Genomic DNA, 56710 nt, shown 5'->3' with positions numbered 1-56710 from the left:
GACGCCCCGAGCACCGCCGCCGCCTCCCGCAGCCGTACGTCCACGGCCCGCAGCACGGGCAGCATGGTCCGCACGACGAAGGGGACACCGACCAGCGCCTGGGCCAGCGGGACCAGGATCCAGGAGGCCCGGAGGTCCAGCGGAGGCTCGTCGAGAGCGATCAGGAAGCCGAAGCCCACGGTCACCGCAGACACCCCGAGCGGCAGCATCAGCAGCGCGTCGAACCCGCGCACCAGCCGTCCGGCGTCCCGCCGGGTCAGTGCCACGGCGGCGAGAGAGCCGATCAGCACGGCGATGCCGGTGGCGGCGACGGCGTACTGCAGCGAGTTGCCCACCGCCTCGATGGGCGCGACCAGGAACACGCCCCCGTCGTCCTCGGTCAGCGCCCGGTAGTAGCCGAGGCCCGCGCCACCGAGGGACCGTTCCACCAGCACCGCGAGGGGCAGCAGGATCAGTACGGCGACGGTGGCGACGACCCCACCGAGGAGCGCCCACTGCCCCGCGCCACGCGGCCGGCGTGCGGTCACCGCGGCGTCCACCAGCCGCAGCGCGCTCTCCCGGCGCCGTACGGTCCAGGCATGCAGGACGAGGATCGAGCCCACGGCGGCGAACTGGACCATCGTCAGGACGGCGGCCGTGGACAGGTCGAAGATCTCGGAGGTCTGCCGGTAGATCTCCACTTCGAGGGTGGAGAACGCCGGCCCGCCCAGGATCTGCACCACTCCGAAGGACGTGAAGGTGAACAGGAAGACCATCAGCGCCGCCGCGGCCACGGCGGGCGCGAGCGCGGGCAGGGTGACGGTCCGCCAGGCCGCGAACCGCGAGGCGCCGAGCATCCGCGCGGCCTCCTCCTGCCGCGGGTCGAGCTGGGACCACAGCCCGCCCACGGTGCGTACGACGACGGCGTAGTTGAAGAAGACATGCGCGAGCAGGATCGCCCACACCGTGGTGTCCAGCCGTACGCCCCACACGTCGTCGAGGAGGCCGCCGCGACCGACCAGCGCCATGAACGCCGTACCGACGACGACCGTCGGCAGGACGAAGGGCACGGTGACCACGGCCCGCAGCACCTGCTTGCCGGGAAAGTCGTAGCGCGCGAAGACATACGCGCCGGGCAGGGCGATCAGCAGGGTGAGGGCGGTGGAGGCACACGCCTGCCAGGTGGTGAACCACAGCACCTGCCGGACGTCGGACTGCGCCAGTACGTCCCCGATCCGCCCGAGGTGCCAGGTCCCGTCGGTCTTCAGTCCGCGCGCGACGATCGCGGCGACGGGATAGGCGAAGAACACGGCGAAGAACGCGACCGGCACGGCCATCAGGCCGAGCCGCGCCGCGCTCCCGCGCCGCTTCGCCGCGGCTCGCGTCACTTCAGTACGAGCGAGGTCCACGACTTGACCCACTGGTCACGGTTGGCGGCGATCTTCTGCGGGTCCATGGTCTGCGGGTCCTTGGCCTGCGGACCGAACGTCGCGAACTCCTCGGGCACCTGGGCGCCCTCCCGCACCGGGTACACGAACATGTTGAGCGGCATGTCGTTCTGGAACCGCTCGCCGATCAGGAAGTCGATGAGGGCCTTGCCGCCCTCGGGGTTCTTCGCGTTGCTCAGCAGCCCCGCGTACTCGACCTGACGGAAGCAGGTGCCCTCGGCCACGCCGGTGGGCGCGGTGTCCGGCCTGGGGTCGGCGTAGATCACCTCGGCGGGCGGCGAGGAGGCGTACGACACCACCAGCGGACGGTCGGCCTTGGCCTGCTTGCCGCCGGCCGAGCCGGAGAACTCCTCGTTGTAGGCCTGCTCCCAGCCGTCGACCACCTTCACACCGTTGGCCTTGAGCTTCTTCCAGTAGTCCGGCCAGCCGTCGTCACCGTACTGGGCGGCCGTTCCGAGCAGGAAGCCGAGACCGGGCGAGGAGGTGGAGGCGTTCTCGACCACGAGGAGGTTCTTGTACTCGGGCTCGACCAGGTCGTCGAAGGTCCGGGGCGGAGTCAGGTCGTTCTCGGCGAACCACGCCTTGTCGTAGTTGACGCAGACGTCACCGCTGTCGACGGGGGTGACCCGGTGCTTGTCCTCGTCGACCCGGTACTCGGGCAGGATCAGCTCCGCGTCCTTCGCCTCGTACGGCTGGAACAGTCCGTTGTCCAGAGCGCGGGAGAGCAGGGTGTTGTCGACGCCGAAGAAGACGTCGCCCTGCGGGTTGTCCTTGGTCAGGACGGCCTTGTTCACGGCCTGCCCGGCATCGCCGTCCTCGAGGACCTTCAACCGGTAGCCGGACTGCTTCTCGAAGTCCGCGACGACGTCCTTCGACACGGCCCACGAGTTGTGGCTGACGAGGGTCACGGTCCCGGACCCGCCGTCCCCCGCGTCGCCGCCGTCCGACGACCCGCACGCGGACAGCGCGACCAGTCCCAGCCCGGCGGCCAGAACCATGACCTTCTTGGTGATACCCACTTGATTCCTCCTGGAGTGACCAGGAAGAGACGCGGCCCCGCCCGGGACCTCTGGGTGAGATCCCGGGCAGGGCGCAACAGCTCGAGTGATGACCGATCTCCCTACCCAGAATGACCTGGGCCAGGTTCGGAGGGTCTGCGGCCGGTGCCGCACTCTCAGCGCTGTGGCGCTCCCCTGTCGGAATATGAAGATGTGCTTACGCGAGTCACACTACCTCTCGCTCGCGGCGAGCTGACCACACGCCCCGTCGATCTCCTGTCCACGGGTGTCCCTGATCGTGACCGGCACCCCGTGCGCGGCGATCGCCTCGACGAACGCCTTCTCGTCCTCGGGGCGGGAGGCGGTCCATTTGGAGCCGGGCGTGGGGTTGAGCGGGATGAGGTTGACGTGCACGGGACGGCCCTTGAGCATCCGCCCGAGGCGGTCACCACGCCAGGCCTGGTCGTTGATGTCCCGGATCAGCGCGTACTCGATGGACAGCCGCCGCCCGGAGGTGGCCGCGTACTCGAACCCGGCGTCGAGCACCTCGCGCACCTTCCACCGCGTGTTCACGGGGACGAGGGTGTCGCGCAGTTCGTCGTCGGGGGCGTGCAGCGAGATGGCCAGCCGGCACTTGAAGCCCTCGCCGGTGAACCGGTGGATCGCCGGGACGAGACCGACCGTGGACACGGTGATCCCACGCTGTGACAGCCCGAGCCCGTCCGGCTCGGGGTCGGTGAGGCGGCGGATGGCCCCGACGACCCGGTTGTAGTTGGCGAGCGGCTCACCCATGCCCATGAACACGATGTTGCTGAGCCGCGCCGGGCCCCCGGGCACCTCGCCGTCCCGGAGCGCCCGCATCCCGTCCACGATCTGGTGCACGATCTCGGCGGTCGACAGGTTCCGGTCAAGACCGGCCTGCCCGGTCGCGCAGAACGGGCAGTTCATGCCGCAGCCCGCCTGGGAGCTGATGCACATGGTCACCCGGTCCGGGTAGCGCATCAGTACCGACTCGACGAGCGTCCCGTCGAACAGCTTCCACAGCGTCTTGCGGGTGGTGCCCTGATCGGTGGACAGATGCCGTACGACGGTCATCAGCTCAGGAAGCAGCGCCTCCTGGAGCCTGCCGCGCGAGCCGGCCGGGATGTCGGTCCACTGCTCCGGGTCGTGCGCGTACCGTGCGAAGTAGTGCTGCGAGAGCTGCTTGGCACGGAACGGCTTCTCACCGGCCGCGGCGACGGCCTCCTTGCGCTCGGCGGGCGTGAGATCGGCAAGGTGCCGCGGCGGCCGCTTCGCTCCGCGGGGGGCGACGAAGGTGAGCTCACCGGGAACGGGACGGGCCACGGTCGGGCAACTCCTCATGACGACGGGGTCTGGCAATGCCGCACAGGCGGGGGCGATGGCACCGCTGTGCCTGAGCCAGGAGACGACCCGCGCGGGGCGGGGACGTACGAAAGGGCCCGCAGTCCACCGCGAGCCCTTCCAGGGTACCTGTTCGCCGTCAACCCGATCCGACGAAGATCACCAGCAGCAGCCACACCACGGGAGCCGTCGGCAACAAGAAGTCCAAACGGTCCATGCTGTAGCGATGTGCGGCTACCGCCGCGCGGCCCCGTGGCCCATCTGCCTCACCCCGACCCGACAAACAGGACCAGCAGCAACCACACCACGGGAGCCGTCGGCAACAAGGAGTCCAAACGGTCCATGATGCCGCCGTGGCCCGGGAGCAGCGTGCCCATGTCCTTGATGCCCAGGTCGCGTTTGATCATGGACTCGCCGAGGTCGCCCAGGGTGGCGCTGGCGGCGACCGCGAGGCCGAGCAGCAGGCCCTGCCACCAGCTGCCGTCGTCGATCAGGAACTGCATGCACAGCGCGCCCGCGACCATGGCGAAGCCGATCGCGCCCAGCAGGCCCTCACGGGTCTTGCCGGGGCTGATCCGCGGGGCGAGCTTGTGGGTACCGAAGCGCCAGCCGACGGCGTACGCGCCCGTGTCGCTGACCACCGTCAGCAGCAGGAAGGTGAGGACGCGCCAGGCGCCGTCGTCGGCGGTGAGCATCATCGCGACGAAGGTCGCCAGGAACGGGACGTAGAACGCGGCGAAGACACCCGCCGTGACATCCCTGAGGTAGTTCTCGGGCGGCGCCGTCATACGCCAGACGAGTACCGCCAGCGTGGTGAGCGCCATGGCGACCCACGCGCCCTCGGCTCCCCGCGCGTACCCGGTGACGACCATGGCCGCACCGCCGAGCGCCAGCGGAACGAGGGGCGCCTTGATGCCCTTGCGTTCGTCGAGCCGCTTGGTCAGCTCCCACAGGCCCACCACGACGGCGACGGCGACCACGCCGACGAAGACGGCCTTGACGACGAACAGCGAAGCGACGATCACCGCTCCCAGGCCGACGCCGACGCCTATCGCGGAGCCGAGGTCGCGCCCCGCGCTCTTCTTCTGCGGGGCGGGCGCCGGCTGCGGGGCGTGGGGCATGGGCTCCGGATTCTGCGACACCTCCCCGGGGTGGGGCCGTGCCTGCGGCATCTCGTCTCGGAACAGGGGGCCGCTCAGCCGAACGGCCCCCCGGTCCACCTCCTGGTCTCCGCCGTGTTCGGGTACGTCGGGCACGATGGGCATGGGGCGCGTCTGCTGTACGTAGTGCGCATCGTACGCGGGACCCGCCGGGACAGCGCCCTGGCCGGGCCCGTGATCGGAAGGGCCCCAGTACCCGGTCTGCGGCGTCCCCCAGGAAGAGTCGTTCATCAGACCTCGAGCAGCTCGGCTTCCTTGTGCTTCAGGAGCTCGTCCACCTGGGCGACGTACTTCGCGGTGGTGTCGTCGAGCTCCTTCTCCGCACGGCGGCCCTCGTCCTCGCCGACCTCGCCGTCCTTGATCATCTTGTCGATGGTCTCCTTGGCCTTGCGGCGCACGGAACGGATCGAGATCTTGGCGTCCTCACCCTTGCCCTTGGCGACCTTGATGTAGTCGCGGCGGCGCTCCTCGGTCAGTTCGGGGAACACCACCCGGATGATGTTGCCGTCGTTGCTCGGGTTGACGCCCAGGTCGGAGTCGCGGATCGCCTGCTCGATGTTGCGCAGCGCGCTCTTGTCGAACGGCGTCACCACGGCCATGCGCGGCTCGGGCACGGAGAACGAGGCCAGCTGGTTGATCGGCGTCGGTGCGCCGTAGTAGTCGGCCACGATCTTGTTGAACATCGCCGGGTGCGCACGACCGGTGCGGATCGCGGCGAAGTCCTCCTTGGCGACCACGACGGCCTTCTCCATCTTCTCCTCGGCCTCGAGGAGGGTCTCTTCGATCACCACTTGCTCCTGCGTCTTGAGTAGGCCCGGCTGCGGTTCCTCTTCGGGGCGGCGGCCGGCTGCGTCGCGTCTTCTTCCTGCACGGTTCCCGACCGGCAGGACATTGTCCATCCCCCGGTCAGTTGCGCCCGGCTTGGTCACCGACCAGCGTGCCGATCTTCTCACCCTTGACGGCGCGGGCGATGTTGCCCTCCTTCAGAAGCTCGAAGACCAGGATCGGCAGGTTGTTGTCCCGGCACAGCGTGACAGCCGTGGCGTCGGCGACCTTCAGGTCCCGGGTGATGACCTCGCTGTAGCCGAGCGCGTCGAACTTCACCGCGTCGGGGTTGGTGTTCGGGTCCGAGTCGTAGACGCCGTCCACGCCGTTCTTGCCCATGAGCAGCGCCTCGGCGTCGATCTCCAGGGCACGCTGGGCGGCGGTGGTGTCGGTGGAGAAGTACGGCATGCCCATACCGGCGCCGAAGATGACCACACGGCCCTTCTCCAAGTGCCGTACCGCGCGCAGCGGGATGTAGGGCTCGGCGACCTGCCCCATGGTGATGGCCGTCTGCACTCGGCTGTCGACGCCTTCCTTCTCCAGGAAGTCCTGGAGGGCCAGGCAGTTCATCACGGTGCCGAGCATGCCCATGTAGTCGGAGCGGGCGCGGTCCATGCCGCGCACCTGGAGCTCGGCGCCGCGGAAGAAGTTGCCGCCGCCGATGACGATCGCGATCTCCGCGCCGTCCCGGACGACGGCCGCGATCTCACGCGCGATGGCGTGCACCACGTCGGGGTCGACGCCCAGGCCCCCGCCACCGGAGAACGCCTCTCCGGACAGCTTCAGCATAAACCGGCCGCGTACTTTGCCGTCGTCGCTCTTCTCAGCCTTGGTGGTCATCGGGGATCCCGCCTCTTTCGCGTGTTGCACATACGAAGAAGGCCACTGCCGGTGGGGCGGTGTTCGCATCCCATACGGCAATGGCCTCCTCGTCAGATCTGCTGTCGTCCGGCACGCGCGCGTGCGTGGACGCGTGTCCGAACGACTGCTGTCGACCCTATCGGGGTCGCGCGCCCGTCGCGGTACGGACTCAGATGCCGACCTTGATGCGCGTGAAGCGCTTCAGGGTGACACCGGCCTCGTCCAGGACCTTCTGGACGGACTTCTTGTTGTCCAGCGCGTAGGGCTGGCCGAGCAGCGTGGCGTCCTTGAAGAAGCCGTTCAGGCGACCCTCGACGATCTTGGCGATCGCGGCCTCGGGCTTGCCCTCGGCGCGGGTGGTCTCCTCGGCGATGCGACGCTCCGACTCGACGACCTCGGCCGGCACGTCCTCCTTGGCGAGGTACTTCGGCGCGAAGGCGGCGATGTGCTGCGCGACGCCCTTGGCGACCTCGGCGTTCGGCTGGTCGAGCTCGACGAGCACACCGATCTGCGGGGGCAGGTCGGGCATCGTGCGGTGCATGTACGCCGTGACGTAGCCGTCGGCGTACTGGGCGAAGCGGTCCAGGACGATCTTCTCGCCCAGGTTGGCGTTGGCCTCGTCCACGAACGCCTGGACGGTCTTGCCGGCCTCGATCTCGGAGGCGAGCAGCGCCTCGAGGTCGGCCGGGGAGGTCTTGGTGATGTGCTCGGCGATGGCGGCGGCCGCGGCCTGGAACTTCTCGCCCTTGGCGACGAAGTCCGTCTCGCACTTCAGCTCGACGAGGACACCGGAGGAGTTGTCACCGGCGATGATCGAGACCACGGCGCCGTTCTCGGCGGAGCGGCCCTCGCGCTTGGCGACGCCCTTCTGGCCCTTGATACGGAGCGCCTCGACGGCCTTGTCGACGTTGCCGTCGGCCTCGTCCAGCGCCTTCTTGCAGTCCATCATGCCGGCGCCGGTGAGCTCCCGGAGCTTCTTGACGTCGGCGGCGGTGTAGTTCGCCATGAGTCTGTGAGTCTTTCTCGAAGTCTGGAGGTTCTCAGATCCGCGGGGTCAGGGACCTTCCCCCGGAAGGGGCAGGTGCCCGGCGCGCCGCCGACCTACGGGTGAACGGCGGGAGCGGTTCGCTGAGTCACCGCTCCCGCCGTCAACGGCTCTGACGGGGTCAGGCCTGCTCGGCCTCGGCGGCGGGGGCCTCGGCGGGCTTCTCGGCCTCAGCCTCGGGAGCCTCGGCCGGCTTCTCGGCCTCGGCCTCGGCGGGCTTCTCGGCCTCGGCGGCGGCCGGAGCGGCCTCCTCGGCCTTCTTCTCGCCCTCGAGCAGGTCGCGCTCCCACGCGGCGAGCGGCTCGCCGGCGGCCTTGTCACCCTTGTCCCCGGTGGCGGCACCGGAGCGGGCGATGAGGCCCTCGGCGACGGCGTCGGCGATCACGCGGGTGAGCAGGGTGACGGAGCGGATCGCGTCGTCGTTGCCCGGGATCTTGTAGTCGACCTCGTCGGGGTCACAGTTGGTGTCGAGGATGGCGACGACCGGGATGTTGAGCTTCCGGGCCTCGCCGACCGCGATGTGCTCCTTCTTGGTGTCCACGATCCAGACGGCGCTGGGCACCTTCTGCATCTCGCGGATACCGCCGAGGGTCTTCTCCAGCTTGGCCTTCTCGCGGGAGAGGACGAGCAGTTCCTTCTTGGTGAGGCCGGAGGCGGCCACATCCTCGAAGTCGATCTGCTCGAGCTCCTTGAGGCGCTGCAGACGCTTGTAGACGGTCGAGAAGTTGGTGAGCATGCCGCCCAGCCAGCGCTGGTTCACGAAGGGCATGCCGACGCGGGTCGCCTGCTCGGCGATCGCCTCCTGCGCCTGCTTCTTCGTACCGACGAACATGACCGTGCCGCCGTGGGCGACGGTCTCCTTGACGAACTCGTAGGCGCGGTCGATGTACGACAGCGACTGGAGCAGGTCGATGATGTAGATGCCGTTGCGCTCCGTGAAGATGAAGCGCTTCATCTTCGGGTTCCAACGACGGGTCTGGTGACCGAAGTGGACGCCGCTTTCCAGCAGCTCCCGCATCGTGACGACGGCCATGGCCGTATCTCCTCGAATTTCTCGGTTGTGCCGCGGATGCCGGACGGCTTCCGCGCCTGACGCCCACGACGCGCCGTTGCCACGAAGGACCGAGGGGCGCTGACATCGGGGGACCGGCCGTGACCGGCCCCGATGTCGGGGCGTGCGAAGTCGACCCGGTGACCCGGGTCGCCACCAGAAGTGTACGGGACACGCGGGGTGCCGGGTGACGCCGTTGTCCACAAACGGGTGGTGGTCCACAGGTCCCGGCGGTGATCGGGTGCCCGCGCGACGCTGACCCGCATGCGAACGAGTCGATGGGTCGGAGCGGGTACGCGACTGGCCCTGCTGGTGATTCTGGCCGTGGCGGTGCTGTGGGCACCGCCGCCTCCGTCCTGGCTGCCGACGGGTACACGGACGGCGGACCCGGCGGGTGCGGACGGAGCGACGCCGGCCGTCGGGCGGGTGTGGCCGGTGGGCGTTCGGCCGCGGGTGCTGCGCGGCTGGGAGCCGCCGGCGACGGTGTACGCGCGCGGCCACCGGGGCGTGGACCTGGCGGCGGCCCCGGGAGCGCCGGTGCGGGCGGTGGCGGCGGGCCGGGTCCGGTTCGCGGGCCGGGTGGCCGGGAGGGGTGTGGTCTCGGTGGAACTGGCGGGGACGGGTGATCCCCCGCTGCGCACGACCTACGAGCCGGTCCGCGCGTCGGTGACCGAGGGCGACGAGGTGACGGCCGGTGAGGTGATCGGCGCGGTGGAACCCACGGGCTCCCACTGCACGGTTCCCTGCGTGCACTGGGGCCTCCTGAAGGCGGACACCTACCTGGACCCGCTCACCCTGCTGCCCCCGTGGCTCCTGCGCAGGGGCCCGTCGAGACTGCTACCGGTCCTGGGCGCCCCGGCACCGGCCTGAGCCACCCGCGGCCCCACGCCGCCGCCTCCCTCCCCGGACCGGCCGGCCCGGGGGACGGGCCCGCGCGGCGCCGGCACCGGGATCATCCGGCCCCGTCCGCACGGCGCCACCGCCTCCCTCGGCACGCACGGCCGCCGCGCCATGACACACCCCCATGGGAGGACCACCGGAGACCCCAAGGCCCGACTGGGGACGACCAGCCCTTACCCCACCCGCCCCCACGGGCGACACCGGCTCGGCCCGGGCGCGAGTCCCCTCTGCTCGCAGCACGCCCACGGGGACCACCGGCCGAGGGCGGGCCCGGACGGCCCGCTCGCGATGGCTCCGTTCGCCGCGGAGCAGGTGCGGTACGGACGGGTCCGTGGAGGCGGTTCACCGGCCGGACCGGGTTGCGGCGAGGTCAGCCGCGGACGCCCCTGAGGGCCATGGAGACCGCCGCGTCCATGATCGTGTCCGGGTGTTCCGCCGCGCCCAGTTCGATGCGGCGCACGGCGGCGTCGACCACGCCCTGGACCAGCATGGCCGCGAGCCGGGGCTCGGAGTGGCCCAGTTCGGCGAGGGCTTCGACGATCATCGCGATGAGGCCACCGTGTGCGGCGCGGATCTTCTCCCGCGCGCCGGCGTCGAGTTCGCTCGCGGAGATCGCGACGACGGCACGGTGCCGCCGGTCCCCGACCAGTTCCAGCTGTGTGCGGACATAGGCCTCGATCCTGGCCGCGGCCCCGTCGGCGTCCGCCATCGCGGCCTCCACCTCGGCGGCCCAGACCGGGAAGTCGACCTCGCACAACTCCTCGACGACGGCCGCGCGCGAGCGGAAGTACTCGTACACGGACGAACGCGCGAGGCCGGTGCGCTCGGCGAGGGCCGGAAAGGTCAGCGCCTCCGTACCGCCCTCGGACAGCAGGGAGCGTGCCGCGTCCAGCAGGGCGGCTCGCTGCATCGACCGGTGCTCGGCCACGGAGGCCGCTCGAATCCTTGGCACGTCCACCACTTTACGGACGCCGCGCCCGCGGCGGCCAGAGGAGGGGCCCGCTCCGCGCGGAACGACTCAGCGGCCGAAGCTCGCCAGTTTGGCGCGCAGCTGGAGCACGGACTTCGTATGGATCTGGCTGACCCGGCTCTCGGTCACGCCCAGCACATTGCCGATCTCGGCCAGCGTGAGCCCTTCGTAGTAGTACAGCGTGACCACGGTCTTCTCCCGCTCGGGCAGGGTGTTGATGGCCCGTGCCAGGAACCTCCGCAGCTCCCGGTCCTCGGCCACCACCACCGGGTTGTCCGCGGCCGTGTCCTCCAGGGTGTCCCCGACCTGCAGCAGTTCCTCCAGGGCGACGACATTGGCCAGCGAAAGCTGGCTGAAAACCGCGTGCAGCTCGTCCACGCCGATACCCATCTCGCCGGCGACCTCGCTCTCCGACGGCGTGCGCCGCAGCCTCGCCTCGAGCGTGGCGTAGGCGCGCTCGACGTTGCGCGCCTTCTGCCGCACCGAGCGCGGGATCCAGTCCAGTGCCCGCAGTTCGTCGATCATCGCGCCCCGGATGCGGGTGATCGCATAGGTCTCGAACTTGATCTCCCGGTCGACATCGAACTTCTCGATCGCGTCGATCAGTCCGAAGACCCCGGAGGAGACGAAGTCCGCCTGCTCGACATTGGGCGGCAGCCCCACACTGACCCGGCCGGCGACGTATTTCACCAGCGGCGAGTAGTGCAGGATCAGCTGCTCCCGCAGTCGTTCGTCCCCCGTCGCCTTGTACGACCGCCACAGCTCCTCGAGCGTCGAGGGAGCCGGCGGCCGCACGCTGCCACCGTCGCGGGCGGCTGGGGGGATCGCCGCCCGGTCGGACCCGGAGGTGTGCTGGGGCATTCGTCGCCTAGTGCCGTTCTGCCGTGGGCTGGTGCTGGCCGGATTCGCTGTCTGTCCGATGTCGGGCTTTGCCTGTCCGTGTCGGGATCCTCGTGAGCGTAGCGTGACTGCGGCGTCGCGGTGTGCGAAGAGGCGAGGCAGGGCCGTGCGCAGATACGTTCCGGACGCCGCCCCACCGGGGCATGCCCGTCGCTCTGTGTGATCACCCGGGTGTCCCAACTGGCTTATTTTCCCTGGGGCGTCGTGGTTCCCCCGGACGGCCGAACACGCTCCGTCAGCGGGTGTCCGGTCCTTCGCGGACCGGTGTCATCGCCTGGCGCGTCAACTTCCAGCCGTCGCCGTGTCGTTCGACGTAGCCAAGTGCTCGTAGTTCGTACAGTCTCGCGATCGCGTCGTCCGGGGTGGTCCGCGCGGCGAGGGCGATCTCCTCGGGCCGGACCGTGGCCCGCGCCGGAAGGGCGTCGAGGACCTGACGGCAGGCCGGGGCGAGGAGGTCCCGGGGCAGTACCGGTCCCCGGCGTTCCGGCGCGAGCTCGCCCATGTCGCCGACCAGTTCGACGACCTCGGCGGCATCGGTGACCAGGACCGCGTCCTGACGCAGCAGTTCGTGCACTCCGGCGGAGAGGCCGCTGGTGGCCGGCCCCGGAACGCCCATGGTGTGGCGGCCCAGGCGACGGGCCGCACGGGCTGTCACCAGGGAGCCGCTGCGGTGGGCGGCCTCGACGACGACCGTGCCCCTGGTGAGCGCCGCGATCACCCTGTTGCGGAGCACGAATCTGCTCGGTGTCGGATGATCGCCGGGCGGCAACTCACCGACGACCAGCCCTTGTTCGGCGATCCTGCCGATGAGTCCGGCGTGTCCGCGCGGGTAGGGCCGGTCGACTCCGCAGGCGAGGACGGCGACGGTGGCGCCGCCGGCGCCCAGCGCTCCGCGGTGCGCGGCGCCGTCGATCCCGTAGGCTCCCCCGGAGACCACGATCCAGCCACGCTCGGCCAGGCCCGCCGCGAGCGCGGCGGCCATGTACGCGCCGTACTCGGTGCAGGCGCGGGCGCCCACGACGGCGACCGAGCGCAGCGCCCACATCCGCAGGTCCGCACTGCCCCGCACCCACAGCCCGAGCGGCCTCGCGTCCCCCAGGTCGTCGAGCTGCCCGGGCCATTCGGCGGTTCCCGGACAGACGAACCGCACTCCGGCGTCCCGGGCGACGGCGAGATCCCGGCGCGGCTCGGCCCGCTCGGCCCGGGCCCGCAGCCCTGCCCACCGCTTACCGCTCACCCCGGGTGGCGGCTCACCGCCTTCCCTCAGCCGTCGCACCAGAGTGTCCACACCGAGTGTCCGCAGCCAGCGTCCGCCGACCTCGTCACCGGGTTCGAGGACCCGGGTGAGGAGGACCCGGCCGAGCAGTGCGTCGCCCCCGGGGCCGGGCTCCAGGCCCGTCGCCGAGCTCGTCCCGGCGCTCATACCGCCGCCCCGATGGCCATGGGCACCCCTCGCGGGACGCCGGTGCGCAGTTGCAGGGCGAGGGCGACGTCGGTGGCGTCGGGCCGGTCGTGGCCGGACAGGTCGGCGACGGTCCAGGCGACCCGCAGGACCCGGTCGAGCCCCCGGGCGCTGAGCACGCCGCGTTCCAGGCTCCGCTCCGCGTCGTCCAGGGCCCCGGGGGCGGCTCGCCAGCGGCTGCGCAGTTCCCGGCCCGGGATTTCGCTGTTGGTGCGCCACGGGGTACCGGCGAGCCGCGCCGCCGCGCGCTCCCGGGCCGCGCGCACCCGGTCGGCGACCCGCACGGTGGCTTCGCCGCCGGCGCCGCTCGCCGACAGTTCGCCACGGGTGACCCGGTCGACCTCGACCCGCAGGTCGACCCGGTCGAGCAGCGGTCCGGACAGCCGGGCCTGGTAACGGCGGATCGCCGCGGGCGGGCACTCGCACTGCTCGTTCGTCTGCGAGAAGCGCCCACAGGGACAGGGATTGGCGGCGAGCACCATGAGGAAGCGCGCCGGGAAGCACACGACCCCCGCGCTCCGCGCGATGATCACGTGCCCTGCCTCCAGCGGCTGACGCAACGCGTCCAGGACCTTGCTGCTGAACTCCGGTGTCTCGTCCAGGAAGAGCACGCCCCGGTGCGAGAGCGACACCGCTCCCGGCCGGGCCGTCCCGGGACCGCCGCCGACCAGTGCCTGCATCGTGGCCGAGTGGTGGGGGGCGCAGTAGGGCGCCGTGCCGATCAAGGGCTTGCCCGGGGGGAGCAGGCCCGCCACCGAGTGCACGGCCGTCACCTCGAGGGACGCCTGCCGGTCCAGTGGCGGCAGGATCGACGGCAGCCGCTCCGCGAGCATGGTCTTGCCGGCGCCGGGTGGTCCCTCGAGGAAAAGGTGGTGGGCGCCCGCGGCGGCCACCTCCACCGCCGTCCGCGCCGAGCGCTGGCCGACGACGTCCGCGAGGTCGTGCCCCTGGTCCTGGTGTGCCGCGCCGAAGGTGTGCATGCCGGTGGCCGCTCCGGTGCCCGGGAGGCGCAGCCCCGACAGCAGCGGGTCGGGCCGCTCCGGGTCCTCGGTCTGCTCCTCCGGCACCGGCTCGTCGGTGAGTACCGCGATCAGCTGGCGCAGGCTACGGATTCCCAGGACGGACACGCCCGGCACCAGCGAGGCCTCGGCGGCGGCGCACTCCGGCACCACCACCTGTTCGTAGCCCGCGTCGGCCGCGGCCAGTACCGCGGGCAGGATGCCGCGCACCGGGCGGACCCGGCCGTCCAGCCCGAGTTCGCCGATCATCACGAGGTCGGCCAGCACCCGTGGATCGATCCGCTCGGCGGCGCCGAGCACCGAGCAGGCAATGGCCAGATCGAAGCCGCTGCCGGCCTTCGGCACCGATGCCGGGCTGAGTCCCACGGTGAGTTTCTTCTGCGGCCACTCCCCGCCGGAGTTGACCACGGCGGCCCTGACCCGGTCCCGGCTCTCCGTCAGGCTCTTGTCCGGCAGCCCCACCAGCGTGAACGCCGCGACTCCCGGTTCCAGGTCGGCCTGGACCTCCACGACCACGCCCTCGACGCCCACCAGGGCCACCGAGCACGTACGGGCGAACCCCATGTCAGGCCACCCCCCGGACGTGCTCGACGACGGGTGCCCCACGGGCCGGCAACAGCACGCCGACCAGGTCGATGCGGACCCCGCCGGGCGGTGCTCCCCCGTGTTCCTGGAGCCAGCGCTCCGCGAGGCGCCGCAGCCGGGCCGCCTTGGCCCGCGTGAGCGCCTCCATGGGGTGCTGGAAGGGTCCTGCCCTGCGGGTCTTCACCTCGCAGACGACCAGGGCGTCGCCGTCCCTGGCCACGATGTCGATCTCTCCGGTCCGGCCGCAGCGCCAGTTGCGCTCCAGGACCGTCATTCCCGCCTGCGTCAGCCGCCGCGCGGCCAGGGTCTCGCCGTACCTGCCGAGTGCGCTGTGCGCCCGATGTGCGTCCATGGTCGGCACCACCTCCGGCGCCCAACGTCACGCATCCCGCTCCCCGAAGTGGATCTCGGTGGACGACCCGGCGGTTGTGGAGAACTCCGTCACCCGTACGAGCACCGCCCGCACGGGGCCCGGTCACCCGCTCGGCAGTTCCAGATCTCTCTTGGTGAGCTCCTCGATGTTCACGTCCTTGAACGTGAGCACGCGCACCTGCTTCACGAACCGGGCCGGCCGGTACATGTCCCACACCCAGGCGTCCGCCATCGACACCTCGAAGAACACCTCACCCTGGACCGAGTGCACCTGCATCTCGTAGTCGTTGGTCAGATAGAAGCGCCGTTCGGTCTCGATCACATATTTGAACAGACCGACGACATCTCGGTACTCCCGGTAGAGCTTCAGCTCCATCTCGGTCTCGTACTTCTCGAGGTCCTCGGCGCTCATGGCAGTTCCCCTTCAGCCGTGCGATCCCACCATTGTGCGCCTGTCCCGGGTGTCACCGGACGATTTCGGTGTCCAGGGTCACGGGGCGGGCGGGGGGACCCTCGTCGAGCAGTGTCCGCAGCAGCCCGGCGAGTCTGGTCGGATACACCGTCTCACGTGCACCGGTGAGTTCCGGACACGTCCACCAGCGCGCTCCGACGACACTGCGCCGCTCCAGCTCGGTCAGCGCCGTGGCGGCGGTCACCGTCTGCGCGGTACGGGCGAGGTAGTACCACTCGTCCTGGTCCCAGCGGCGCCCGGCGAACGGGAAGGAGCACCTGCGCCGCCACAGCACAGGGCCCAGCTCCACCTCCGTGATGCCGGTCTCCTCGGCGAGTTCGCGCAGCGCGGCCTGCTCGCGGGTCTCCTCGCCCTCGACGCCGCCGCCGGGGGTGAACCACCAGTCGTCGGCGGGGTCGTCCGGTTCGTGGCCGTGCAGCAGAAGGATGCGGTCCCGCGGGTCGAGCAGGACGACCCGGGCGACCCTGCGCAGTCCGCCCTCGTAGGAACCCTCGACCGCCGGTGCCGGCTCAGCGGACACCGGTGGTTCCCCCGTTCGCCCGGGCCCGGGACGCCCCCGCCCGGTTGGCGAGCGGGCCGTAGGCGGCCCCGCCGAGGACGAGGACGGCGCCGGCGATCACCGCGGCGACGACGGTCCTGAACGGGCCGGGCGAGGAGAGCGCACCGAGTTCTTCGAAACCGGTGGGTGCCGTCAGCATTCCGTCCAGGGGCCAGACCACGGCGTCGACCCGGGCCTGGACCGCGTCACGGGAGACGGTGCCGCCGGCGGCGTCGGTCAGATGGGCCGTGGAGTCCACCGACCCGGAGCGCTCGTCGCCGAGCAGGAACAGGCGCCCCTGCGGCACGGTCACCTCGGGAAAATCGGCGGACCCGGTCGCCGGGCCCTCGATGAGATCGGAGAGGTACGGTTCGTCGATCTGCTCGCCGTTGACCGTCAGCTTGCCGTTCTGGCAGCAGGAGACCTTGTCGCCGCCGACGGCGACCACCCGCTTCACCATGGGCGCGTTCGACCAGGTCGTGTCCGTGAAGACGACGACGTCACCACGGCGGACCTCGTCGCCGTCGATGCGCTCGGCCAGCACCCGGTCGCCCGCGCCGATCGTCGGCGCCATCGAGGTGGTGGGCACGGTGTACGGCCGGTACACCACCGCTCCCCAGACGAATCCGCCGAGGAACAGCACCAGCCCCAGGGCCACGGCCAGCCCGGACAGGCGCTGACCGGTCCGGCCACCCGCTCTGCCGCTGTCCGGACCGCTCGCGCCGGGGACCGTGCGCGTCGTGCTCTGACCACTCATGGGCCGCACCCTACCCGGCAGTACCGGACGCGGTCAGCCCTCTTCCCGGCCTGCTCCGTCGCCGTACCTCCGTCGCCGCCACAGCACCAGGGGCGCCGCACCCGCGAGTGCCAGACCCTGCGGCGCGACCGACAGGGCCGCGGCGGACGACGCGGCCTGCAGGCCGGGCTGGTCGAAGGTGTCCGGGACGGGCAGGTTGGACCAGCGGTTGATCGGCCAGGCGATGACGATGGCGCGGCCGACGACCTTGTCCACGGGGACGAAGCCCTCGTTCTTGTCCGCCTGGTTGTACCGCGAGTCCCGGGAGTTCTGGCGGTGGTCGCCCATGACCCAGATGTGGCCCTCGGGGACCTTCACCTTGAACTGGCCGCCCTGGTCGTCCTGGCTGCACGGGGTGTTGCCGGGATACACGTACGACGCCTCGTTCAGCGCCATGCCGTTGACCTTCAGCGGGCCGGTGCCCTTGCACTCGATCGTGTCACCGCCGACGCCGATGACCCGCTTGATCAGGTCCTTCTCCTCCGCGGACGGCATCAGGCCGATCCAGCTGAGGACCTTCTGCAGGGGGTTCGGATCGGGCGTCGGCTCGCCCGCCAGCCAGTTGTCGGGGTCGTGGAACACCACGACCTCGCCGCGCTCGGGCTCGGAACCGAACCAGGGGGTCAGCTTGTCGACCAGGACCCGGTCACCCTGCTGGAGGGTGTTCTGCATCGAGTCGGACGGGATGGAGAACGCCTGCACCAGGAACGTCTTGATCAGCAGCGCCAGTACCAGCGCGATACCGATCAGGATGGGCAGCTCCTTCCAGAAGGAGCGGGGCTGCTTCGCCCGTGGAGAGCCGTCGCCCGAACCTCCCCGGCCGGCCGGGGGCTGCCCGTCCCCGGGGCCTTCGCCATCCGCCGAGGAGTGTTTCCCGGAGGTCACGGAGTCGTCCCCAGCGGGATAGGCCGTCTCCGCGGGACGCCCGCGGTGCTCCTCGCCCTCGCGTCCGGACCGTGCGCCAACCGCCGCATCCCCCACGCCAACTCCTCACTCTCTGCCGCCGCCCGCGCCATGTCCGGCGCAGGCCCACCACTCCCATAACGAGCGGGAGTTCCGCAGGGCTCGGGAGTTGGACCATTCCCTTGGGATCGTCCGGGGCAACCCTATGCGACAGCGGGGCGGCAGCGGTCGACCCCGGCGCGGAGTCCGACACGGAGGCGTAGGTCGTGGGTTCCTCCAGGGTGTTCCAGTGACCGAGTGGCCAGGCGATGACCATGGCCCGGCCCACCACCTCCTCCTCGGAGACGGTGCCGCCGTAGTCGGTGTCCTGGTGGGAGCGGGAGTCGGCGGAGTTCGCCCGGTGGTCACCCATCACCCACAGCCGCCCCTCGGGCACGGTGATGTCGAACGGGGTCGTGGAGGGGGCGTTGCCGGGGTAGAGGTAGTCCTCTTCCAGGGGAACGCCGTTGACGGTGACACGGCCCTGCTGGTCACAGCACTGGACCCGGTCGCCGCCGACGCCGACGACCCGCTTGATGAGGTCCTTGTCGTTCTCCGACGGCAGCAGTCCGATGAAGGTGAGCCCTTCCTTGATCTGCTTGATCCCGACGGGATCGTCCTTCTTCGGGCTCGTCTGCTCGTCCTGGAGCCAGCCGCCGGGGTCCTTGAAGACGACGACGTCACCGCGCTGCGGCTCGGACCCGAACCACGGCGTGAGCTTGTCCACCAAAACCCGGTCGCCGATCTGGATCGTCTGCTCCATGGAGCCCGAGGGGATGACGAAGGCCTGGACCAGGAACGTCTTCAGGACCAGCGCGATCAGCACGGCCACGCCGATGAGAAGGGGGATCTCCTTGACCGCGCCACGCCTGCGGCGCCGCTTGACCTTGCGCTGGAGCTTGCGGCGTTCGGCCCGGCTGCGTCCGGGAGCGGGGCCGGCCGCGCGGCGGGATCCGGTGGGCAGCAGGTTCTCCGCGGCGCTCTCCGGGACACCGCGAGGTTTGCCGCGGTTACCCATGTCCGCCCTCCGCCGGACGGGCCGCCTCACGCGCGGGGACGCGGTCGTAGGCGTCGGGCCGCTGCAGCCGGGTGGCCCGGCCGAAGGGCCATACGATCCCGTCGGCGCGGCCGATCACCTCGTCCACGGGGACCATGCCGCCGCCGGGTGAGCCGAGGCGGTCGCGGGAGTCGCTCGAGTTGCCGCGGTGGTCGCCGAGGACGAACAGCCGCCCGTCGGGCACGACGACGTCGAACGGCACCGTGGAGGGGCTGTCTCCGGGGAACAGGAAGCCCGACTCGTCGACCGACCGGCCGTTCACGCGGATCCTCCCCTCCCTGTCGCAGCAGACCACGTGGTCTCCGCCCACCCCGACGACGCGCTTGATGTAGTCGGCCTCACCGAAGTACCCGGTGCCGTCGAACACGATCATGTCCCCGCGGCCCGGCCCGTCACCGAACCGGTACGCCAACTTATTTACGAGAACGCGGTCCCCGACCCTCAATCCGGGCTCCATCGATCCACTCGGGATCTCGAACGGCCGCGCCACGAACGTGTTGACGGCCATCAGGAACAGCAGACAGAGCAACAGGGTCAGGGTAATGCGCCCGCCGGGGAGCCAGTGCGTGATGCGCGGCACCAACGCGGAGCGCGACCGCTCCTCCGGACCCACCGTTCCCGAGGTGTCCTCGGGTCCGGCCGTGGAGAAGGAACGGTCGCGCTCCGTCGGCTGTGCTTCGGTGTCCATCGGGGCCACATGCTATCCGGCCCCGGTGCGACGGCGGTGAAGCGCTCAGTTCTCGCGCTTCTCCTTGATCTTGGCAGCCTTGCCGCGCAGCTCACGCAGGTAGTACAGCTTGGCGCGGCGGACGTCACCCCTGGTAACGAGCTCGATCTTCTCGACGATCGGGGTGTGCACCGGGAAGGTGCGCTCGACGCCGACGGAGAAGGAGACCTTGCGGACCGTGAAGGTCTCGCGGACGCCGGCACCCTGGCGGCGGATCACCACGCCCTTGAACTGCTGCACACGGGAGCGGTTGCCCTCGATGACGCGCACGTGGACGTTGACGGTGTCGCCGGGGCGGAACGCCGGGACGTCGCTGCGCAGCGACGCGGAGTCGACGGAGTCGAGCAGGTGGGACATTTCGTCTGCTTTCTTCGCTGATGCCGCAGGTCATCAACGGCAACTAGGGTTTGCGGACCGAAGAGTGCGGTACGGGCGGGCGTCATGTCCCCCTGCGGCAGGGGCGCACGCCGGACGACGCACAACAGCGGCCTATTCTTCCACGCCGTCGGTCCTGTGCCAAAATCGGCCGTACGGCTCTCCCGCCGGGTCCGGCGCCCAGCCCAGGATGGACAGCATTTCGCGGTCCTTCTTGTCGAAGGCCCCGGGGTCGCAGCGTTCGATGAGGTCGGGCCGGTGGGCCGTGGTGCGGCGCAGCGCCTCGTCGCGCCGCCAGCGGGCGATCTTCCCGTGGTGACCGCTGAGCAGCACGTCCGGAATCCCCCGCTCGCGCCATCGCGGCGGCTTGGTGTAGACGGGGCCCTCCAGCAGGCCGGCCATGGCACCCGGCGCGAAGGAGTCGTCGCGGTGCGATTCGGCGTTGCCGAGGACTCCCGGGAGCAACCGGGCCACGGCCTCGGTGACCACGAGGACGGCCGCCTCGCCGCCCGCGAGGACGTAGTCACCGATGGACACCTCGTACACGGGTATCCGGGTCGCGTACTCGTCGATGACGCGGCGGTCGATGCCCTCGTAGCGGGCCGGGGTGAAGATCAGCCAGGGGCACTCGGAGAGGTGGACCGCCAGTTCCTGGGTGAAGGGCCGGCCGCTGGGAGTGGGCACGATCAGGGCCGGCTCGCCGGAACCGGTCTCGTAACCGTCCGCCAGCACCGAGTCCAGCGCGTCTCCCCAGGGCTCGGTCTTCATGACCATGCCGGGGCCGCCGCCGTACGGGGTGTCGTCGACGGTGTTGTGCCGGTCGTAGGTCCAGGAGCGCAGGTCGTGAACATGCACGTTCAGCTGTCCACGCGCGCGCGCCTTGCCGACGAGGGAGACGTTCAGCGGCTCCAGGTACTCGGGGAAGATCGTGACGACGTCGAGCCGCATCACGCCTCGTTCCCGGTGGTGTCCAGCGCGGAGGCGGTCTCGGCCCGGTCGTCGATCAGACCGGGCGGCGGATCGATGACCGCGCGCTGTTCCTCCAGGTCGATCTCGGTGACGATCTCCTCGACGAACGGCACATAGACCTCGGTGCCGTCGGGGCGCTCGACCACGAAGAGGTCCTGGGTGGGCAGGTGCGAGATCTCGGTGATCCGGCCGACCTCCTCGCCGTCCTTCGTGACGACGTCGAGGTCGATCAGCTGGTGGTCGTAGTACTCGTCCTCGTCCTCGGGCCGCTCGTCCGGGTCGACGTCGGCGATGAGGAGGGTGTTGCGCAGCGCCTCGGCGCCGCTCCGGTCGTGGACACCCGCGAAGCGCAGCAGGAGCCGGCCGCTGTGCACCCGGCCGGTCTCGATGGTGAGCGGACCGACCGAGGCGGGGTCGGTGGCCAGGACGGCACCGGGCCCGAGCCTCACCTCCGGTTCGTCGGTACGGACCTCAACGGTGACCTCGCCCTTGATGCCATGGGCACGGCCGATGCGAGCGACTACCAGCTGCACTGTGCTTGATCTCCTGTCGGACGGCGACGAGCCACTCACGGCTCGAACGACTACGGGCCGGGGACGGCCCAGTGGCCCTCCCCGGCCCGAGCCGGTGCTGCGTTTGGCGTCAGCGGACGTGGTCCACGTCGACGAGGTCGACACGGATACCGCGGCCGCCGATGGCGCCCACGACGGTACGCAGAGCGCGCGCGGTGCGGCCGTTGCGGCCGATCACCTTGCCGAGGTCGTCCGGGTGGACCCGGACCTCGAGCACGCGCCCGCGGCGCAGGTTGCGTGAGGCGACCTGCACATCGTCGGGATGGTCGACGATGCCCTTCACGAGGTGCTCGAGAGCCTCCTCGAGCATGCTCAGGCCTCGGTGGACGCGGACTCGGCCGGGGCCTCGTCCTTCTTCTCAGCCTTCTTCTTCTGGGTGATCGCCTCACCCTTGCCCTCGTCCTCGCCGCCGAACGCCTCGAACGACGGACGGGCAGGCTTCTCGGCCCGCTGCAGCAGCGGAGCAGGGGCGGGCTCGCCCTTGAACTTCTGCCAGTCGCCGGTCTTCTTCAGGATGGCGAGCACGGGCTCGGTCGGCTGGGCGCCGACACCGAGCCAGTACGCCACGCGCTCGGCGTCGACCTCCATCACCGACGGGTTGTACGTCGGGTGGTACTTGCCGATCTCCTCGATGGCCCGGCCGTCACGGCGGGTACGGGAGTCGGCGACGACGATGCGGTAGTGAGGCGAACGGATCTTGCCCAGACGCTTCAGCTTGATCTTGACTGCCACGGGAGTGGGTTCTCCTGGATTTGACGTGGGTGGGCACGGCGAGAATGCCGCGTGGGGTTGCGGTACCCGAGTGCCCGATGGACGCGTCAGCCGGAGGAGAGAGGGGTCCTGTGCGACTGTCGAGTACAGCTAGCCATTGTGCCACACCCTGCGGGGCGCGCTTCACCGAGGGGGCCCGCCTGTGCGCGGGCAGCCCGCGGAAACACCCGGCGTCCTGGTGACCGTGCGGCGGGTGCGCCACTCGGCGCCGCAAGGTGCCGCCGCGGACACCCGTGCCGCCCAACAACACGACTTGCCCGCGGCGGTACGGGTGTACGCAATGAAGCCGAGGACCCCCGGCACCCACGAGGTGCCGGGCGCTCAGCTCGCTGCCATGACCTCCGGGATCCGGAACGGTTTGCCGCAGCCGCCGCAGACGATGGGGGCCTGGGCCAGGACGGACGGGACGACGCGGACGTTGCGGCCGCAGTCGCAGACGGCCTTGACCCGCACACCACCCCCGGAGGAGCCGTGCCGCGCGGCCGGCCCGCGGAAGCTGCGGGCGGTGTCGCCCGCGGTCGCCGCGGTGTGGGCCTTCAGGGCGCGATGGAGACGTTCCGTCGTCGGACGGTAGCGGCGCTTCGCCTCGGGGGTGAGCGTGACCAGCGAGAAGCCGCTGCTGGGATGCGGTTCCTCGGGGTGATCCAGGCCCAGCTCCTCGGCGATCGCGAGGAATCTGCGGTTGTGGTAGCGGCCGGCGCGGGATGTGTCGCGTACGCCGCGCGCGGCGGCGACGCCATGGACTGCCTCGTGCAGCAGTCGCTCGAAGGAGAGTTCGTGACCGCACGCGGACGACGACTCCCCGATCAGGGACTCGGGCGCGGCAAGATCGGGCAGTTCGGGGTGGTACCGCTGAATGTCGGCCCACGCCTCTGCCAGCTCTGCGGCGAGAACAGGTGGTGTCTGTGTCGTGCTCACGTAATCACAACGAGCGCGGGTGCCTCTGTGTTCCGATTCCGGGGCATCCCAAATAATTTGCACGTACCCGTCAGTTGCCACTGATGCGTCCTGACGAGGGCGGGTGCGCTGATCTGCGGAGAAGCCTCGCAGCTCACCTCAAGGTGGTGCGTAGGCTGACGTACGCCCACCCGTCTCCCGCCACCACCCGGATACGAGACCCCTGCGGGCCACCCCTACTTCGCGCGTCAGCAGTCTCCGTGCCCCGGCGCGTACGAGGTCCCCGGATGCGCAAGAGGTGTTCCGGCCGCTCCTCGGGCGGGTCGGCGTCCAGCTCACCGGAACCGCCACGACCGCGACGTTACCCCCTTCACCCTGCCGCACCGCGCACCGTCCCGCTCCGGCGCCTCTCGACCCGTCGACATTGGCCGGAACCGGTGCACGGGTGCCTTCACCATGGCGGGCCGCACGGCCCCGGATTACCGGAACGTGAATTCTTGCCAGTGGCACAAGCAAGTACCAGACCGCCGCCCCGTTCCACTGGACGACACGTCGCGGGCGGAGTTACCTGGCATACGGGGGGAGTGCGGGCGCACTGCGCGGGGGGCAGAAAACCGGGCACCGCGGCAACTCTCGGCTGATTGGGGCGCTTACCTATGACACCTACGCTCGTGCGGCAGCACCTGCCTCGCACGGGGGCCTCCCCCCGGGTGGACCTGCGTGCCCGCGCGCGTGACTGGTCCGAGATCCAGGAGCGGATGCTCGTACCGCTCTACGAGGCCGTCTACGAGCGACTGGACGTAGGCCCGGCGACACGGCTCCTCGGCCTCGGCTGCGGCTCGGGGCTGGCCCTGCTCATGGCGGCCTCACGCGGAGCGACGGTCACCGGCGTCGACACCGGCGCCGACCTGCTGGCCCTCGCACGCGAACGGCTGCTGCCCGACGAACGCGACGCGGGCGCCCGTACCGGCACCCGGATCGTGCACGGCTCACCGGCGGACACGGCCCGCGCGGACACGCCCGCGTACTCGGTCGTGACCGCGTTCGAGCCGATCGGCTGCCTCTCGGGGGACGCGGAGAGGCTGAGCGAGCTGCTCACCGAGGCCGTGCCGCTGGCCGGCCACGGAGCGGCCGTGGTGCTGGCCGGCTGGGGTCCACCGGAGCGCTGCGCCACGGCGTCCCTGCTCCGGAGCACCACCGAGCCGGCACAGCCGCTGCGCGGCACGGGCACCTGGCGGCCGACCGGCCGGGACGACCTGGAACGGGTCGCCGCGCGGGCGGGACTGCGGCCGGACGGCTCCGGGCGGGTGGCGTGCCCCTTCGGCTACGCCGACACGGACAGCGCGCTGCGTGGCCTGAAGTCGACGGGACTCCTCGATCCGGCGATCACCGCCACGGACCAGGTGCAGGTCGACAAGGAGCTGGCGGAGGCCCTGCATCCGTACCAGCGACCGGACGGAACCGTGTGGATGCCCAACGTGTTCCGCTACCTCGTCGCGCGCACCCCCTGAGACACACCGCTGGGGCGCCCCCTCGGTGAGGGACGCCCCAGGGGCACACCGGCGTGGGCCTCAGCCCATGAACTTCTTGAACTCGTCGGGCAGCTCGAAGTCCTTGCCCCCCTGCTGCGGAAGACCGAAGGCGTTACCGCCCTCCGCCGCGGCGGCGCGGCGCGCGGCCTCCTCCTGCTCCTGCTGCTTGCGCTTCATCGGGTTGCCGGAGCGCTGCTTCCCCTTGGCCTGCTTCTGCTTCTTCTTCGTCCGGCCGGGACCGCCTCCCATGCCCGGCATCCCGGGCATCCCCGGCATGCCGCCGCCCTGAGCCATGCGGGACATCATCTTCCGCGCCTCGAAGAACCGCTCGACCAGGGACTTCACGGCGCTGACCTCGACACCGGAACCCTTGGCAATACGGGCGCGGCGCGAGCCGTTGATGATCGTCGGCTCCTGGCGCTCGGCCGGGGTCATCGACTTGATGATCGCGGCGGTGCGGTCGACGTCCCGCTCGTCCAGGTTGTTGATCTGGTCCTTGATCTGGCCCATTCCGGGGAGCATGCCGAGCAGCTTCGAGATGCTGCCCATTTTCCTGACCTGCTCCATCTGGGCCAGGAAGTCGTCCAGGGTGAAGTCCTGGCCCTTCTTCGACGCCAGCTTGGAGGCCATTTTCTCGGCCTCTTCCTGGCTGAACGTCTTCTCCGCCTGCTCGATCAGGGTGAGCAGGTCACCCATGTCGAGGATGCGGGAGGCCATCCGGTCCGGGTGGAAGGCGTCGAATTCGTCGAGCTTCTCACCGTTGGACGCGAACATGATCGGCTTGCCGGTGACCTGCCGGATCGACAGGGCCGCACCACCGCGCGCGTCACCGTCGAGCTTGGAGAGCACCACGCCGTCGAAGCCGACGCCGTCACGGAAGGCCTCGGCGGTGTTGACCGCGTCCTGACCGATCATCGCGTCGACGACGAACAGGATCTCGTCGGGGCCGACCGCGTCCCGGATGTCGGCGGCCTGCCGCATCATCTCCTGGTCGATACCCAGGCGGCCCGCGGTGTCCACGATCACAATGTCGTGGACCTTGGTCTTGGCGAACTCGATGGAGTCCTTGGCGACCTTCACCGGGTCGCCCACACCGTTGCCCGGCTCGGGCGCGTAGACGGCCACCCCCGCGCGCTCGGCGACGACGCTCAGCTGGTTGACGGCGTTCGGGCGCTGGAGGTCGGCGGCGACCAGCACCGGGGAGTGGCCCTGGTCCTTGAGCCACTTGCCGAGCTTGCCCGCGAGGGTGGTCTTACCGGCACCCTGCAGACCCGCCAGCATGATCACGGTGGGCGGCTGCTTGGCGAAGCGCAGGCGGCGGGTCTCCCCGCCGAGGATGGTGATCAGCTCGTCGTTGACGATTTTGATGATCTGCTGCGCCGGATTGAGCGCCTTGGAGACCTCGGCACCGAGGGCGCGTTCCTTGACGTTCTTGATGAAGGCCCGGACGACAGGGAGGGCCACGTCGGCCTCGAGGAGCGCGATACGGATCTCGCGCGCCGTGGCGTCGATGTCCGCCTCGGACAGCCGCCCCTTGCCACGCAGATTCTTGAAGGTCGCTGAGAGGCGATCGGAGAGAGTGTCGAACACGGCGGCGTCGGTCCTCGGAGTCGGGGGCGTTTCGGGCTGCCCTCCAGGGTATCCGTCCCGGCAAGTAAATCGCCCCCGCCCGCTGAGGTCAGTAGGCGGGGGACGGAAACCCCGCGTCGGCGGGGAGCAACCAGACCCGGTGGCGTAGAACGCGTCCACCGCGGGACCATCCCCGCATCGGCGGGGAGCACATCCCTTCAACGCATGACGTGACCAGAAGGTCACGCCCGCAGCGCCTCTTCCAGCTTCCGAGCCACAGCCACCGCCTCTTCACCCGGCAAAGGCACACCCTGCTCTTGCGTCACGTAGAAGGCGTCCACCGCGTTCGCCCCCAGCGTGCTCGCGTGGGCGCTTCGTACCCGCACCCCCGCGTCCTCCAGCGCCCGCCCGATCCGGAACAGCAGCCCCGGCGCGTCCTGCGCGCGGACCTCGATCACCGTGGCATGCCGGGAGGCGGCAGGGGCGACCGTCACGCGCGGCGGGGGTGCGACCACGCCCCGGCGGCGGGGATAGGCGGCGTCCCGCTCGGCGAGACGGGCGGCGATGTCGAGGCTGCCGTCCAGGGCGCGCACGAGGTCGGCGCGGAGCCGGGTGGGCTGGGGCAGGGAGCCGTACTCGGCGGCGACCCGCCAGTCCAGCAGCAGCACGGAGCCGTCGACGCCGGCCGGGAGATCCAGCGCCCGCAGTTCGGCGGTCCGTACGGTCAGCCGGTGCATGGCGAGCACGCCGGCCACCGCGGGGAGCACGCCCGCCTGGTCGGGTACGGCGATCAGCAACTCCACGCCCAGCGGTTCGGGGTCCCCGGAGGGTTCGGCGGGCGGCTCGGTCTGTGCCCGCAGGGACAGCACGGGCGCGCCCGTGGCGACGGCCTCGATCGCGAGACGTTCATGTTCCGCGGTGGGTGCCGCTTCCGCCGGGTCGCCGGGTACGTCCCCGGAGAGCACGGCGGAGACCCGTTCGACCAGTTCGGTGACGAGCGAGGCGCGCCATGACGACCACGCGGCCGGTCCGGTGGCGAGGGCGTCCGCCTCGGTGAGGGCGTGCAGCAGTTCGAGGGTGCCCTGGGAGACGACGGCCTCGGCGACCGCGCGGACGGTGGCGGGGTCGTCCAGATCGCGCCGGGTGGCGGTCTCGACGAGCAACAGGTGGTGGCGTACGAGGGTGGCGATCACGGTGACGTCGTGCTGGTCGAAGCCGATGCGGGCGGCCACGTCCCTGGCGATGACCTCACCGGCCACCGAGTGGTCGCCCGGCCAGCCCTTGCCGATGTCGTGCAGCAGCGCGGCGACCAGCAGCAGGTCGGGGCGGTGCACACGCCGGGTGAACTCGGAGGCGCGGACGGCGGTCTCGATGAGATGCCGGTCCACGGTCCAGAGGTGCACGGCGTTGCGCTGAGGACGGCAGCGGACCCTTTCCCAGTCCGGGAGCATGCCGTTGACCAGGCCTTCCGCCTCCAACGCCTCCCATACCTGCACCGTGGGCCGGCCGGATCCCAGCAGGGTCACCAGTTGTTCCCGCGCCTCGGCGGGCCAGGGCGCGGGCAGCGGGCGCGCACCGGCCGCCATGCGCCGTACGGCGTGCAGCGAGAGCGGAAGTCCGGCCTGGGCGGCGGCGGCCGCGGCGCGCAGCGGGAGTACGGGGTCGCGTTCGGGGCGCGCGGCGCGGGCGAGTACCACCTCGCCGTCCTGTTCCACCACACCTTCGGCCAGCGGGGAGCGCTCGGGCGCGGCTTTCCCTCCGCCCTGCGTCCTTGCGCCACCGAGCAGGGCGCGCAGCCGCGGGCGCACCGCGCGGGAGCGCAGTACGCGTCCCACTTCGCGCCAGGTGACGTCGGTGGCGTAGCCGATGACCCGCGCGGCCTCGTAGACCTGCCGCAGCAGCGCGTCCGCGTCGAGCATGCCGAGTCCGGCCGCGACCTGGTCCTGTTCCTGGAGCGCGAGGCGGTCGGTGGCGCGACCGGTGGCCAGATGCAGGGCGTCCCGTACGTCGAGGAGCCGGCGGCGGGCGTCGGCGAGGCCCTCGCGGGGGGCGTCGGCGAGCCAGGAGGCCGCCACCGCGCGCAGGGCGGTGGCGTCGCGGAGGCCGCCGCGGGCCTCCTTGAGGTCGGGTTCGAGGAGGTACTGCAGTTCGCCCATGCGTGCGGCGCGTTCCTCGCACATCTCCCGCAGGGCGGGGAGGCGTTTCGGTGCCTGATTGCGCCAGTCGGCGAGAACGGCGGTGCGCAGTGCGGTGGTGAGACCGAGGTCACCGGCGATGTGCCGGGCGTCGAGCAGTCCGAGTTGCGCCTTGAGGTCCTCGGCCGCGGTCTTTCGGGCCTCGGCGGGGGTGCGGACGGAGTGGTCGAGGGCGAGGCCCAGGTCCCAGACGGGATACCAGAGGCGGTCGGCGAGGGCTGCGACCGCCTCGGGGTCGCCGCCGTCGTGCAGCAGGAGCAGGTCGAGGTCGCTGCGTGGGGAGAGTTCGGCGCGCCCGTAGCCGCCCACGGCGACCAGGGACACCCCGCGCGGGATGTCGGTGCCCGCCGCGAACAGTGCGGTGAGCCAGGTGTCGGTGAGGTCCGCGAGGGCGGCACGGCGCGGCGGCCCGGACCGCCCCTCCTCGGTGAGGAGGCGCAGCCGGGCCGCCGCGTAGCCGCCGGGTTTCGAGTCCGCTGTCTCGTTGTCCATGTTCGTACCCGTCACCCGGCGACTCCTGTTCCGTTCGTGTGCCCTCAGAGGGCGTCCGGGCCGCGCTCGCCCGTCCGTACCCGTACGGCCGTCTCCACCGGGATCGACCAGACCTTGCCGTCGCCGATCTTGCCGGTGCGGGCGGCCTTGACCACGACGTCGATCAGCTGTTCGGCGTCGTCGTCCTCGACCAGTACCTCGATGCGGATCTTGGGCACCAGGTCGACGGTGTACTCGGCGCCGCGGTAGACCTCGGTGTGGCCGCGCTGGCGGCCGTAGCCGCTGGCCTCGGTGACGGTCAGTCCGTGTACTCCGAAGGCTTGCAGGGCCTCCTTGATCTCGTCGAGCCGGTGCGGCTTCACGACGGCGGTGATGAGTTTCATGCGTCCACCTTCTTGCTCTCGGCCGGGGCGGCGGGAGTGGTGGCGGCGGTGCGGGCCGCGCCGCCGCCGGCGCCGCTGAAGTCGTATGCCGTCTCGGCGTGCTCGGCCTGGTCGATACCGGCCACCTCCTCGTCCTCGGTGACGCGCATGCCGATGGTCCTGTCGAGGAGGAAGGCGAGGACCGCGGAGGCGACCAGGGAGTAGGCGAGGACACCGAAGACTCCGGCGCACTGCTTCCAGAACTGGTCCAGGCCGCCGCCGTAGAAGAGGCCCTCGACGTCGGACTGGCCCTTGCCGGTGGCGAGGAAGCCGATGAGGAGGGAACCGATGATGCCGCCGACGAGGTGGACACCGACGACGTCGAGGGAGTCGTCGTAGCCGAACTTGTACTTCAGTCCGACGGCCATGGCGCACAGCACACCGGCGATGAGGCCGATCGCGATCGCGCCGAGCGGGGAGACCGCGCCACCCGCCGGGGTGATGGCGACCAGGCCGGAGACCGCGCCGGAGGCGGCGCCCAGCGTGGTGAAGGCACCGTGCCGGATCTTCTCGTAGGCGAGCCAGCCGAGGACCGCGGCGCCCGTGGCGACCTGGGTGTTGACGAACATCAGCGCGCCGACGCCGTCATCGTTGCCGAGCCAGGAACCGGCGTTGAAGCCGAACCAGCCGAACCACAGCAGCGCCGCGCCGAGCATGACCAGCGGGAGGCTGTGCGGGCGCATCGGGTCCTTCTTGAAGCCGATGCGCTTGCCGATGACGAGGATCACGCCGAGCGCCGCGGCACCGGCGTTGATGTGCACCGCCGTACCGCCGGCGAAGTCGATCACGCCGAGGTCGAAGGCCCAGCCGCCGGAGCCCCAGACCCAGTGGGCGACCGGGAAGTACACGACGGTGACCCACAGGGCGATGAAGAGCGCCCAGGCCGTGAACTTCACGCGGTCCGCGAGCGCGCCGCTGATCAGCGCGGGTGTGAGGACGGCGAACATCAGCTGGAAGACCAGGAAGACGAAGACCGGGATGGTGTAGCCGTCCCAGAGTTCGGTCAGGCCGATGTTGCTCAGGCCGACCCAGTCGGAGTTCCATCCGATGAGATGCCCGGAGTCGGTGCCGAACGCCATGGAGAAGCCGTACAGCACCCACAGGACGGTGACGATACCGAGGCTGATGAAGCTCATCATCAGCATGTTGAGCGTGCTCTTGACGCGGACCATGCCTCCGTAGAAGAAGGCCAGGCCCGGGGTCATGAGCATCACCAGGGCGGAACAGATGAGCATGAACCCTGTGTTGGCGGCGGACAGCGTGGGCGCGTCTGCGGCCAGGGTGATGGCTGATGCCATCGGCGTCTCCTCGTCTTTGGTACGGCCCCGTGCGGGCGAAGCCTGGAGCGGATTGAGGGGTGGGCCGGTTATGCGCCATGAGATTCGCGCAGCACCGTTTCGGTGGAAGCCCCTCGTTGTTTCGCCGCCGTGACGAAGGCACCCGGCGTGTTACGGGTCGATGAACCGCCGGATCCGGGGAGCGCCGATCGTTATCGTGGCGCAACCTTCGGTGTACGGCGGTGAGCCGTGGCCGGGGAGACGAGAAGCCGGCCGCGGCCGGCCTCCGAATGACTGGCATGGGGGAGCCGAGTCGGGCAGTTCGGGAGGGCCGGCCGCGGCCGGGGTCCGGAGCGGTCCCTGCGGGTCAGACCGCCTCCGCGCTCTCGGGCAGTTCGACCGCGAGCCGCTCGGTGAGTTCGACGACTTCACCGAGATCCCCGAAGTCGCGTACGGCGCTGTCGACCGTCTTTCGGATACGAGTGTTGACCCGCTCGGAGCGGACCTTCTTGGCTGCCTGGATGGCGTCGCCGGCGAGAATCGTGCTCTGCTCGGGCTCGCGCTGGAGCAGGTGGACCGTGGCCATGCCGATCAGGTTGAGGGCGTAGGAGCGCTGGTGTTCGCCGCCCTCCCGGCCGAAGAGTTCCACGGCCCGCCGCATCAGCGGCTCGGCGAGCGAGGCGTAGGTGGGGCTGCGGCCGGCGACGTAGGCGAGGTCGCGGTAGGAGTGGGAGTTCTCGGCGTAGAGCTCGGCCTCGGAGAAGAAGCGGATCCAGTCGGCGTCCGGCTCGTCCCACTCGTCCGCCTCGGCGAAGGTGTCCTCGGCCATCCGCACGGCCCGCTTGCACCGGCCGGGCTGGCCCATGTTGGCGTAGGCGCGGGCCTCCATCGCATACAGCATGGACTGGGTGCGCGGGCTCGCGCAGTCGCGGCTGCCGTACTGGGCGAGATGGATCAGCTCCAGGGCGTCCTCGGGCCGGCCGAGGTGGATCATCTGGCGGCTCATGCTGGACAGCACATAGGAGCCGAGCGGCCGGTCGCCGGCCTCCTTGGCGGCGTGCAGGGCGAGGACGAAGTACTTCTGCGCGGTGGGCTGGAGCCCCACGTCGTAGGACATCCAGCCGGCCAGTTCGGCGAGTTCGGCCGCGACCTTGAACAGCCGCCGGGTGGTGGCCTCCGGCTGGGGTTCCTGGAGCAGGTCGGTCACCTCGTGCAGTTGTCCGACGACCGCCTTGCGGCGCAGGCCGCCGCCGCACTGGGCGTCCCACTGCCGGAACATCGTGGTGGTGGCCTCCAGCAGGTCAAGCTCCGGCTTGGACAGCCGGCCGCGGGCGCGGGCGGCGGAGGAGACATGGTCAGGCTCGCTGCGGGGCAGCGGGGCGGGCGGATTGGGGACGAGCCAGCGCTGCATGGGCTCGATGAGGGACGGGCCCGCGGAGAGGGCGAGCGAGCTCCCGAGGAAGCCGCGCCGCGCCAGCATCAGGTCGCTGCGCGAGAACTCGCTGAGCAGGGCCACGGTCTGCGGGCCCGTCCAGGGCAGATCGACGCCGGTCGCGGAGGGTGCAGGGCGGGTGGTGCGCAGGCCCAGGTCCTCGACGGAGACGACGACGCCGAAGCGTTCGGAGAACAGTTCGGACAGGATTCTGGGGATCGGTTCGCGCGGGTTCTCCCCGTCGAGCCAGCGGCGCACGCGCGAGGTGTCGGTGGAGATGTGGTTGGCGCCCAGCTGACGGGCTCGGCGGTTGACCTGCCGGGCCAGCTCGCCCTTGGACCAGCCGCTGCGGACGAACCACGAGGCGAGAAGCCCGTTCGGGCGTTTCTCGGGACTCGCTGTGCTCGTCCCGCCATCGCCGTTGCCGCTCACTGGAACGCCCCCATCCCTGAAGACCACTTGTCGCTGAGTGCGCCAAGCCCTATCAGAATGCCGGTTGTCGGGGCCGCCCGTCCGGCGGTTACCACCCTTCGAACGGAAAGCCGAGTTGCCTCCGGCATACCCACGAGTGCATGTGCCCCAAGAAGCCGTGCACACAAAGTAACCCCACGATCACCCGTTTCACCATGGCGGAACCGCAATCGCCACCATTCGCCACCCCTTCGAATGAACTCACCGTCGCCGACCCGCGATTGACTTGACACCGGACAGCCAAGAGTGGGTGCAGCGGTGCGCGCAGGGGCGTACACCGTCCGACGCACCACCCTCGGCGCTTCGAGGCGCCGCTTCGGTGAGGCGGACGCGGGGAAGCCGAAATACAGAGCGTCACATTTCGGGTTCGCTACGTAACCACCGGTACTCCGGACCCGTTGGAGGGGGCATGGGCTTCACGATCGGCATCAGTCGGGGCATCCGCGACATCCGGTCCGGCTCGCGTCGCCGGGGCCGCTCGTCGGACAGCACCGTCGTGGCTGAGTACACGGGACTGTGGGGCTGGGACGTGGTGCCGGGAGTGCGGATCGCCGCGGGCGCCTGCTCCTGTGGACGCGCCGACTGCCCGGCGCCGGGCGCGCATCCGCTCCGCCACGCGCCGGTGATCCGCGCCGGAGCACCGCTGGACGAGGCGACGGCGGTCTGGTCCGAGTTCCCCGGAGCCTCCCTGATGCTGCCGGTCGGGCGGGCGTTCGACGTGATCGAGGTGGCCCGGCCCGCCGGGTGCCACGCGCTGGCCCGGCTCGAACGCATGGGCCTGCCGGTCGGCCCGGTCGCGGCGACACCCGACGGCCGCACCCACTTCTTCGTCGCCCCCGGTGCCGCCGCCGCCCTGCCCGAACTGCTGTACCGCCTGGGCTGGGACGACCCGGCCGCCCTGGATCTGCGCGGCCTCGGCCCCGGTACGCACATCACGGCACCACCGTCCGACCGGGGCGGCCTGGGCCCGGTGCGCTGGCTGCGCTCTCCCGCCCTGGACTCGGCGTCCCGGCTGCCGGAGGCCCGCCTGCTGCTGGGCACCCTCGCGTACGTGGCGCACCGGTCGGGTGCCTAGCCAAAGGCCGGGGGGAGGCACGACTGCCCGCGCTGTCATCGCGTCCCGGACGCCTTGCAGCGGCTGGTGAACAGCGGCGCCCGGGACACGGACGCCCTGCGTGACGATGGATGCCGACCATCCTGGCGCCCACCTGTTCGTCAGGGGCGCGGCGCGGGCGGGCGCGACGGCACCCCGCAGGCGCCGGGCCGCGCGAACGCCCCCGGCCACACCCACGCCGGGCACCCCGTGCGCGGGGAGCCAGCCATACCCGCCCGGACACGGCGAAGCGCCCGTCCCCCGTTCTGTTCGGGGGCGGGCGCTTCTTCGCGGTTGCCGGATGGGATCCGGGACGTCACTCCCCGATGAGCGCGTCCACGAAGGCCTCCGGCTCGAACGGCGCCAGGTCGTCCGCGCCCTCGCCGAGCCCGATCAGCTTGACCGGCACGCCCAGCTCGCGCTGGACCGCGATCACGATGCCGCCCTTGGCCGTGCCGTCCAGCTTGGTGAGCACGATGCCGGTGATGTCGACGACCTCGGCGAACACCCGGGCCTGCACCAGGCCGTTCTGACCGGTGGTCGCGTCGAGCACGAGCAGCACCTCGTCCAGCGGAGCCTGCTTCTCCACGACGCGCTTGACCTTGCCGAGCTCGTCCATCAGGCCGGTCTTGGTGTGCAGCCGCCCGGCGGTGTCGATGAGTACCGCGTCGGCGGCCATCTCCTTGCCCTCCTTGACCGCGTCGAACGCGACGGACGCCGGGTCGCCGGCCTCCGGCCCGCGCACGGTGTGGGCGCCGACCCGCTCGCCCCAGGTCTGGAGCTGGTCGGCGGCGGCGGCACGGAAGGTGTCGGCGGCGCCGAGGACGACGGTGTTGCCGTCGGCGACCAGCACGCGGGCGAGCTTGCCGGTGGTGGTGGTCTTGCCGGTGCCGTTGACGCCGACGACCATCACGACTCCGGGGCCGCCGGACTCGTTCTCCGTGTGCACGGTGCGGTCCATGGTGGGACCGACCAGCGTGATCAGCTCCTCCCGGAGCAGTCCGCGCAGTTCGTCGGGGGTGCGGGTGCCGAGCACCTTCACGCGCTCGCGCAGCCGGTCGACCAGTTCCTGGGTGGGCTGCACACCGACGTCGGCGGTGAGCAGGGTGTCCTCGATCTCCTCCCAGGTGTCCTCGTCGAGGTGTTCGCGGGACAGCAGGGTGAGCAGGCCCTGGCCCAGTGCGTTCTGCGAACGGGAGAGACGGGCGCGCAGCCGGACCAGGCGGCCGGCGGTGGGCTCCGGAATCTCGATCCGGGGAGCCTCGGCGACGGGCGGTTCCTCGATGACGACGGGACCGGCGCCCGCCGGAAGATCAACCTCCTCGATGGTGCGCCGCGGTTCCTCCCGCGGCGTCTCGGCCTCTTCGCCGACGTGCGGCTCGGCCGGGGGGGCGGTGATGTCGGGCGCGGCGGGCGGCGGCGGGGGCAGCGGCTTCTTGCGCCGGCTGCCGACGATGAGCCCGCCGAGCACGCCGAGCACGACCACGGCGATGACTACAGCAAGGATGACGATGTCCATAACAGCCCCAGTATGGCGTGACCTCCCACGAGGCCGTTCGTAGCACGCGCGGGGTCCCCTGGCTGGGGGGTGTCCGGCGGATCAGGCCAGAGGCAGCCGAGGGCACTCGGCCGGCCGGGCCGCGCGAGGTCCGGTGCGTTCCGCCGCACGGCGGAGGAGGGCGGCGACGCGGAGCGTCGACAACCGACGACAACGCCGCGGACGAGCTGCCGGACCCCACGCCCCCGGCATGATCCGCCGGACGCCCCCTCAGGCGCGTGCCCGGCGCCCGCTCCACTGGAGAGCGCACCGCCGCCCTCACCCGGTCGGCGCGGGCGAGGACGGCGGTCGGGGTGCGGGGAGCGGGGAGCGGGGCAGCGGTGACGTGAGCGCTTCGCCCCGGCTCCGGCGGGCTGCCGGTCAGCCCATCTCCTCCAGCGCCTTGCCCTTGGTCTCCTTCACGAACTTCAGGACGAAGGGGATGGAGAGCGCGGCGAAGACCGTGTAGATCACGTAGGTGACGGACAGGTTCCAGTCGGCCAGCGAGGGGAAGCTCGCGGTGATGGCCCAGTTGGCGATCCACTGCGCGGCGGCGGCGACACCGAGTGCGGCGGCGCGGATCCGGTTGGGGAACATCTCACCGAGCATGACCCAGACGACCACACCCCACGACAGGGCGAAGAAGAGGACGAAGACGTGCGCGGCGATCAGGGCGACCCAGCCCTGGGTGGCGGGCAGCGATCCGTCGACGAGGTCGTAGGAGAAGGCCCAGGCCTCCAGTGCGAGACCGATCACCATGCCGACGGAGCCGATGATCGCGAGCGGCCTGCGGCCGATGCGGTCGACGAAGATCATCGCGATGACGGTGCCGACGATGTTGATGATCGACGTGGTGAAGGAGTAGAAGAACGAGGCTGTCGGGTCGACACCGACCGACTGCCACAGGGTCGCCGAGTAGTAGAAGGCGACGTTGATGCCGACGAACTGCTGGAAGACGGACAGGCCGATACCGATCCAGACGATCGGCTTGAAGAAGAAGCTGCCGCCGAGCAGGTCCCTGAAGCCGGACTTCTCGTCGCTGCGCATCGCCGACTCGATCTCGGCGACGCGGGCGTCCAGGTCGACGCCCTTGCCCTCGACCTCTTCGAGGATCCGCCGCGCGCGCTCGTGCTTGCCGACGGAGATCAGATAGCGCGGGGACTCGGGGATGGCGAACGAGATCAGGCCGTAGAGGACGGCGGGTACGACCATGACGCCGAGCATGACCTGCCATGCCTCCAGGCCCATGATCTCACCGCGCTGGTCGCCGTCGGCGGCGTTCAGGATGCCCCAGTTGACCAGCTGTGACACGGCGATGCCGATGACGATCGCGGCCTGCTGGAAGGAGCCGAGCCGGCCGCGGTAGGCGGGTGGCGCGACCTCGGCGATGTAGGCCGGGCCGATGACCGAGGCCATGCCGATGGCGAAGCCGCCGACGACCCGCCAGAAGGCGAGGTCGTACAGCGAGAAGGGCAACGCGGAGCCGACGGCGCTGACGGTGAAGAGGACGGCGGCTATCTGCATGCACCGGATGCGGCCGATGCGGTCGGCTATCCGCCCGGCGGTCGCGGCGCCGACGGCGCAGCCGATCAGGGCGACGGCGATCACCTGGGCGAGCGCGGCGGAGCCGACGTCGTAGCGGTCGCGGACGGCCTCAACGGCGCCGTTGATCACGGAGCTGTCGTAGCCGAAGAGGAAACCACCCATGGCGGCCGCCGCCGCGATGAAGATGACGTGCCCGAGATGTTCGGGGTGAGCCGTCCTGGCTCCTGACTTCTGTGCCTGCGATGTGCTGGTCACGTGTACTCCTCGGGCCACCGGCAGCATCGCCGGATGGGGGTCAGCCCTTCGAGGTCCAACGGACGGTACCTGAAGGTAAAAACAACACGGGAGAGACTATGTCTTCAACTCTTGAAGTCAATAGCCGGTCTGGTGTGAGTTTTTCGGCGCGACAAGGCGTGAGAGATTCATAACTTGAAGAGTTTGTGTCGCTCTAGCGCAGACGCTGGCTGATGACCTTGGACACACCGTCGCCCTGCATGGAGACGCCGTAGAGCGCGTCGGCGACCTCCATGGTGCGCTTCTGGTGCGTGATCACGATCAGCTGCGAGGCCTCCTGCAACTCCTGCATGATCCGGATCAGCCGCTGGAGGTTGGTGTCGTCGAGGGCGGCCTCGACCTCGTCCATGACATAGAACGGGCTGGGCCGCGCCTTGAAGATCGACACAAGCATCGCCACGGCGGTCAGCGACCGTTCACCGCCCGAGAGCAGGGACAGCCGCTTGACCTTCTTGCCGGGCGGACGCGCCTCGACGTCCACGCCTGTGGTGAGCATGTTGTCGGGGTCGGTCAGCACCAGCCGGCCCTCGCCGCCCGGGAACAGCCGGGAGAAGACGCCCTCGAACTCCCGTGCGGTGTCCCGGTAGGCCTCGGTGAAGACCTGCTCGACGCGCTCGTCGACTTCCTTGACGACCTGGAGCAGATCCGCGCGGGTCTTCTTCAGGTCCTCCAGCTGCTCACTGAGGAACTGGTGGCGCTCCTCGAGCGCCGCGAACTCCTCCAGGGCGAGCGGGTTGACCTTGCCGAGCTGCTGGTAGGCGCGCTCGGCGGCCTTCAGGCGCTTCTCCTGCTCGGCCCGCACGAAGGGGCGGGGCCTGTTGCGCGGATGGTCCGGGTCCTCCGGCAGCTCTTCGCCCTCGGCGGGGGGCGAGGGCGGCACCAGCTGGTGCGGGCCGTACTCCGACACCAGCCCCCCCGGCTCGACACCCAGTTCCTCCAGCGCCTTGGTCTCCAGCTGCTCCATCCGCAGCCGCTTCTCAGCTCCTAGTACCTCGCCCCGGTGAACTGAATCCGTCAACTTGTCGAGTTCCGCCTTGAGGTCGCGTCCCTCGGTGCGGGCGCGGGCGAGTTCCTGCTCACGGCGGGCCTTGGCGGCCTCGGCGGCGGTGCGCTCCCGGTCGGCGCGGGCGAGGGACACCTCGACGTGGGCGAGCAGCTGCCGGGCGCCCGAGGCGACGGCGCCGGCGACGGCCGCCTCATGGCGCAGCCGGGCCCGACGCTGTTCGGCGCGCGCGCGTGCCTCGCGCTCCGCGCGGGCGGCCCGGTCCAGGGAGTCGGCCCGGCCGGCCAGCCCTTTGACCCGCTCCTCGTGCGTACGGGCCTGGAGACGGGCCTCCATCTCGGTCTGGCGGGCGTTGGCCCCGTCGGCGGCGAGCCGGTCGCGCACGGAGGTGTCGGGCTCCTCCTCGTACGGCATCTCCTCGGCGACCTCGAGCCGTTCGGCGAGTTCCTCGGCGTCGGTGAGCGCCGTGTCGAGGGCCTCCTGTGCGCGGGCCGCGGCGGCGCCTGCCCGCTCGGCCTCGCCGGCGGCACCGCGCGCCTGTCCGGCGAGCCGGCCGAGCTGCTGGGCGACGGAGGACTTCTCCCGGTCCGCGGCCCGGCGCCGCTCGCCGAGTTCCTCGACGAGGGCCGCGCAGTCCCGGCGCCGTCCGGCCCCGGCCTCCTGAGCCTCGGTCAGCTCCGCGCACCGCACGGCCAGCTCCGCGAGCTCGGCGGCGGCCTCGTCCACGGACGCCTGTACTTCCAGCAGGCTGGGGGCGCCTGCCGATCCGCCGTGGGCGAAGTGGGCGCCGAGGAGGTCGCCTTCGGCGGTGACGGCGGTGAGGTCGGGGCGGGCGCGGACGAGTTCCTCGGCGGCCTCCAGGGTGTCGACGACCACGATGCCGGTGAGCAGCCGCCGTACGGCCGCCATGACCTCGGCCGGTCCGCTCACGAAACCCTCGGCCGGTTCGGCGGCCGCGGGCTCGCCGTGGCCGGCCGCGGGGTTCCCCGCGGCTCCCCGGTGCGTGGGGAACCCGTCGGTGCCGGGTGCCGAGACCAGCAGGGCGGCCCGGCCCGCGTCCTGTTTACGGAGCAGGCGGATCGCGTCGGCCGCGGCGGACGGGGACGTCACCGCGAGGGCGTCCGCCGCCGCGCCGAAGGCGGCCGCGAGGGGGACCTCGTAGCCGGGCGTCACCGTGAGGAGTTCCGCGGCCGGGCCGAGCAGCCCCGTGAGCCGGTCCCCGGCGCCCAGCAGCGCACCGGTGCCGTCCTTGCGGCGCAGGCCGAGGGCAAGGGCTTCGTGCCGCGCCTGAGTCGCCGCGCGCCTCCGTTCCGCCGCGGTGAGGGCCTCACGGGCGGCGGTGAGGGCGGTCTCGGCCTCGGCGAGCCGCTGCTTGGCCGCGTCGTGCCGCTCGGCGAGGTCGGCGTCCCCCGCGTCGAGGCCGTCGACCTCGGCCTGGAGTGCCTCGTACTCCTCCTGCGCGGCGACGGCCCGCTCCTGGGCCTCGTCCCGGGCAGCGGCCAGCCGCTCGATCTCGGCCTGGGCCGCGGCGGCGCGTGAGCGGGCCGCGCCCACCTGTCCCTTGAGCCGGGCGAGCCCCTCGCGCCGGTCGGCGATGGCCCGCGCGGCGTCCTTGAGGCGCCGCTCCTCCTCGGCGAGTTCGCGCTCCAGCTCCGCGCGGTGGGCGACCGTGTCCTCCAGGGCGCGTTCGGCCGCCTCCAGAGCGGCCTCCAGTTCGGCCTCCTGTTCACGGATGCGGGCGGCCTCGCGCTCCATGTCCTCGGGGTCCCGCCCACGCCGCTCCTCGGGAGGCACGGACGTCGCGCTCTTCACGCGGGCGTCGGCCAGCGAGATGGTGCCGCGTACCCGCTCGGCGAGCTGGGAGAGTTCGTACCAGGTCTGCTGGGCGTTCTGCAGACGCGGACTGAGCCGGCGCACCTCGTCCTCCAGGAGCGCCTCGCGCTGGAGGGCCTTCCTCAGCTCGGTCTCGGCCGCCTCCCTGCGCTCCTTGAGCGCGGCCTCGTCGGCGATCTCGGCCTGCAGCGCCTCGCGCAGCCGTACCAGGTCGTCGGCGAGCAGGCGCAGCCGCGCATCGCGCAGATCGGCCTGGATGACGGCGGCCCGCCGTGCGACGGCGGCCTGGCGGCCGAGCGGTTTGAGCTGTCGCCGGAGCTCGTCGGTGAGGTCCTGCACCCGGGCGAGGTTGGCCTGCATCGCGTCCAGCTTCCGCAGCGCCTTCTCTTTGCGCTTGCGGTGTTTGAGAACGCCGGCCGCCTCCTCGATGAAGGCGCGGCGGCCCATGGGGTCGGCGTGCAGGACGGAGTCGAGCTGGCCCTGGCCGACGATGACATGCATCTCGCGGCCGATGCCGGAGTCGGAGAGCAGTTCCTGGATGTCGAGGAGACGGCAGGTGTCGCCGTTGATCTGGTACTCGCTGCCACCGTTGCGGAACATGATCCGCGTGATGGTGACCTCGGCGTATTCGATGGGGAGGGCCCCGTCGGAGTTGTCGATGGTCAGCGACACCTCGGCGCGGCCCAGCGGCGGGCGGCCGGTGGTGCCGGCGAAGATGACGTCCTCCATCTTGCCGCCGCGCAGCGACTTGGCGCCCTGTTCACCCATGACCCAGCTGAGCGCGTCCACGACATTGGACTTTCCCGAGCCGTTCGGACCGACGACGCAGGTGATCCCCGGCTCGAAGCGGAGCGTGGTCGCGGAGGCGAACGACTTGAAGCCGCGGAGGGTCAGGGCCTTGAGGTGCACGCCGCCGGACTTTACCCGCCGGGGCAGGTCTCACTCCATGAACGCACGGTTTCGCGGGTGAACGCGCAGGGCACATCACACGTTGAAGAGGGTGAAAGGTGCGCGGGGCAACGAATGCGGAGTCCCTCACGCGGGGTGCGGGCGCCGGGGGTGAGGTCGCGGAGGCGGGAAAGAAAGAAGGGACGCCGGGGCGTCCCTTGCCATTCTGACTGCTTGGCGGTGGTGACGGGCAAGCCCGGCCACTGCTGGTGCTGTTCGTGGAGCGGTGCAGTGATCAGGTGAGCGCAGGCTCCGCCTGGTGTGCGTCAACGCTCTCCATGATCCTGTCGTGAGAAGCGGCAGCCGCCAGCGCGTCCTTCTCCGCCTGGATCCGTACGAGCTCGGATTCCAGGTCCTGGACACGCTGCTGGAGCCGTCGCATCTCGGCGAGGAGTCGCGGGTCGGAGCCGCCGACGTAACCGAGAAGCGCCTTTGCCATGATGGATGGTCCTCCACAATGAGTGACCGACCGATGCGGTGTGGGTCGTGAGGGATTCGCACCCGCGGTGCTTGGCAGGCCTGGAGTTGTACTGCCGTTCAGCCATGCCAAACAGCTGGGGTGCGCGGGGTTTTCAGCGTCTCACCAAAAAGTTTGAGGGTCAACACGATCACGCCCCGTATTGGCGGACAACCGGGCGCGTACGGCCGCGAAGCGGCGGCGGCGCGACTCTCGCGGGTCCTCGGGACGTGGCGATCATCTTGGCGCCCGGCGCCTCCCATGGCAAGCCGTTCTCCGCAATCACCAGGACGTTTTCGTCCGGGAGGACGTGTCCCCGTTGCCTGCCGGGTCGCGCGGGCCCGGCTCCGGCGGACCGGATCAGCGGACGGCGAAGCCTTCGTAGCCGCCCCGGGGTGTGTCCCAGATCTCGGTGACTCCGTCCACACGTCCGGGCGTGTCGCCGGTCTGGAGCCAGTCGAGCAACCTCTCACAGCGGTCACGGGAGCCCTCGGCCACCACTTGGACCCTGCCGTCACCCAGATTGAGAGCGAAACCACTCACGTCGCCGATCTCCAGCGCCTTGGCCCGGGTGAACCAGCGGAAACCCACACCCTGGACCCGTCCCCGCACCCAGGCGACCATTCGCACATCCTCACTCATGGCTGCAACCTAACCGGACAAAGTCACACCGGGCACTCCGCCCTCTGGCGCCATGCGGTACCGTCCCGAGCCATGAATCTCATATGAAACTCACTCGTTGGTGTGAGTTTTGTGATCATCGAGTTTCGACCTGGTCGCGAAGGACGAGGCGACCGCAAGGACGAGGAAGGCCAGGACATGGGACGCCACCGACGCTCCGCCGCCGGCCGCGCCGCCACGGGCCGCGCCACCGGAGTGACGCACCCCGACGGCCCCTACGACGGTGCCCCGGACCGCCTGGGTGACCTGTCCGACGGCCCGCCCACGATGGGCACGGCGCCGTATCTGAACCCCGAGGCCTACGCCGAGACCTACGCACGGAGCGCGGCGTACCTCTACGCGACGGACGAGGCCCGTGGGCCCTCCCACGACGCCGACTTCACCAGCGGCGGCTTCCCGGGCAGCGCCTTCCCGACAGGCCGGGACCGGCCCGGGCACTCCTTCGCCGGTGACGCTTTCCCGGACGACGGCTTCGCCACCCGCGTCGGCTTCGCCATCCGCGACGATGTCGCGTCCCCCGGCGGCTTCCCGCCCCCGGACGGATTCGCCGCCGACGAGGCCGGACGGCCCACGAGCGGACACCGGCGCCGGAAGAAGAAGGCCGCGACACCCGTACGCACCGGTCTGCTCGGTGTCTCCGCCGCCGTGGCCATCGGCTCGGTCGCGGTGGCCACCGGCGCGATTCCGGGCCTGGAGAACTACAAGCTCGGCGGCGGCAGCTCCCCCGGTGAGGAGGTGCAGGCCGGGGACGTGGCAACCAGCCTGCCCACCGAGCAGGGCGGCACGTCCGGCACCGCGGAGTCCCCCGAACGTGACGCGGGCACCCCGGCGAGCCCGGGCTCCGACCGCTCCGCCCCGTCCGAGCCCTCCACGGCACCCTCCACGTCGGACACCCCGACGAAGACCCCGGAGGAGGCCGAGCCGGAGGAGAGGAAGCCCGCGGCGACCCCGGAGAAGACCGCGGAGAAGAGCCCGGAGAAGGCACCGTCCCGCAAGGCGACGCCCGAGCCGGAGAAGGAGGCCGGCAACCCGGGGCCCGTGTCCGCGGAGGCGGCGGCCCGCGCAGAGGTGCTCCGACTGGTCAACGCGGAGCGGGCCAAGGTGGGTTGCAGCCCGGTCACCGCGAACAGCGAGCTGACCGATCTCGCCACGGCGTTCAGCGACGACATGGCGAAGCGCGGCTTCTTCGACCACACGGACCCCGATGGCGACAGCCCGTGGGACAGGGCCAGGACAGCCGGCGTCAGCGGCCTCGGCGGCGAGAACATAGCCCGGGGTCAGACCGACGCGGAGGCCGTGATGCAAGCCTGGATGGACAGCCCCGGCCACAAGGCGAACATCCTGAACTGCGACTTCAAGACCCTCGGCGTCGGCGTCCACATCGGCCCGGGCGGCCCGTGGTGGACCCAGAACTTCGGCTACTGAGACCACCGCGTCGGTCGCTGATTCCCCGCGTACCGGCGGGATCAGTCGTACTGATCGCGCTGTGGCCTGCCCGCGCGCGGTGCCGGGGAGGATGAGGCCCGTGCCGGACCCGGAGCGCTAACTGTCGGTTAGCGCGATCCGACAGTTGGCGCTGTTCTGACGTAGCCTTGGCGCATGACGACCACGGAGCGGCGCGCTGAGGAGCGGGACCTTCCCTTCGACGTGTTCGCCAAGGCGTGTCCCTCGCGCGGCACGCTGGAGCATGTGACCGGGCGCTGGGGCGGGCTCACCCTGGGCGCGCTGTACGAGGGCTCGCTGCGGTTCAACGAGCTGCGCCGCCGGGTCGACGGCGTGAGCGAGAAGATGCTCTCCCAGACGCTGCAGGCGCTGGAGCGCGACGGTCTGGTCCACCGTGAGGCCCAGCCGACCAACCCGCCCCGCGTGGACTACGAACTGACCCCGCTGGGCCGCGAGGTGGCGGAGCGCCTGCTGTCCCTCATCCACTGCGTCGAGGACAGCATGGACACCGTGCTCCGGGCGCGTGAGCGCTACGACGAGACGCGCGGCGCCCGCTGACACCTCGGGCAGAAGTAGCTGGACCGGTTCATCCACGCCCGCCGGCGCATCGGCGTCCCGCAGCGGCGGCAGGGCAGGCCCTCCCGGCCGTAGGCGTCGAGGGACCGGTCGAAGTAGCCGGACTCACCGTTGACGTTGACGTAGAGGCTGTCGAAGCTGGTGCCGCCCACCGAGAGCGCGGCGTTCATGACGTCCCGGACGTGGCCCAGCAGGAGCAGGGTGCGTGGGCGGGTGAAACCGGCCGTCGGGCGTTCGTAGTGGATCCGGGCACGCCACAGGGCCTCGTCCGCGTAGATGTTGCCGACGCCGCTGATGAGCGACTGGTCGAGCAGGGCGCGCTTGATGGTGGTCCGCCTGCGGCGCAGGGCCTGGTGGAAGGCCTCGTCGTCGAAGAGCGGGTCGAGGGGGTCCCGGGCGATGTGCGCGATGACGTCGGGCAGGCCGTCGGGGGTGTTGTCGTGGAGGGAGAGACCGCCGAAGGTGCGCTGGTCGACGAACCGGAGTTCGGTGTCCAGGGAGTCGGTGAAGCGGACGCGGATCCGCAGGTGCTTCTCGTCCGGTGCCGTGTGCGGCTGGACCAGCAGCTGGCCGCTCATGCCGAGGTGGGCCAGCACGGACTGGTCGGTGTCCTCCAGCGGCAGCCAGAGGTACTTGCCGCGGCGGCTGGGCACGCCGACGCGGTGGCCCTTGAGCCGCTGCGCGAAGTCCTCCCCGCCGGCGAGATGGCGGCGCACCGCACGCGGGTGCAGCACCTCGGCCTCGGCGACGGTCCGGTGGGTGACCCACCGCTCGAGTCCACGCCGTACGACCTCGACCTCGGGCAGCTCGGGCATGGTCTCCTCCAGGAGCCGTGGGGTCTGGGCTCGTCCGCACGTCCGCACGTCCGCCCGCACGCCTCAGCGGCACGGGCGGGAGGACGTGCCGACTCTTCGACGTCGAGCGCCCGCCCCGGGACCGGGGCGGGCGCTCGGGTCGCGCTGTCCGTCAGGCGGTGGTCGACGGCGCGTCGGCGTTCTTGCGGCCGGACGCCTCGGCTTCGGCAGCCTGGACGACCTCCTCGGCCTCCGCCGCGGCCTTGGCCCGCTCGTCCGCCGCGGCACGGATGGACCGCCACGCGGACTCGGCGGCCTGCTGCTCCGCCTCCTTCTTGCTGCGGCCGGTGCCGGTGCCGTACGAGACGCCTCCGACGCGGGCAGCAGCAGTGAAGGTCTTCTCGTGATCCGGGCCGGTCTCCGTGACCAGGTACTCGGGAACACCGAGTCCTTCGGTCGCGGTGAGCTCCTGGAGACTGGTCTTCCAGTCCAGGCCGGCACCGAGGTTCGAGGATTTCTCGATCAGGGGGTCGAACAGGCGGTGCACCAGCTCCGCGGCCGAGTCCAGACCCTTGTCGAGGTAGACGGCACCGATCACCGCTTCCAGGGTGTCGGCGAGGATGGATGCCTTGTCCCGGCCTCCCGTGCCCTCTTCACCGCGGCCGAGCCGGATGAAGGAGCCCAGTTCGAGCCCACGGCCCACTTCCGCCAGCGCACGCGAGTTGACCACCGCGGCCCGCAGCTTGGCCAGCTGGCCTTCGGGCAGATCGGGGTGGGTGCGGTACAGCGTGTCCGTGACGACGAGGCCGAGCACGGAGTCCCCGAGGAACTCCAGCCGCTCGTTCGTCGGCAGGCCGCCGTTCTCGTACGCGTACGAACGGTGGGTCAGCGCTCGCACCAGAAGGGCGGACTCGACGTCGTAGCCGAGCCGCCCTTCCAGAAGCGTGTGGGACGAGGCCTGGTTGTCCGCAGAGTTCTTCTTCGGCGTGGACACAGTGCCTCTCACCAGCCGCTCAGACCTCGAGGACCTGGCGCTTGTTGTAAGTGCCACAAGACGGGCACGCGATGTGCTGCAGCTTGGGCTCGTGGCAGCGCTCGCACGCAACCAGGGTGGGGACCGCAGCCTTCCACTGCGACCGGCGGTGGCGCGTGTTGCTGCGCGACATCTTCCGCTTCGGAACAGCCACGGCTACTTCTCCTGCTTCTCGTCGACGCCCGGTTCGGCGCCGCTCATCTCGTCCTTCTCGCCGTCCGGCATGGTGCCGGCGAGTCCCTGCAAAGCCGCCCAACGAATGTCGACGGCATCATGGTGGTGGTCCGGGTCGTCGGCGAGCCGTGCTCCGCACTGGGAACACAGACCCGGGCAGTCTTCCTGGCACACCGGCTGCATCGGCAGTGCGAGCACCACCGCATCACGCAGCACCGGCTCGAGGTCGAACAGGCCGTCCTCGAGAAAGAGCCTGTCCTCGTCGTCCTCGGCGTCGTCGCCCGGTTCCGCGATCACACGGCCCCGGTCGTCGGCGTCAGGGTACGAGAACATCTCCTGGAAGTCCGCTTCGAGCTCCTGCTCCAGCGGCTCCAGACACCTTACGCACTCCCCCTCGGCCTTGGCACGGGCGGTGCCTGTGACGAGCACACCTTCCATGACCGACTCGAGCCGGAGTTCGAGCTCCACCGGGGCGCCTTCCGGCACTCCGATGATCCCGGCGAGACCGAGATCCCGGGGAGCGTCGACCGTACGGTTCAGGCGCTGCAGCGCACCAGGACGCCGCCCCAGTTCGTGTGTGTCGAACACGAGGGGGTTGCGGTGGTCGAGGCGGGCGTTCAGGGCCATTCCTGCTTTCGGTCTCCGAGCTCAGGGGTAGCACTGCCGTACGGGTGTCCCGGGCAGCGCGGATCGCGGGCGTATACGCGGACAGCGCAAGCGCACACGCGACCGAAGAGCCAGGATACTGGACCTTTCGCTCATGGCCCAATCCGCCCTTACAGACCCCGCTCGCGCTCGTAGGCGCGCAGCTGTTCCGGCGTGATCATGCTGGTGTCGAAGAGGCTGGTCTCGTCCAGGGCGTAACCCTGCTGGGCCTGCTGCCCCTGGTTCGGGTCGTACGGCTGCTGCTGCGCCTGGTTCGGGTCGTACGCCTGCTGCTGGGCGTCGTAGCCCTGGTACGCGGCGTACGGGTCGGCCTGCTGGTAGCCGAACCGGTCCTGCTGATCGCCGTACTGCTGCTGATAGCCGGCGTAGGCGTCCGGCTGTGGCTCATAGCCGTAGGCGGGCTCCGGCTGGGCGTACGGCTGCTGAGGCATCTGCTGCGGCTCGGCCCGCTCGGCCGGGGCGTCCTGGTCGGCGACCGAGGCCAGGCCGGCGAGGTAGTCGGCGTCGCTGGAGTGCTGGACCGACGTGAGGTCGTCGGCGAGGGCGCCGAGGTCGTCGGAGGCGAGCCGGCCGTGCAGCTTCTGCCGGCCCCGGCCGACCGCGTCCAGGGTCTTGGCGAGGACTGCCTCGAAGGCGCCGAGCTTGACGTCGACGTACGCGTCGGCGTTGCGGCGCAGGGTCTCGGGGTCGTGGCTGCGCTCGGGGGCGTCCTCGTCCTCATAGCCCTGCTCGTCGAGACCCCGTCCGGTGCCGAGCAGCTTCTCGCGGCCGCGGCCGACGGAGCCGATGGTCTTGGTGAGGACGACCTCGAAGTTGGCGAGCTTGGAGTCGACGTAGTCGTCGGCCTCCGCGCGGATCTCCTCCGCCTCCTTGCGGGCCTCGGCAAGAATCCGGTCCGCCTCGGCCTGTGAGCGGCGGGCGATCTCGGTGTCGGAGATCAGGGAGCCGCGCTGGGCGTGGGCGCCCTCGATGATCCGCTCGGCCTCCTGGCGGGCCTGCTCGACCATCTGCTCCCGTCCGCCGATCAACTCCTGCGCCTGGGCGAGGGAGTCGGGCAGAGCCGCGCGTACCTCCTCGAGCAGCGAGAGCAGTTCGGCGCGGTTGACCACGCACGAGGCCGACATGGGCATCGACCGGGCACCGGAGACCGCGGCGACGATCTCGTCGAGCTTCTTCTGCACGTCCACCGTGTGCTCGCCACTCTCTACAGCTGTGTTGGAGACGGACGGGACGACTGTACGACCCCGGGGCGGCCGGTGGACACCGGCGGGGTCGATGGTCCGCGGCGCGCGGGCCCCGTCAGTCCTTGCGCAGGCGTTCGGTGAGGGCGGTCAGGACCTCCGGCGGCACCAGGTGGGCCACGTCGCCGCCCCAGGCCGCGACCTCCTTGACGAGCGAGGAGGAAAGGAAGCTGTAGGTGGGGTTGGTGGGGACGAAAAGGGTCTCCACGCCCGACAGCCCGTTGTTCATCTGGGCCATCTGCAGCTCGTAGTCGAAGTCGCTGACCGCGCGCAGGCCCTTGACGATGGCGGGGATGTCGCGCTGCTTGCAGAAGTCGACGAGCAGGCCGTGGAAGGCCTCGATACGGACGTTGCCGTAGTCGGCGGTGACCCGGCGGATCAGGTCGATCCGTTCCTCGATCTCGAACAGGCCCTTCTTCGACTGATTGATCATCACCGCGACGTAGACCTCGTCGTACAGCCGGGAGGCCCGGGCGATGATGTCGAGGTGTCCGTTGGTGATCGGGTCGAACGACCCGGGGCATACGGCGCGGCGCACTGCTGATCCCTCGCTCTCCGGTCCGGTCATCGTGCGTCTTCGCACGTAGAGGCGGCGCGACCGTACCAAAAGGTTCCCTCGCCGTAGCGGCGGGCCCGGATCGCCTCGAAGCCGGGCGGCCAGGCGAACTCTCCGCCTCTGGTGCTGCGCTCCACGGTGACGAGGGCGTCTTCCGTCAGCCAGCCCCCCGAGCGGAGTGTGAGCAGAATCTCGCGAAGATCGTCGTCCGAGACGGCGTACGGCGGGTCGAGGAAGACGACGTCGTACGGCTCCCGCGGGGGTTCGGTACGGATGATCTGTTCCGCTTTGCCGGATCTGACCTCGGCTCCGGGGAGCCGGAGCGACGCCACGTTCTCCCGCACTGTGCGGACGGCCCGGGCGTCGGCCTCCACGAGCAGGACGTGTCCGGCGCCCCGGGACAGGGCCTCCAGGCCCACGGCACCCGATCCGGCGTACAGATCGAGGACGCGTTCGCCGTCCAGCGGGCCGCCGAGCAGCGACTGCCAGGTGGAGAAGAGGCCTTCGCGCGCCCGGTCGGAGGTCGGGCGCGTGCGGTTTCCCGGCGGGACGGCCAGGAGGCGTCCGCCGGCCCTGCCGGCGATCACGCGGGTCATCTGGGTTCCTTGGTCGTGGGGTGCGTCCGGTTCAGTCTGGCAGGCCGGGGCGCGGGCGGCCTCGCGTGGCGAGCGACCGCGCATCTGTCGTGGTGGCTCCCGCCCATGCGGCGGTGCCCGTGCCGATCCCGCCCGGCGCCCCTCGGGGCCGCCGCTCAGCCCTTCTCCAGGTACTGCTCCCGTTCCTCGTCCAGCAGCGCGTCCAGGGCCGTGCGCAGGGCCGGCAGGTGCTCCAGGTCCGGGTCGGCGGCGACGGTTCTCGTGGCCTCCTCGCGCGCTTCGGCGATGATCTCCTCGTCGTCGATGACGGCCAGCATGCGCAGGCTGGAACGGGTGCCGGACTGGGCCTGGCCCAGCACATCGCCCTCGCGGCGCTGCTCCAGGTCGATACGGGAGAGCTCGAAGCCGTCGAGGGTGGAGGCGACCGCGGCGAGGCGCTGCCGGGCGGCGCTCGCCTCGGGCATCTCGGTGACCAGCAGACACAGGCCGGGGGCCGAGCCGCGGCCGACGCGGCCGCGCAGCTGGTGGAGCTGGGAGACTCCGAAGCGGTCGGCGTCCATGATCACCATGGCGGTGGCGTTCGGCACGTTGACCCCGACCTCGATGACGGTCGTGGCGACCAGGACGTCCACCTCGCCGGCGGTGAAGCGGCGCATGACGGCGTCCTTGTCGTCGGGAGGCATGCGTCCGTGCAGGACCTCGACTCCGAGCCCCTTCAGCGGTCCCTTCGCGAGCTGCTCCGCGATGTCCAGGACGGCGAGCGGGGGCCGCTTCTCCGCCTCGTCCTCGGGGGGCTTCCGCTTCCCGGCTCTCCCGGGGTCGTCCTCCTCGTCGCCGATGCGCGGGCAGACCACGTACGCCTGGTGCCCGCCCGCGACCTCCTCACGGACCCGCTCCCAGGCGCGGGCGAGGAAGTGCGGCTTGTCGGCGGCCGGCACGACATGGCTGGCAATGGGCGAGCGGCCCGCCGGGAGCTGGTCGAGGACGGAGGTCTCCAGGTCACCGAAGACCGTCATCGCGACCGTGCGCGGGATGGGTGTGGCGGTCATGACGAGCAGGTGCGGGGGCTGTTTGCCCTTGCCGCGCAGGGCGTCGCGCTGCTCGACGCCGAAGCGGTGCTGCTCGTCGACGACGACCAGGCCCAGATCGTGGAACTGCACCTTGTCCTCGATCAGCGCGTGCGTGCCGATGACGACACCGGCCTCGCCGGTGGCCAGGTCGAGCAGGACGCGCCGCCGGGCCGCGGCTCCCATGGACCCGGTGAGCAGCACCACCTTGGTGGCGTGGTCGGCTCCCCCGAGCATGCCCCCCTCGGCCAGTTCGCCCATCATCTCGGTGACCGATCTGTGGTGCTGCTGGGCGAGCACCTCGGTCGGGGCGAGCATCGCCGCCTGCCCGCCCGCGTCGACGACGGCGAGCATGGCGCGCAGGGCGACCAGGGTCTTGCCCGAACCCACCTCGCCCTGCAGCAGGCGGTGCATGGGGTGTGCGGTGGCGAGGTCGGCGAAGATCTCGCCGGAGACCTTCTGCTGACCCTCGGTGAGGGTGAAGGGGAGACGGTCGTCGAAGGCGGTGAGAAGGCCGTCGGGCTGCGGGCGGCGGGCGACGGCGGGGAGCTGTGCGTCGGCGTGGCGGCGGCGGGCGAGTGCCGTCTGGAGGACGAAGGCCTCGTCCCACTTGAGGCGGGCCCGGGCGTCCTCGATGTCCGCCGGGGTGTGCGGGCGGTGGATCTTCAGCAGGGCCTCGGGGAGCGGGAGCAGCCCGCGGCCCTCGCGCAGGGAGTCCGGGAGCGGGTCGAGGGCCTCCTGGGCGCTGGGCAGCACCGTCTGGAGGGCCTTGCCGATCTTCCACGACTCCATCTTGGCGGTGGCGGGGTAGATCGGGATGAGGGTGCCGGCCCAGGTCTCGACCGCCTCCTCCGTATCGCCGCGCAGCAGCTCATAGGCGGGATGGGCGAGTTGGAGACGGCGGTTGAAGACGGAGACCTTGCCGGCGAACATCGCGCGGGTGCCCGGCAGCAGTTCCTTGTGCGGTTTGTGGACACCGGCGCCGAAGAAGACCAGTTGCAGCCGGCCGCTGCCGTCCGTGATGGTCACTTCCAGGCGCTGCCCCTTGCCGCGCGGGGCCTTGGCCGAGGCGAAGGTGTGCAGACGGGCGTCGGCGACCTGGGCGACCACGGTGACGTGCTCGTCCATGGGGAGCTCGGCAAGGTGGGTGAGCCGGCCGCGCTCCTCGTACCGGCGGGGGTAGTGATGGAGAAGGTCGCCGACGGTGTGCAGGCCGAGATGCTCGGCCATCACCTTCGCGGTGGCGGGGCCGAGCACTTTCTTCAGTGGTTCTTCCAGTGCGGGCACGAGATCCATTGGACACCACGGCACTGACAATGCGTGGACCGCGGGACACCGGTTTCGGTCGAGTGTTCTCTCGCATCACCGGTGCCGGCTCTCCGGCGTAGGTTGTGCGCGGAACTCCCCGAGGGTCTGGCGGGGGCGGGGCCGGCGGTCCCGGCCCTGGGGTCACTCGACGCCGATGAGCAGGACGGCGCCCTGTCTGCCGCCGCGGTACACCACCGTGTCGACGGCGAGGTAGCCCTCGCGGACCCGGGACTCCAGATGTGCGGCGACGGACTCGGGGGCGTCGTCACCGAGGACCAGGGTGACCAGCTCCCCGCCGGCCGCGAGCATGCGGTCGAGGACGGCCTCGGCGGTGGCCGTGACGTCCTGTCCGATGACGGCGACGTCGCCGTCGACCAGGCCGAGGACGTCCCCCGCCTGACAGATGCCCGCCATGGTCCAGGACTGGCGCTCGGCGACGGTCACCTCCGCGTAGCGGGTCGCGCCCGCGGCGGACGTCATCGCCACCACGTCCTCGTCGAAGCGGCGCTCCGGCTCGTGCACGGCGAGCGCCGCGATGCCCTGGACCGCGGAGCGGGTCGGAATGAGGGCCGCCCGGATGCCCTCGGCCCGGACCTGCTCGGCCGCCGCGGCCGCGGTGTGGCGCAGGTCCGCGTCGTTGGGCAGGAAGACGACCTCGCGCGCGTGCGCACGGCGCACCGCCTGGACGAGCTCACCACTCGCGGGCGGCTCACCCGGGCGGGCGAGCACGGTCGTCGCGCCCGCCTCGGTGTAGAGCCCCGCCAGACCCTCGCCGGGCACCACGGCCACGACGGCCCGCCGCGCACGTTCCCCCTGGGCCCGCTCGGCCCCTGCCGTGTGCACGTCCCCGGCGCCGAAGTGGGTGATCCGGATCCGGTACGGTCGCCCGGCCTCGACGCCGGCCTCCACGGCGGCGCCCGCGTCGTCGACATGCACATGGACGTTCCACAGCCCGTCGCCGCCGACCACGACCAGCGAATCGCCCATCCGGTCGAGCCGCTCCCGCAGCCGCGCGACGGCCGTGTCCCCGGCCTCCAGCAGATAGATCACCTCGAAGGCGGGCCCTCCGCACTCCGGTGCGGGAGCGCCCTCCGCGCATCCGGCCGCGTCCTCGGGCGGGACGGGACGGGCCTCCACGCGCGCGTGGAGGTCGCGCGGCGTCTCCCCGGTGAACGTCGCGACGAGTGCCGCGAGCACCGCCACCAGCCCACTGCCGCCGGCGTCCACCACCCCCGCGCGGCGGAGGACGGCCAGCCGGTCCGGTGTCTCGGCGAGCGCCGCGCGGGCGCCCTCGTGGGCCGCCCGGGCCACCGCGCCGCAGTCGCCCCGCGCCGCTCCGGCGGCGTCGGCCGCGGCCGAGGCGACGGTGAGGACCGTGCCCTCGACGGGGTGCGCCACCGCCTGACGCGCGGAGTCGGCCGCCTGACGCAGGGCGAGCCGCAGTCCCTGGCCGTCGGCCCGGTCCGCGGTCTCGTCACCGGCCAGCACCTGGGCCATCCCGCGCAACAACTGCGCCAGGATCGTTCCGGAGTTCCCGCGGGCGCCGATCAGTGCCCCGTGCGCCATCGCGCGTACCGCGTCCGCCAGGGTCGGCCCCGGTCCCGGTGCGCCACCGGCCTTGTGGCCCTCGAACACCGCGTCCACCGCGGCGGTCGCCGATTCGACGGTCAGGTAGAGATTCGTCCCGGTGTCGCCGTCCGCCACGGGATAGACGTTGATCGCGTCGATCTCCTCCCGCGCCCGCCCCAGCGCGTCGAGCGCGAGACCGCACCAGGCACGCACCGCGAGAGCATCGAAGAATGTCTGCGGCACCTGCGCCACCTGCGCCTCCCTGAGCTGCCGGCCGTGGCACGCAGCGTAAACCGTGGGGACCGGCCCACCGGAAGAGGGCCGCAGGCGGGCCTCTGAGCTGCCATGGTAGTTTCGTTCTACGGGTGCAGCCGTTGTATGCTGCTCCGGTTGCCCGATCCGATCGGGCCTCTTCCCCCTGGCAACGCCACTCGGATTCCGCAGGGCTCCCGAAGCCCTGGATTCTGATCCCGGCATGCCGGGATCCACCGTAAGTGCATCTGAAGTCTTTGGAGTGACCCGTGGCTGCCAACTGCGACGTCTGCGGCAAGGGGCCGGGCTTCGGCAACAACATCTCGCACTCGCACCGCCGTACGTCCCGCCGCTGGAACCCGAACATCCAGCGTGTACGTACCGTGGTCGGCGGGACGCCGAAGCGCGTGAACGCTTGCACCTCGTGCATCAAGGCCGGCAAGGTCTCGCGCTGACGCTTTCGCTGAGCGCGCGGCCGTAGTCGGTTTCGCCGCAACAGCCGGTCCACCTCTGGGTGGGCCGGCTCATTGCTGTGCGCGGCTGTGCGCACTCGCCGCGTCGTCCTCCGCGGAGCTCCGGTGCGGGGGACTCATGACGGCGGCGGACGCACCGCCCATCGTCTTCGTGCCCCCGCGTGCTGCCCGCTCGCGGCCGGCCGCGCCGGGGCCGGTTCACCGGCGGGCCACGGACGCGCGGGGACGCCGCATCACGCGCCCGCCCGGTGCGGTGGGCGCAGGTTCCAGGCGTGGTGGACCGGACCGATGCCCCTGCCCAGAGGGAAGCCGGAGGCTATCGCGCCCGTGACGTACCGCTTGGCCGTCGTCACCGCGTCCGGGACCGGCCGGCCCTTCGCCAGCTCCGAGGCGATCGCCGATGCCAGGGTGCAACCCGTGCCGTGGGTGTGGCGGTTGTCGTGTCTGGGGGCGCGCAGCCAGTGTTCCCGGGTGCCGTCCGTCAGGAGGTCGACGGCCTCCTCCGACTCCGCCGTGAGATGGCCGCCCTTGATCACCACCCAGCGCGGCCCGAACTCCAGCACCGCGCGCGCCGCCCGGCGCAGATCGCCCTCCGAAGCGACGCGGACGCCCGTGAGTTGCGCCACCTCGTCCAGGTTGGGCGTGGCCACCGTCGCCAGCGGCAGCAGCCTGGTCCGTACGGAGTCCAGCGCGGAGGCCGCCAGCAGGGGGTCCCCGTGCTTGGAGACCCCCACCGGGTCGACCACCGCCGGCGCGTCCGTGCCGGCGATCAAGTCGGCGACCGCCTCGACGAGTTCGGCGGAGGACAGCATGCCGGTCTTGACGGCCTGGACCCCGATGTCGTCGACGACGCTGCGGTACTGGGCCCGTACCGCCTCCACCGGCAGTTCCCAGGCACCCTGCACGCCCAGGGAGTTCTGCGCGGTCACCGCGGTGAGCACACTCATGCCGTGCACGCCGAGCGCGAGCATCGTCTTCAGATCGGCCTGGATGCCCGCCCCGCCGCCGGAGTCGGATCCGGCGACGGTGAGAACCCTGGGCGGCGCGCTCACGACTCGATGCCCCCGAAGTGGTCCCAGCCGCCCTGGCTCGTCCAGGGTGCCCCGTCGACCGTGACCTGGGGCAGCGCCGAGGGATTGAGCACCTCGCCGATCACCTTCCAGCGGGCGGGGAGTTTCACGTCCGGCGGGAAGGTGGCCACGATCGCGTGGTCCTCTCCCCCGGTCAGCACCCACTGCATCGGGTCGACGCCGACGGCCTGGCCGATGTCGTTCATCTGCGAGGGGATGTCGATCGCCCCGGAGCGGATGTCGATGCGGACCTTGCTGGCCTCGGCGATGTGCCCGAGGTCGGCGATCAGCCCGTCGCTCACATCGCACATCGCGGTGGCGCCGAGCCCGGCGGCGGCCGGTCCCGCGTGGTACGGCGGCTCGGGACGCCGGTGCGCCTCCACGAAGGCGCGCGGCGAGCGGAACCCGCGCGAGAGCACCGCGTGTCCGGCCGCGGACCAGCCCAGCCAGCCGGTCACCGCGACGAGGTCACCGGGCTGCGCTCCGCCCCGGGTGACGGGCTCCTGGTTGCGCAGATCGCCGAGCGCGGTGATCGACACCGTGATCGTGTCCCCGCGTACGACATCGCCGCCGACGACCGCGGCGCCTGCCACCTGGCATTCGTCCCGCAGCCCGTCCATCAGCTCGCTGGGCCAGGTGACCGGCAGTTCGGCCGGGACGACGAGGCCGAGCAGCAGCGCGGTCGGCACGGCGCCCATGGCGGCGATGTCGGCCAGGTTCTGCGCGGCGGCCTTGCGGCCGACGTCGTAGGCCGTGGACCAGTCGCGCCGGAAGTGCCGGCCCTCCAGCAGGATGTCGGTGCTGGCCACGACCCTGCGATCGGGGGCGGAGACCACCGCGGCGTCGTCGCCGGGTCCGACCCGGACCGCCGGGGTGGTGGTGAGACGGGAGGTGAGCTCCCTGATGAGCCCGAACTCACCGAGCTCACCAACAGTGCCCTTCATTACCCTTTCGCCCCTTCTGTCCCTGTGTGCGCCCGGTCGCGAGGCCTGGAAGTCCTCGCTACGGTCGATATGACCGTCAACTTCTCTCGTGTCTGTACCCCGGCGCGCACAACCCGGTTTCCGCAGGTCTCCCCGCGACGAGCGGCAACGCGATACCGTGGCGTTCCTTTTCCCCACATGATCCTCGTGGCCGCCCTGGAGGTTCCGTGGTACAGGCGTACATCCTGATCCAGACCGAGGTCGGCAAGGCGTCGACCGTCGCCGAGCTGATCGCCAAGATCCCTGGAGTCATCCAGGCCGAGGACGTGACCGGACCGTACGACGTGATCGTGCGCGCCCAGGCCGACACCGTCGACGGACTGGGCCGCATGGTGGTGGCCAAAGTCCAGCAAGTGGACGGCATCACCCGCACCCTGACCTGCCCGGTCGTCCATCTGTAGCCCCCGTCTACCCTGTGCCGGTGAACTCCTTCCGTCACCGGCGAACCGTACTGTCCGCCCTGTCCGCGCTCACGGTGCTGATCACCGCCGTGGGCTGCTCCCCAGCAGACGACAGCGTGTCCGCGGCGGTTCCCAGCCCGGACGCGAAGGTCACCAAGCTGTGTCAGAACCTGGACAAGGCCCTGCCGGCGAAGGTGGACGGTGAGAGTCGCGACGACCCCGGACCCGCGTCCGAACTGACCGCGGGCTGGGGCGGCGTGGCGATCATACTGCGGTGCGGCGTCGAACGGCCCCCGAAGATGGCCGATCCCGACGTGGCCACCGGTGGCGACCCCGACGCGGTACCCGGCGGGGTCGACGGGGTGGACTGGCTCATGGAGAAGCAGGATGACGGCACGTACCGCTTCACCACAGCCAACCGCGAGGCGTATGTGGAGGTCGGGGTGACCGACGGGCGGGACAGCACGGGGGTTCTGATCGATCTCGCCCCGGCCGTCAAGGAGGCGATCCCCGAAGGGATCGCCTCCTGAAGCGTGCGTCGAGCGTGCGTACGCCGCTCAGCGCAGTCCGGTCGGCCGGCGCAGGGCCGCCTGCACCAGCCGGTCCACCAGCTCCGGGTAACTCACCCCGGTGGCCTGCCACATCTGCGGGTACATCGAGATGGGGGTGAAGCC

General features: G+C 71.1%; 54 protein-coding genes, 1 pseudogene and 1 riboswitch (2 of these 56 cut by a window edge). Of the genes and pseudogenes, 8 read left to right on the top strand and 47 right to left on the bottom strand.

What is annotated here, in order from left to right; translation table 11 throughout:
- The 8 genes from ACIF9R_RS10605 to rpsB form a co-directional block, all read right to left on the bottom strand.
- Positions 1-1316: the 5' portion of an ABC transporter permease gene (locus ACIF9R_RS10605; RefSeq protein ID WP_399977283.1), read on the bottom strand. The gene continues 286 nt to the left of window position 1, outside the view; 1316 of the gene's 1602 nt are visible here — the first part of the coding sequence; it begins with the start codon at positions 1314-1316; its stop codon lies off the left edge, out of view.
- 47 nt (positions 1317-1363) lie between these two features.
- Positions 1364-2446, bottom strand: a complete 1083-nt coding sequence (locus tag ACIF9R_RS10600) for a thiamine ABC transporter substrate binding subunit (RefSeq protein WP_399977150.1) — start codon at positions 2444-2446, stop codon at positions 1364-1366.
- An 80-nt stretch (positions 2447-2526) separates the two neighbouring features.
- A riboswitch (TPP riboswitch) is annotated at positions 2527-2632 on the bottom strand.
- 24 nt (positions 2633-2656) lie between these two features.
- On the bottom strand, positions 2657-3787 hold the full coding sequence (gene rlmN, locus ACIF9R_RS10595) for a 23S rRNA (adenine(2503)-C(2))-methyltransferase RlmN (protein ID WP_399977147.1): 1131 nt from the start codon (positions 3785-3787) through the stop codon (positions 2657-2659).
- 266 nt (positions 3788-4053) lie between these two features.
- Positions 4054-5052 (bottom strand): phosphatidate cytidylyltransferase, encoded by a 999-nt coding sequence (locus tag ACIF9R_RS10590; protein WP_399977145.1) that lies wholly within the window; start codon positions 5050-5052, stop codon positions 4054-4056.
- A 125-nt stretch (positions 5053-5177) separates the two neighbouring features.
- A complete protein-coding gene (frr, locus tag ACIF9R_RS10585; protein ID WP_399977142.1) occupies positions 5178-5735 on the bottom strand; it encodes a ribosome recycling factor in 558 nt (185 codons plus the stop codon).
- Between the two features lie 118 nt (positions 5736-5853).
- The gene (gene pyrH / locus ACIF9R_RS10580; RefSeq protein ID WP_399977140.1) at positions 5854-6612 is read right to left on the bottom strand and encodes a UMP kinase; all 759 of its coding nucleotides are present in this window, start codon (positions 6610-6612) and stop codon (positions 5854-5856) included.
- Between the two features lie 190 nt (positions 6613-6802).
- On the bottom strand, positions 6803-7639 hold the full coding sequence (gene tsf / locus ACIF9R_RS10575) for a translation elongation factor Ts (protein ID WP_399977138.1): 837 nt from the start codon (positions 7637-7639) through the stop codon (positions 6803-6805).
- A gap of 160 nt (positions 7640-7799) precedes the next feature.
- Complete coding sequence (gene rpsB, locus ACIF9R_RS10570; RefSeq protein WP_399977136.1) at positions 7800-8711, bottom strand: 30S ribosomal protein S2; 912 nt, start codon at positions 8709-8711, stop codon at positions 7800-7802.
- Between the two features lie 282 nt (positions 8712-8993).
- On the opposite strand from rpsB, the gene ACIF9R_RS10565 reads away from it, so the two are divergent.
- On the top strand, positions 8994-9599 hold the full coding sequence (locus ACIF9R_RS10565; RefSeq protein ID WP_399977134.1) for a M23 family metallopeptidase: 606 nt from the start codon (positions 8994-8996) through the stop codon (positions 9597-9599).
- Positions 9600-9999: 400 nt separating this feature from the next.
- Here ACIF9R_RS10565 and ACIF9R_RS10560 read toward each other — a convergent pair whose 3' ends face one another.
- The 17 genes and pseudogenes from ACIF9R_RS10560 to ACIF9R_RS10480 all read right to left on the bottom strand — a co-directional run bounded on the left by ACIF9R_RS10560 (position 10000) and on the right by ACIF9R_RS10480 (position 23074).
- Positions 10000-10557, bottom strand: a complete 558-nt coding sequence (locus ACIF9R_RS10560; RefSeq protein ID WP_399977280.1) for a TetR/AcrR family transcriptional regulator — start codon at positions 10555-10557, stop codon at positions 10000-10002.
- A 90-nt stretch (positions 10558-10647) separates the two neighbouring features.
- On the bottom strand, positions 10648-11460 hold the full coding sequence (gene whiG / locus ACIF9R_RS10555) for an RNA polymerase sigma factor WhiG (RefSeq protein WP_399977132.1): 813 nt from the start codon (positions 11458-11460) through the stop codon (positions 10648-10650).
- 274 nt (positions 11461-11734) lie between these two features.
- Positions 11735-12922: a DNA-processing protein DprA gene (dprA, locus tag ACIF9R_RS10550; protein WP_399977129.1), complete on the bottom strand. Its 1188-nt coding sequence runs from the start codon at positions 12920-12922 to the stop codon at positions 11735-11737.
- Positions 12919-14544 carry a YifB family Mg chelatase-like AAA ATPase gene (locus ACIF9R_RS10545; protein WP_399977126.1) on the bottom strand — a complete coding sequence of 542 codons (1626 nt, stop codon included), beginning with the start codon at positions 14542-14544 and terminating at the stop codon, positions 12919-12921. The genes dprA and ACIF9R_RS10545 overlap by 4 nt, the downstream gene beginning before the upstream one ends.
- Before the next feature lies 1 nt (position 14545).
- Positions 14546-14917, bottom strand: coding sequence for a YraN family protein (locus ACIF9R_RS10540; protein ID WP_399977123.1), 372 nt, complete (start codon positions 14915-14917; stop codon positions 14546-14548).
- Positions 14918-15040: 123 nt separating this feature from the next.
- A complete protein-coding gene (locus tag ACIF9R_RS10535; RefSeq protein ID WP_399977121.1) occupies positions 15041-15349 on the bottom strand; it encodes a DUF2469 domain-containing protein in 309 nt (102 codons plus the stop codon).
- A 52-nt stretch (positions 15350-15401) separates the two neighbouring features.
- Entirely contained in the window at positions 15402-15929 is a 528-nt protein-coding gene (locus tag ACIF9R_RS10530; protein WP_399977119.1) for an NUDIX hydrolase, read from the bottom strand.
- Positions 15919-16704, bottom strand: coding sequence for a signal peptidase I (gene lepB, locus ACIF9R_RS10525; protein WP_399977116.1), 786 nt, complete (start codon positions 16702-16704; stop codon positions 15919-15921). Before lepB (ACIF9R_RS10525) ends, ACIF9R_RS10530 begins: the two co-directional genes overlap by 11 nt.
- A gap of 33 nt (positions 16705-16737) precedes the next feature.
- Positions 16738-17724, bottom strand: a complete 987-nt coding sequence (gene lepB, locus ACIF9R_RS10520) for a signal peptidase I (protein ID WP_399977114.1) — start codon at positions 17722-17724, stop codon at positions 16738-16740.
- Positions 17615-18703, bottom strand: a pseudogene (gene lepB / locus ACIF9R_RS10515) (signal peptidase I); the annotation flags it as partial. The pseudogene lepB (ACIF9R_RS10515) and the gene lepB (ACIF9R_RS10520), both read right to left, overlap by 110 nt.
- Positions 18696-19430: a signal peptidase I gene (gene lepB / locus ACIF9R_RS10510; protein WP_399977111.1), complete on the bottom strand. Its 735-nt coding sequence runs from the start codon at positions 19428-19430 to the stop codon at positions 18696-18698. The pseudogene lepB (ACIF9R_RS10515) and the gene lepB (ACIF9R_RS10510), both read right to left, overlap by 8 nt.
- Before the next feature lie 45 nt (positions 19431-19475).
- Positions 19476-19826 carry a 50S ribosomal protein L19 gene (gene rplS, locus ACIF9R_RS10505; RefSeq protein WP_004924850.1) on the bottom strand — a complete coding sequence of 117 codons (351 nt, stop codon included), beginning with the start codon at positions 19824-19826 and terminating at the stop codon, positions 19476-19478.
- 132 nt (positions 19827-19958) lie between these two features.
- Positions 19959-20792, bottom strand: coding sequence for a tRNA (guanosine(37)-N1)-methyltransferase TrmD (gene trmD / locus ACIF9R_RS10500; RefSeq protein ID WP_399977278.1), 834 nt, complete (start codon positions 20790-20792; stop codon positions 19959-19961).
- Positions 20792-21346 carry a ribosome maturation factor RimM gene (gene rimM / locus ACIF9R_RS10495; protein ID WP_399977108.1) on the bottom strand — a complete coding sequence of 185 codons (555 nt, stop codon included), beginning with the start codon at positions 21344-21346 and terminating at the stop codon, positions 20792-20794. Before rimM ends, trmD begins: the two co-directional genes overlap by 1 nt.
- Positions 21347-21455: 109 nt before the next feature.
- Positions 21456-21695 (bottom strand): RNA-binding protein, encoded by a 240-nt coding sequence (locus ACIF9R_RS10490; RefSeq protein ID WP_399977106.1) that lies wholly within the window; start codon positions 21693-21695, stop codon positions 21456-21458.
- Between the two features lie 2 nt (positions 21696-21697).
- Entirely contained in the window at positions 21698-22117 is a 420-nt protein-coding gene (gene rpsP / locus ACIF9R_RS10485; RefSeq protein ID WP_399977103.1) for a 30S ribosomal protein S16, read from the bottom strand.
- Positions 22118-22477: 360 nt separating this feature from the next.
- Positions 22478-23074, bottom strand: coding sequence for a hypothetical protein (locus ACIF9R_RS10480; RefSeq protein ID WP_399977100.1), 597 nt, complete (start codon positions 23072-23074; stop codon positions 22478-22480).
- 635 nt (positions 23075-23709) lie between these two features.
- Here ACIF9R_RS10480 and ACIF9R_RS10475 point away from each other — a divergent pair.
- A complete protein-coding gene (locus ACIF9R_RS10475; protein WP_399977097.1) occupies positions 23710-24564 on the top strand; it encodes a methyltransferase domain-containing protein in 855 nt (284 codons plus the stop codon).
- A 60-nt stretch (positions 24565-24624) separates the two neighbouring features.
- Here ACIF9R_RS10475 and ffh read toward each other — a convergent pair whose 3' ends face one another.
- The 5 genes from ffh to ACIF9R_RS10450 form a co-directional block, all read right to left on the bottom strand.
- The gene (gene ffh, locus ACIF9R_RS10470; protein WP_399977095.1) at positions 24625-26175 is read right to left on the bottom strand and encodes a signal recognition particle protein; all 1551 of its coding nucleotides are present in this window, start codon (positions 26173-26175) and stop codon (positions 24625-24627) included.
- Positions 26176-26396: 221 nt separating this feature from the next.
- Positions 26397-28841, bottom strand: a complete 2445-nt coding sequence (locus ACIF9R_RS10465) for a [protein-PII] uridylyltransferase (protein ID WP_399977277.1) — start codon at positions 28839-28841, stop codon at positions 26397-26399.
- 44 nt (positions 28842-28885) lie between these two features.
- The gene (locus ACIF9R_RS10460) at positions 28886-29224 is read right to left on the bottom strand and encodes a P-II family nitrogen regulator (RefSeq protein ID WP_030231663.1); all 339 of its coding nucleotides are present in this window, start codon (positions 29222-29224) and stop codon (positions 28886-28888) included.
- Entirely contained in the window at positions 29221-30561 is a 1341-nt protein-coding gene (locus ACIF9R_RS10455; RefSeq protein WP_399977092.1) for an ammonium transporter, read from the bottom strand. Before ACIF9R_RS10455 ends, ACIF9R_RS10460 begins: the two co-directional genes overlap by 4 nt.
- 346 nt (positions 30562-30907) lie before the next feature.
- Positions 30908-32404, bottom strand: a complete 1497-nt coding sequence (locus ACIF9R_RS10450; protein WP_399977090.1) for a hypothetical protein — start codon at positions 32402-32404, stop codon at positions 30908-30910.
- A 448-nt stretch (positions 32405-32852) separates the two neighbouring features.
- Between ACIF9R_RS10450 and ACIF9R_RS10445 the strand changes: the two genes are divergently transcribed.
- A complete protein-coding gene (locus ACIF9R_RS10445) occupies positions 32853-33518 on the top strand; it encodes a bifunctional DNA primase/polymerase (RefSeq protein ID WP_399977087.1) in 666 nt (221 codons plus the stop codon).
- Between the two features lie 334 nt (positions 33519-33852).
- Here the strand turns inward: ACIF9R_RS10445 and ftsY are convergent, their stop codons facing one another.
- The 5 genes from ftsY to ACIF9R_RS10420 form a co-directional block, all read right to left on the bottom strand.
- A complete protein-coding gene (ftsY, locus tag ACIF9R_RS10440) occupies positions 33853-35055 on the bottom strand; it encodes a signal recognition particle-docking protein FtsY (RefSeq protein ID WP_399977084.1) in 1203 nt (400 codons plus the stop codon).
- Positions 35056-35454: 399 nt separating this feature from the next.
- Entirely contained in the window at positions 35455-36873 is a 1419-nt protein-coding gene (locus ACIF9R_RS10435) for a sugar porter family MFS transporter (protein WP_399977082.1), read from the bottom strand.
- Between the two features lie 193 nt (positions 36874-37066).
- The gene (smc, locus tag ACIF9R_RS10430; RefSeq protein WP_399977079.1) at positions 37067-40657 is read right to left on the bottom strand and encodes a chromosome segregation protein SMC; all 3591 of its coding nucleotides are present in this window, start codon (positions 40655-40657) and stop codon (positions 37067-37069) included.
- Positions 40658-40931: 274 nt separating this feature from the next.
- Positions 40932-41135, bottom strand: coding sequence for a hypothetical protein (locus ACIF9R_RS10425; protein WP_030824772.1), 204 nt, complete (start codon positions 41133-41135; stop codon positions 40932-40934).
- A gap of 378 nt (positions 41136-41513) precedes the next feature.
- Positions 41514-41795, bottom strand: a complete 282-nt coding sequence (locus ACIF9R_RS10420; RefSeq protein WP_399977077.1) for an acylphosphatase — start codon at positions 41793-41795, stop codon at positions 41514-41516.
- 177 nt (positions 41796-41972) lie between these two features.
- Between ACIF9R_RS10420 and ACIF9R_RS10415 the strand changes: the two genes are divergently transcribed.
- Together ACIF9R_RS10415 and ACIF9R_RS10410 are read left to right on the top strand one after the other, a co-directional pair.
- Positions 41973-43259, top strand: coding sequence for a CAP domain-containing protein (locus ACIF9R_RS10415; RefSeq protein ID WP_399977074.1), 1287 nt, complete (start codon positions 41973-41975; stop codon positions 43257-43259).
- A gap of 174 nt (positions 43260-43433) precedes the next feature.
- Positions 43434-43835 carry a winged helix-turn-helix transcriptional regulator gene (locus ACIF9R_RS10410; protein WP_399977072.1) on the top strand — a complete coding sequence of 134 codons (402 nt, stop codon included), beginning with the start codon at positions 43434-43436 and terminating at the stop codon, positions 43833-43835.
- Here the strand turns inward: ACIF9R_RS10410 and mutM are convergent.
- The 9 genes from mutM to ACIF9R_RS10365 form a co-directional block, all read right to left on the bottom strand.
- Positions 43808-44668 carry a bifunctional DNA-formamidopyrimidine glycosylase/DNA-(apurinic or apyrimidinic site) lyase gene (gene mutM / locus ACIF9R_RS10405; RefSeq protein ID WP_399977069.1) on the bottom strand — a complete coding sequence of 287 codons (861 nt, stop codon included), beginning with the start codon at positions 44666-44668 and terminating at the stop codon, positions 43808-43810. The genes ACIF9R_RS10410 and mutM overlap by 28 nt on opposite strands.
- A gap of 151 nt (positions 44669-44819) precedes the next feature.
- Positions 44820-45641 carry a ribonuclease III gene (rnc, locus tag ACIF9R_RS10400; RefSeq protein ID WP_399977066.1) on the bottom strand — a complete coding sequence of 274 codons (822 nt, stop codon included), beginning with the start codon at positions 45639-45641 and terminating at the stop codon, positions 44820-44822.
- A gap of 19 nt (positions 45642-45660) precedes the next feature.
- Complete coding sequence (gene rpmF / locus ACIF9R_RS10395; RefSeq protein WP_007493396.1) at positions 45661-45834, bottom strand: 50S ribosomal protein L32; 174 nt, start codon at positions 45832-45834, stop codon at positions 45661-45663.
- 2 nt (positions 45835-45836) lie between these two features.
- Positions 45837-46481, bottom strand: coding sequence for a YceD family protein (locus tag ACIF9R_RS10390; RefSeq protein WP_399977063.1), 645 nt, complete (start codon positions 46479-46481; stop codon positions 45837-45839).
- A gap of 149 nt (positions 46482-46630) precedes the next feature.
- Positions 46631-47707 carry an ATP synthase F0 subunit B gene (locus ACIF9R_RS10385; protein ID WP_399977060.1) on the bottom strand — a complete coding sequence of 359 codons (1077 nt, stop codon included), beginning with the start codon at positions 47705-47707 and terminating at the stop codon, positions 46631-46633.
- 112 nt (positions 47708-47819) lie between these two features.
- Complete coding sequence (gene coaD, locus ACIF9R_RS10380; protein WP_399977274.1) at positions 47820-48299, bottom strand: pantetheine-phosphate adenylyltransferase; 480 nt, start codon at positions 48297-48299, stop codon at positions 47820-47822.
- 26 nt (positions 48300-48325) lie between these two features.
- A complete protein-coding gene (gene rsmD / locus ACIF9R_RS10375) occupies positions 48326-48997 on the bottom strand; it encodes a 16S rRNA (guanine(966)-N(2))-methyltransferase RsmD (protein ID WP_399977057.1) in 672 nt (223 codons plus the stop codon).
- Positions 48998-49068: 71 nt separating this feature from the next.
- The gene (gene recG, locus ACIF9R_RS10370; RefSeq protein ID WP_399977055.1) at positions 49069-51276 is read right to left on the bottom strand and encodes an ATP-dependent DNA helicase RecG; all 2208 of its coding nucleotides are present in this window, start codon (positions 51274-51276) and stop codon (positions 49069-49071) included.
- Positions 51277-51429: 153 nt separating this feature from the next.
- Positions 51430-53109 (bottom strand): DAK2 domain-containing protein, encoded by a 1680-nt coding sequence (locus ACIF9R_RS10365; RefSeq protein ID WP_399977053.1) that lies wholly within the window; start codon positions 53107-53109, stop codon positions 51430-51432.
- Positions 53110-53378: 269 nt separating this feature from the next.
- Between ACIF9R_RS10365 and rpmB the strand changes: the two genes are divergently transcribed.
- Positions 53379-53564, top strand: coding sequence for a 50S ribosomal protein L28 (rpmB, locus tag ACIF9R_RS10360; RefSeq protein WP_003993230.1), 186 nt, complete (start codon positions 53379-53381; stop codon positions 53562-53564).
- Positions 53565-53815: 251 nt separating this feature from the next.
- Here the strand turns inward: rpmB and thiD are convergent, their stop codons facing one another.
- Positions 53816-54634 (bottom strand): bifunctional hydroxymethylpyrimidine kinase/phosphomethylpyrimidine kinase, encoded by an 819-nt coding sequence (gene thiD / locus ACIF9R_RS10355; protein ID WP_399977050.1) that lies wholly within the window; start codon positions 54632-54634, stop codon positions 53816-53818.
- The gene (locus ACIF9R_RS10350; protein WP_399977047.1) at positions 54631-55596 is read right to left on the bottom strand and encodes a thiamine-phosphate kinase; all 966 of its coding nucleotides are present in this window, start codon (positions 55594-55596) and stop codon (positions 54631-54633) included. The genes thiD and ACIF9R_RS10350 overlap by 4 nt, the downstream gene beginning before the upstream one ends.
- Before the next feature lie 206 nt (positions 55597-55802).
- Here ACIF9R_RS10350 and ACIF9R_RS10345 point away from each other — a divergent pair, with 206 nt between their 5' ends.
- Positions 55803-56036 carry an Lrp/AsnC family transcriptional regulator gene (locus tag ACIF9R_RS10345; RefSeq protein ID WP_399977045.1) on the top strand — a complete coding sequence of 78 codons (234 nt, stop codon included), beginning with the start codon at positions 55803-55805 and terminating at the stop codon, positions 56034-56036.
- A gap of 20 nt (positions 56037-56056) precedes the next feature.
- On the top strand, positions 56057-56566 hold the full coding sequence (locus tag ACIF9R_RS10340) for a DUF3515 domain-containing protein (protein WP_399977042.1): 510 nt from the start codon (positions 56057-56059) through the stop codon (positions 56564-56566).
- Positions 56567-56593: 27 nt separating this feature from the next.
- On the opposite strand, the gene ACIF9R_RS10335 is transcribed toward ACIF9R_RS10340, so the two are convergent.
- Positions 56594-56710, bottom strand: partial view of a D-alanine--D-alanine ligase family protein gene (locus ACIF9R_RS10335; protein WP_399977039.1) — the 3' portion only. The gene runs 1044 nt beyond the window's last position; 117 of the gene's 1161 nt are visible here — the last part of the coding sequence; the start codon falls outside the window, past its right edge — the gene reads right to left on this strand; the stop codon is at positions 56594-56596.

It is taken from the genome of Streptomyces sp. NPDC086080 (genome assembly GCF_044540255.1).
Lineage (GTDB): Bacteria > Actinomycetota > Actinomycetes > Streptomycetales > Streptomycetaceae > Streptomyces.
The sequence above is the reverse complement of the archived record's forward strand: the minus strand, read 5'-3'. Positions and strand labels throughout refer to the sequence as shown.

Bases quoted from the DNA above. Each gene is read 5' to 3' on its own strand.
- rlmN (WP_399977147.1), bottom strand. From the start codon at position 3,787: ATGAGGAGTTGCCCGACCGTGGCCCGTCCCGTTCCCGGTGAGCTCACC.
- ACIF9R_RS10590 (WP_399977145.1), bottom strand. From the start codon at position 5,052: ATGCCCATCGTGCCCGACGTACCCGAACACGGCGGAGACCAGGAGGTG.
- pyrH (WP_399977140.1), bottom strand. From the start codon at position 6,612: ATGACCACCAAGGCTGAGAAGAGCGACGACGGCAAAGTACGCGGCCGG.
- tsf (WP_399977138.1), bottom strand. From the start codon at position 7,639: ATGGCGAACTACACCGCCGCCGACGTCAAGAAGCTCCGGGAGCTCACC.
- rpsB (WP_399977136.1), bottom strand. From the start codon at position 8,711: ATGGCCGTCGTCACGATGCGGGAGCTGCTGGAAAGCGGCGTCCACTTC.
- ACIF9R_RS10565 (WP_399977134.1), top strand. From the start codon at position 8,994: ATGCGAACGAGTCGATGGGTCGGAGCGGGTACGCGACTGGCCCTGCTG.
- whiG (WP_399977132.1), bottom strand. From the start codon at position 11,460: ATGCCCCAGCACACCTCCGGGTCCGACCGGGCGGCGATCCCCCCAGCC.
- dprA (WP_399977129.1), bottom strand. From the start codon at position 12,922: ATGAGCGCCGGGACGAGCTCGGCGACGGGCCTGGAGCCCGGCCCCGGG.
- ACIF9R_RS10545 (WP_399977126.1), bottom strand. From the start codon at position 14,544: ATGGGGTTCGCCCGTACGTGCTCGGTGGCCCTGGTGGGCGTCGAGGGC.
- ACIF9R_RS10540 (WP_399977123.1), bottom strand. From the start codon at position 14,917: ATGGACGCACATCGGGCGCACAGCGCACTCGGCAGGTACGGCGAGACC.
- ACIF9R_RS10535 (WP_399977121.1), bottom strand. From the start codon at position 15,349: ATGAGCGCCGAGGACCTCGAGAAGTACGAGACCGAGATGGAGCTGAAG.
- lepB (WP_399977116.1), bottom strand. From the start codon at position 16,704: ATGAGTGGTCAGAGCACGACGCGCACGGTCCCCGGCGCGAGCGGTCCG.
- lepB (WP_399977111.1), bottom strand. From the start codon at position 19,430: ATGGACACCGAAGCACAGCCGACGGAGCGCGACCGTTCCTTCTCCACG.
- rplS (WP_004924850.1), bottom strand. From the start codon at position 19,826: ATGTCCCACCTGCTCGACTCCGTCGACTCCGCGTCGCTGCGCAGCGAC.
- trmD (WP_399977278.1), bottom strand. From the start codon at position 20,792: ATGCGGCTCGACGTCGTCACGATCTTCCCCGAGTACCTGGAGCCGCTG.
- ACIF9R_RS10490 (WP_399977106.1), bottom strand. From the start codon at position 21,695: ATGCTCGAGGAGGCTCTCGAGCACCTCGTGAAGGGCATCGTCGACCAT.
- ACIF9R_RS10475 (WP_399977097.1), top strand. From the start codon at position 23,710: ATGACACCTACGCTCGTGCGGCAGCACCTGCCTCGCACGGGGGCCTCC.
- ACIF9R_RS10465 (WP_399977277.1), bottom strand. From the start codon at position 28,841: ATGGACAACGAGACAGCGGACTCGAAACCCGGCGGCTACGCGGCGGCC.
- ACIF9R_RS10460 (WP_030231663.1), bottom strand. From the start codon at position 29,224: ATGAAACTCATCACCGCCGTCGTGAAGCCGCACCGGCTCGACGAGATC.
- ACIF9R_RS10455 (WP_399977092.1), bottom strand. From the start codon at position 30,561: ATGGCATCAGCCATCACCCTGGCCGCAGACGCGCCCACGCTGTCCGCC.
- ACIF9R_RS10445 (WP_399977087.1), top strand. From the start codon at position 32,853: ATGGGCTTCACGATCGGCATCAGTCGGGGCATCCGCGACATCCGGTCC.
- ftsY (WP_399977084.1), bottom strand. From the start codon at position 35,055: ATGGACATCGTCATCCTTGCTGTAGTCATCGCCGTGGTCGTGCTCGGC.
- ACIF9R_RS10425 (WP_030824772.1), bottom strand. From the start codon at position 41,135: ATGGCAAAGGCGCTTCTCGGTTACGTCGGCGGCTCCGACCCGCGACTC.
- ACIF9R_RS10420 (WP_399977077.1), bottom strand. From the start codon at position 41,795: ATGAGTGAGGATGTGCGAATGGTCGCCTGGGTGCGGGGACGGGTCCAG.
- ACIF9R_RS10415 (WP_399977074.1), top strand. From the start codon at position 41,973: ATGGGACGCCACCGACGCTCCGCCGCCGGCCGCGCCGCCACGGGCCGC.
- ACIF9R_RS10410 (WP_399977072.1), top strand. From the start codon at position 43,434: ATGACGACCACGGAGCGGCGCGCTGAGGAGCGGGACCTTCCCTTCGAC.
- mutM (WP_399977069.1), bottom strand. From the start codon at position 44,668: ATGCCCGAGCTGCCCGAGGTCGAGGTCGTACGGCGTGGACTCGAGCGG.
- ACIF9R_RS10390 (WP_399977063.1), bottom strand. From the start codon at position 46,481: ATGGCCCTGAACGCCCGCCTCGACCACCGCAACCCCCTCGTGTTCGAC.
- rsmD (WP_399977057.1), bottom strand. From the start codon at position 48,997: ATGCGCGGTCGCTCGCCACGCGAGGCCGCCCGCGCCCCGGCCTGCCAG.
- recG (WP_399977055.1), bottom strand. From the start codon at position 51,276: ATGGATCTCGTGCCCGCACTGGAAGAACCACTGAAGAAAGTGCTCGGC.
- ACIF9R_RS10350 (WP_399977047.1), bottom strand. From the start codon at position 55,596: ATGAAGGGCACTGTTGGTGAGCTCGGTGAGTTCGGGCTCATCAGGGAG.